Below are 54,263 nucleotides of genomic sequence, written 5' to 3'. Positions count from 1 at the left end.
GGCCTGCGGTACCGTCCTCAATATTCCCGATGAAGGGGCGATCTGAAGAGCCCTCGGCGCGACGTGGACGCCTTCGATGGTGACATCATGCCAGTGTTTTGCCCGACGGATCAACCTTGATTTCGGTTTACCCGTAAGTCATTGAACGGACAGAGGTCGGCTACTGTGCATGGGGTTGTTTTTCATATTTTCATTCGGACCCGCTGCCGATGGCGGTTGATCACCGCAACACCACCCACGCCGGCGCGTGATCGCTCGCACCGTCCTCGCCGCGGATCTTCTTGTCGACGCCGGCTTTGACGAGGCGCGGGGCGAGGGCCGGGCTCAGCAGGAGGTGGTCGAGCCGCAGGCCCGCATCGCGCGGCCAGCGGTTCCGCTTGTAGTCCCAGAACGTGTAGACGCGCTTGTCCGGATGCAGTTCGCGGATCGCATCGCACCAACCCTGTGCGACAAGGGAGGCATACGCCGCGCGGCTCTTGGGCTGGACCAGCGCATCCTTGTCCCATGAGCGCGTCGGATAGATGTCGATCTCGGTGGGCGCGACGTTGTAGTCGCCGGCGAGCACCACCGGCAGGTCCTGCTTGATGAAGGTGTTGGCGTGGCGCCGCAGCCGCGCGAACCAGTCGAGCTTGTAGTCGAATTTCGGTCCCGGCTGCGGATTGCCGTTGGGCAGGTAGATGCTGGTGACGATGACGCCCCGCACCGCGGCCTCGATGTAGCGCGCTTCGAGATCGGCAGGCTTTCCCGGCAAGCGGTCGCGCGTCAGCACGGGCTCGGCATTGCGGGCGAGGATGGCGACGCCGTTCCATGTCCTTTGTCCACGCCACACCGCGCCATAGCCGGCCCTTTCGATGGCGGCCGCCGGAAATTCGCCATCACTTGCCTTCAACTCCTGAAGCGCGACGACATCGGGCTTCGCCATTCGCAGCCATGCCAACAGATTGGGCAGGCGGCGGTTGATGTTGTTGATGTTGAATGTCGCGATCTTCATCTAGAGCTACCGGCTCTGCCTTTCGTCTCCGGAGATACAATGTCCAAGTTAAGCTTTGCCGCTACCGCCTTCGTCGTCGCGTTCTCCGGGGCCACGGCACAGTCAGCCGAAACGCGCGGAGCATGCAAGGCGGACTACGACAAATTCTGCGCCGGCATCGCGCCGGGCAGCGGCATCGTCGCCTGTCTCAATGCCAAGCGCGACCAGCTCAGCGCCACCTGCAAGACGGCACTGGACAGTCGAAAGAAGAAGTAGGTGCGGGTGGTTTAACTTGGCAGCGGCGGCAACGCCGACGGCTGTTCGATCGGCGGTGGGGAAGGCGGATGCCCGGCGTTCGACGCGGGCTCCGGCTTCGTCAGCGGCTCCTCGACATTGCCACCCTTGTAGACGCGGGCATAGCGACGGCCGAGGCTGGTCAGCACCTCATAGCCGATCGTGCCGAAATGGTGCGCGAGTTCGTCGACGGTGATGCCTTCGCCGAGCAGCGTCACCATGTGGCCGCGCCGCACCGCGTTCGGCGGCAGATCGGTGATGTCGATCGCGATCAGGTCCATGGAGATGCGGCCTGCGACAGGGCAGCGCTTGCCCGCCACGATGACATCGGCGCCGCGGGTGCCGTCATTGGAGCTGGCGGCGCGGAAGTAGCCGTCGGCGTAGCCGACCGCGATGATCGCCAGTTTCGTCGGCCGCCGCGCCGTCCAGGTGCCGCCATAGCCGACGGTCTCGCCGCGCTCGATGCTGCGGATCTGCACGATGCGCGCCTTGAGGTCGACCACCTGCTGCATGGGATTGTCGGCCTCCGGCGTCGGGTTGACGCCGTAGAGCGCAGCTCCCGGGCGCACCAGGTCGAACTGGAAGGGCGCGCCGAGGAAGATGCCGGAGGAGTTGGCGAGCGCCGCCGGCACGCCTGTGAACTCGCTGGCGATGCTGCGGAAGGCCGCGAGCTGTCTGGCATTGATCGGGCTGTTGAGCTGCTCGGCCGCGACCAGATGGCTCATCACCAGCGTGATGCCGTGATCGCCGGCGTTGATGCGGGGGATGATGGCCTGCGCTTCCGACAGCGTCAGCCCGAGCCGGTTCATGCCGGTGTCGATGTGAACAGCGGCGCCCCCGTTCCAGCCGGTGCGGCGGCAGAACACGTCCCATTCGGCGAGCTCGTTGAGATCGCCGATCACCGGACGGCAATTGATCTTGGCGTAGTGCTCGCCGGTGTTCTGGAAATAGCCGCCGAGCACGTAGATCGTGGGCTCCGGAACGGCGGCGCGTACCTTGCGCGCTTCCTCGATGGTGGCGACGAAGAAGGTCTTGCAACCGGCTTTGCTCAGGGCGCGCGACACCTGCTCGGCGCCGCAGCCATAGGCGTCGGCCTTGATCACCGCCGAACATTCGGCCGGCACCGCGGTCTTCTCGAGCTTGCGCCAATTGGCGATGATTGCATCGAGATCGACGGTCAGCACGCCGCCGAAGGCGGCGAGCGCGGCAGCCTGGTTGGCCTCCGGGGAGAGTGGGCCGGATTGCGGGATTGATTTCGGGGCGGACGCCATTGTCATGGCGTCGTTTTACGCAAGAGACAGCCCCCGTTCAACCCGGGGAACAATCTAGTAGTCGCTGCGGTCCGGCAGCTGGCCGTCATGCGCGAGGTCGCCGAAGCGCGTGACCGAGGCATCGAAGTGCAGCTCGACGGTACCGGTCGGACCGTGGCGCTGCTTGCCGATGATGACTTCGGCGCGCCCCACGGTACGTTCCATGTCGGCCTGCCATTTGGCATGCTCCTCGGTGCCGGGGCGCGGCTCCTTCATGGCGAGGTAATATTCTTCGCGGAACACGAACAGCACGACGTCCGCGTCCTGCTCGATCGAGCCGGATTCGCGCAGATCCGACAGCTGCGGCCGCTTGTCGTCGCGCGATTCCACCTGACGCGACAGCTGCGAGAGCGCGATCACGGGAACGTTGAGCTCCTTGGCCAGCGCTTTCAGGCTGGTCGTGATCTCCGTGATTTCCTGCACGCGGCTGTCGCTGGCGCGCTTGCCCGAGCCCGAGAGCAGTTGGATGTAGTCGATCACCAGGAGATCGAGACCCTTCTGGCGCTTGAGCCGGCGCGCGCGCGCCATCAGCTGCGCGATCGACAGGCCGCCGGTGGCGTCGACGTAGAACGGCAGCGACTGCAGCTCGATCGAGACCTGGCGGATCTTCTCGAAATCGGCCTCCGTAATGCCGCCGCGGCGGATGTGGGAGGAGGGAATGCCGGTGCGCTCGGCCACGATACGCGTGGCGAGCTGGTCGGCCGACATTTCGCAGGAGAAGAAGCCGATCACGCCGCCGTTGGCGGCCTTCATGGTGCCGTCGGCCTGAAGCTCCGGCACGTAGGCCTGCGCGACATTGTAGGCGATGTTGGTCGCCAGCGACGTCTTGCCCATGCCGGGGCGTCCCGCAACGATGATGAGGTCGGAATGCTGCAGGCCGCCCATCTTGATGTCGAGGTCGCGCAGGCCCGTCGAGATGCCCGATAGCTTGCCGTCGCGCTGGAATGCCTTGGCCGCGAGATCGACCGCGACGGTGAGGGCCTGCGAGAATTTCTGGAAGCCGCCGTCGTAGCGGCCGGACTCGGCGAGCTCGTAGAGGCGACGCTCGGCGTCCTCGATCTGCGCCCGCGGTTGGAAGTCGACCGGTGCGTCATAGGCGACGTTGACCATGTCCTCGCCGATGCCGATCAGGTCGCGGCGCAACGACAGATCGTAGATGGTGCGGCCATAGTCCTGGGCGTTGATGATGGTGGTGGCTTCGGCCGCAAGCCGCGCCAGGTATTGTCCGATGGTCATGCCGCCGACATCGGTATCGGCCGGCAGGAACGTCTTCAGCGTGACCGGGGTGGCGATCTTGCCCATCCGGATCAGGCTGCCCGCGGTCTCGAAGATGGTCTGGTGCAGCGGCTCGAAGAAATGCTTGGCCTCCAGGAAGTCGGAGACGCGGTAGAAGGCGTCGTTGTTGACCAGGATTGCGCCCAGAAGGCTCTGTTCCGCCTCGATATTGTGCGGTGCGCTCCGATAGGCGGGAGTTCCGGCATCGGGCGTGAGTTTGAGAACGTTCGAATCAGTCAGTGCCATGGTCGGACGTGCTTAGCAATTTTCTTGGGCGGATGCGGGGCCGGGATAAAGCGCCGCCGCAGGTCAAAGCGGAAGCAAAAGCTGACCGCTATCAACCGCTCAGTTAAAATGGTGGATGATTAGCAGTCGCAGCACGCGCCGCGCTTGACTGGATTTTGGCGGAGCTCTCGGCACAGGGGGCCGTGATCGCGCCGCGGAAAAATCCTGAAACCCGTGAACCCTCGGGGCTGACGCGCAGACCTATCGAGAAGCGCGCGAAATGACGCACGCTGACCGATTCGGCTCGGCTTCAGACCAGCAGGAGGTAGACCAGCGCAACCAAGGCCGCCCCAACGCCGGTGACGATCAGGGCGTAATCGGTGCGGAGGTCGTCCTGCACGTCGAATGAGGTTTGGGTCTCTTTGCTCATGGCGACGGTCTAAGCCAGGCCCGACCAGACTTCTGTGAAACAGATCACATCTCCCCGGATTCTTTCGGGGGCATGCCGGAACAGGCGGATGGGCAGGGGATTATCTCATTCCCCTCTGACAGGGATACGAGGCGAGCGATGCAGCCAGAACGGCAGCACCAGAACTGGCGAAGCGAGGCAGGCAGCCGGCTTTGGCTGTCGGGGCTGATCGCGGCTATGAAGCACGTGGAGCGGCCCGAGGTGCGTCGCCAGCCGGTCGCCCCCGAAATCCTGCTGGAATTGCGGGCGCAATTGGCGTTAACGGCGTCTTTCCGGTCTTCTGGGATTTCGAACCTGCGCCACTAAGATCCGGACCTATTCACCAGCCAGCTTGAGTTTCGGCATGGCCGCCCCCTCCCGGGCCCGCAGCCGGGCTTCCTCCCGCGGGATATAGTCGCGGGTCATCGGCACCACGCCCTGGCGCCGGGTGAGCTGGATCTGGAAGTTCATCATGGCTTGCTTGCGGAACGTCATCTCGCAGGCCGCGAGGTAAAATTCCCACATCAAGGCGAAGCGCTCGTCGTAGAGCTGCACGGCTTCCTCGCGCCGCGCCAGGAACCGCTCGCGCCAGGCCTTCAGCGTCTCGGCATAGTGCAGGCGCAGAATCTCGATGTCGCAGACCAGCAGGCCCGCGCGCTCGATCGCCGGCAGCACCTCCGAGAGTGCGGGGATGTAGCCGCCGGGGAAGATGTATTTGGCGATCCAGGGATTGGTCGAATCCGGGCCCTGCGAACGGCCGATCGAATGCAGCAGCATGACGCCGTCTTCCTTCAGCAGCTCGGCGCAGCGCTGGAAGTAGGCGTCGTAGAACCGCGCCCCGACATGCTCGAACATGCCGACGGAGACGATGCGGTCGAACGTACCTTCGACGTCGCGATAATCCTGGAGCTGGAATCTGGCCGAGCCCGTCAGGCCCTTTTCGGCGGAGCGCGCATTGGCGACCTGCAGCTGCTCGGTCGACAGCGTGATGCCGGTGACGTCGGCACCCGCGATCTCGGCGAGATAGAGCCCGAGGCCACCCCAGCCGGAGCCGATGTCGAGCACGCGCTCGCCATTCCTGACGAGAAGCTTCGCCGCGATGTGCCGCTTCTTGGCAAGTTGCGCGTCGTCCAGCGACATCTCGGGCGTCTCGAAATAGGCGCAGCTATATTGCTTGTCGGCATCGAGAAACAGCGAATAGAGCCGGCCGTCGAGATCGTAATGATGAGCGACGTTTTGACGGGAGCGCGGGCGGGGATTGAACTGCTTGAGGTGCCGCGTCAGGTAGCGCAGGTGCCACCACGGCTTTGCCCACTGCGGCAATGGGTCGGGTTGATCGAGCAGGATCGCGAGGGCATCAGCTATGGTGCCGCGCTCGACCACGAACTCGCCGTTCATGTAGGCCTCGCCCAGCCCCAGCTCGGGATTGACGAGGACCCTTCGCTCGGAGTCCGCAGTGACGAAGCGGACTGCGACCGGCTCGCCGGAGCCGTCGCCGACGGTGAACTTCGATCCGCTCGCGCTGGTCACTGTCAACGACCCGCGACGGATGAATTGGGACAGAAATCGACGCAACAAACGGTCCATCGGCAATCCTCTCGAGCGAACCCGAAAGATGCGACTACCCGGCCTTCATATCTGACGCCCAGGCGCCGCAGCGGTTCCTATGCGTTTGCATTCAAATCTAGCGAGCCGGTTCCGGCTGCGCTATTGCACTGTGTTCAAAGTAGATATTCGAAAACCGCTTAATCACATCCTTGCGCGCGGACCTGCTTCCATTCGCGGCTCAATCGGTTAAAAGGTGACCGCCGCCGCGCCGGATGCCGGCTGCATTTGCGGAAATTCAACGGAGATGATGGGAATGTCGAGCCGAGCGCTCAGCCTCGCGACGGTGTTGCTTCTGATTGACTTCGGTGCGGCTAATTCCGTTCTTGCGCAGGCGACGAACCTCGAGGCTGGCAAGACCCCGTCGCAGCTGTTCTCGCAGACCTGCAACGTCTGCCACAAGAGCCCGCGCGGGCTGCTGAAGTCCGTGTCGCCCGGCTCGCTGCCGGGATTCCTGCGCCAGCACTACACGACGAGTTCGGACATGGCGGGCGTCCTCTCCGCCTATCTGATCTCGAACGGTGCCACCGACACCCGCTATCAGGCCAAAGACGCCAAGAAGGACGGCGCCGCGCCTGAACAACAGGGTCGACGTCAGCGCGCGCAGGATGCCGCGAGGCCGGAGGGCGAGGGCGCTGCTCCTGCCGCCGAGGGTACGCGCCAGAAGCGGGCGGCGCGGCCGGCCGAGGAGGGTGCCAAGCCGGAGGGAGAGGCTGCGCCCGAGGCACGCAAAGGTAAGCGGCGCGCCAAGCCCGGCACGGAGGAAGCCCCGAAGGTCGATGCCGCGGCGCCGGCGACCGACGACAAGAAGAGCGAGCCGAAGCCGGAGCCCGTCAAGCCCGACAGCGCCAAGGTTGAGCCGCGTAGCGAGACGCCGGCGCAGCGGCCCGATCCGGTCCCGCAGGTGACGCCGGCCGCTCCAGCCGCCGCCAAGCCCGCTGAGCCGGCCGCGCCCAAGGCGGTGGAAGAGGCTGCTCCGAAACCTGCCGAGCCGGCCCCCGCGGCCAAGCCGCAGGAACAGGCGCCGCCCGCGACTGCTGCAGCCCCCCCGTCGCCGCCGGCGCCGTCTGCGTCCTCCGGTCCGCCGGCGCCGCCGATCTCGCGCTAGATCACCCGGATCTTTCGATCGACGATGCGAAGGCCGCGCCCATCCGCGGCCTTCGCATCGTCTTGACCGCTATTGGAGTAATACTCTAGAGTATTGCTCTAGGAGGCGCCCATGACGGCGAGCGTGCGAGACGATCTGTTGGCGGCCGGCCTTGCCGTGTTCGACCGCGTCGGCTTCGAGGCCGCGACGGTGGCCGCGATCCGCACCCGAGCGCGGGCTTCCAACGGCAGCTTCTTCCACGTCTTCGGTTCGAAGAAAGAACTTGCCGGTGCGTTGTTTCTGGAGGTCTTACGGCACTATCACGCCGCGATACTGGCCGCCCTCGATTCCGGCCCCGACGCCGAGCAGGGCATCGATCGCCTGATCCGGGCGCATCTCGACTGGGTCGTCACCAGCCGGCGCGAGGCGCGCTACCTCTTCGAGATCTCGCGCAGCGAGTGGGGCGAAGACGTGCGCGACGCCCAGCGGGCGCAGAATGCGCGGCTTGCCGAAGGCATTGAGCGCTGGCGCGCGCCGCTGGTCGCAAGCGGCGAGCTTCTGCCGATGACGCCGGTGATGTTCGTCAGCCAGCTGATCGGTCCGGCGCAGATCTTCTGCCGCGCCTTCCTGTCGGGTCGCGAGCGCACCGATCCGCGCATCGAGGCGGATACGCTGATCGCCTGCGCCAAGCGTGCGCTGAGGCCGTTCGATCGTATCAACAAGCAATAAGGGGAGACCGCATGCGCGCCGAAGCTGATCCGGAATTTGCGCCGATTGCCGAGCGCATCCACGCCAATATCGGCCGGCAGGGTTTCATGAACCTGGTCGGTGCCGAGCTCTCCGAATTGTCGCGCGGCACCTGCACCATCGCCGTGGAGCGCCGGCCGGAGCTGTTACAGCAGCACGGCTTCTTCCACGGCGGCGTCACCGCCTTCCTGGTCGACAACGCCACCACGATCGCAGCCGCCACGTCGCGCGGCCAGCCGGCGCTGACGGCGGAATACAAGCTCAATCTGTTGTCGCCCGGGTCGGCGAAAAGCTGATCTGCCGCGCCCGGGTGATCAAGCCGGGCCGCCAGGTCGCGGTGGTCGCCGCCGACGTGTTCTGCGTCAGCGACGGCGTCGAGAAGCATACGGCCACCGCGCTGGCCTCGATCGCGATGCTGAGCGAGGACGTCGCTGCGAAAACGAAAAGCCCGGCCGCGTGAGGCGACCGGGCTCTTGCTTGTGTCTGTCATTCCGGGGCTCGCGAAGCGAGAACCCGGAATCTCGAGGTTCCGGGTTCTGTCCTGCGGACCGCCCCGGAACGACGTGCCTTCCTTACTTCTCTTCCGCAGCCGGCGCCGGCGCGACGTCGTCGTGCTGGGCTTCTGGATCGAAGAACTCGCCGGCGGCGGCGATCGCCTCGGCGGCGGCGTCGCGATCCTCGTTGCGGGTCGAGATGTCCTCGCCGCGGTTGATGCGCTCGGCCTCGTCCTGGCTGCGGGCAACCGTGACGGTGATCTCGACCTCGACCTCGGGGTGAACGGCAACGGTGATCGCGTGCTTGCCGATGGTCTTGATCGGCGCGTCGAGCTGGATCTGCGGACGAGCGAGCGAAACGCCGTCGGCTTCGAACGCGAGCACGATGTCACGCACGTTGACCGAGCCGAACAGCTGGCCGGCTTCCGACGCCTGGCGGATCACGATGATGTTCCTGCCCTCGATCTTCTCGGCGACCTTGGACGCCTCGGCCTTAGAGGCGAGGTTGCGCGCTTCGAGCTCGGCCTTCATGCCGTCATACTTGGCCCGGTTGTCGGCGGTGGCGCGCAGCGCCTTGCCGCGCTTGAGCAGGAAATTGCGAGCGTAGCCGTCGCGAACCTTCACGACTTCGCCCATCTGGCCAAGCTTGTTGACGCGTTCCAGCAAAATGACTTCCATATTCGTTCTCCTTTTGAAGTGCTCTCTCAGGTTTCAGTTTCGAGGTTGAACTCAAGGTGTGGGCAGCGGCGGCGGCTGCCGGCTGCGCAGGAAGCGTTCGCGCAAGCCGAACAAGGCATCCGCAAGCCCAAGGATCACCATCGCGACCACGGGCCATCCGAATACGACGACGGCGGCGTAGGTCGAGCCGAGCCAGAACGTGCGGCCGTTCAGCGCGAGCGTCAGCGTATGCAATACGGCGAAACCGGCCAGCGCATAGCTCATCATCAGCGCGGCGGTGGCGATCTGCGCCACGATGCCAAGCAGCCCCCCGGTGAAGCAGAAGGCGAGGGAGATGCAAAGCACCACCAGCGTCATCTGTGGAAGCTCGGTGGTCTTGAGGTCCGGCCAGGGGCGGCGCAGCCGGCCCGACGTCGCGGTCACCTTGGCGCTGAGCCAGAGGTTGAGAGTGAGCGTCATGGTCGCGGCAATCGTGGCGGCGGCGGGTGCGATGCGCACCAGCGCGTCGACGAACTGGCTGGCTTCGCCCGAAGTTTGCGGGTCGGTGGCGCGCAGGAGGCGCGTCAGGCCACGGCGCAACGTGCCGGTGATGGTCTCGGCGTCGGTCCCGAGCGTGAGCAAAGCGGCCATCGTGGTCAGCGTTGCGAAGCCTGCAATCCAGAGCAGGATGCGGCCGACCGGGTACCACTCGACGTCCGGCTCCAAGGAGGGAGCGGTGCCGGCGGCAGGCGGAGCGCTTCCCACCTGACGTCCGAGCAGGACGAGATGGCCGAGCCACCACGCGGGCAGCGCGACGGTGACGGCGAAGGCGATGCAGTAGGGCAGGCCGAACAGGGCGCCAAGGCCGATCGCGGCGGCGATGCCGCCGAGGCTCGCGCAAAGCGGGCCCCAGCCGATCGCGGCGACCATCAGGGGGAGCGGAGCGAGATAGAACAGGACGAGCGCGATCAGCGCGCCCGAGATGATCGAGGCGAACATCAGGGCCGACGCAGCGCCGGCGATCAGGGCTATCAGTCCAAAGGCGATCATCAGCTGTCCCGCTCCCTTCGAGCGGTTAGAGGCGTCGTTTGCCCCAACCATCGGCGACCGGACGACCCGGAAGCCTTATGAGTTCTAGAAGTCGCGACCGGCGGCACGAGGGCCGCCGGTCGAATTGGTCGTATCAGCGAATGACGTAGGGCAAGAGGCCCAGGAACCGCGCGCGCTTGATGGCGCGGGCGAGCTCACGCTGCTTCTTCGCGGACACCGCGGTGATGCGGCTCGGCACGATCTTGCCGCGCTCGGAGACGTAACGCATCAAGAGCTTGGAGTCCTTGTAGTCGATCTTCGGAGCATTGGCGCCCGTGAACGGGCAGCTCTTGCGACGACGGAAAAACGGGCGGCGTGCACCAGCTTCAGCCATTGGTCTTACTCCCCATCCGTGGTTTCAGCTTCGTCGCGCGGACGGCGCGGACCGCGATCACCGCGGAAACCGCCCTCGCGGTCGCCACGGAAGCCGCCTTCACGCTCGCCGCGGAAGCCACCGCCGCGATCGTCACGCTCGCGATCACGGTCGGCCTTGCGCATCATCGCGGACGGGCCTTCCTCGAGCTCCTCGACGCGGACGCTGAGATAGCGGATCACGTCTTCGCTGATGCGCTCCTGGCGCTCGATCTCGGCGATCGCCGCGGACGGCGCGTCGATGTTGAGCAGCACGAAGTGCGCCTTGCGGTTCTTGTTCATGCGGTAGGTGAGGGAGCGCACGCCCCAATTCTCGGTCTTGGTGATCTTGCCGCCGAGACCTTCGACGATACCGGTCATCTGCGCAGTCAGCTCTTCGACCTGCTGCGGGCTCGCGTCCTGACGCGCGAGAAAAACATGCTCGTAAAGAGGCATGGTCGTCCTTTCCTCATGTTGGCGCATCGCCCGGCGTCAAACCCTTAAGAGGCCTTCGGAAAGGACTCTGGGATCAAGCTCAGAAGGCGGAAACACGGGACGACGGGCCGACTGGCCCTGCCACACCAAAATCACGAATGATTTGCTGAGACCGTCCGTTCAGCTCCCGGCCGGGGTCTGCGGATCGGCGCCTTATACGGATTTTGGCCGGCTTTGCAAGGTGGAGGGGCATTTTCAAGCCGAGCCGGTCCGCCCCTCCGACGGGAACAAGAACGCCCCATCCTCCAATACCAAGAGTCGGCTTGATCTATTTGTTTGTATAACATACAAATAAGTCAGCGGAGAAGATTCCATGGCGGAAACGTCGGCCGATGCGTCGTTCGAAGCGGCAGGGGACCCCAAGCACACCGCGCGCGCGACGCGCTCGGCCGGCCGCAAGATGCGGTCGCTGCTCCTGGATGCTGCGAGCCCGCTGTTTCGGGAGCAGGGGCTGTCAGGCACGTCGATTACCGACATCGCGGCCGCCGCGGACGCGTTTCCGAGTCAGATCACCTATTACTTCCGCACCAAGGAGGCGCTGTTCGTCGAATGCGCCTGCCGCGAGCTGTTGTACCTCGCGCGTGCCACCGAGCAGGCGGCGCTGAAGGCGCGGACGCCCGGGGAATACACCCATGCGCTGGCCGAGACCGTGACGGCGAGCGATTCGGTCGCCTTCTTCGCGGAGGCGTTGACGCTGACGCGGCGTCGCCAGGATCTCGCGCCACTGGTGGAGCGCACCATCGAGCGCCTGCACAGCGAGGGTGCGCGCGCTTATGCGGGGCAGGTCGAGCGGCACGGCTGGCGCTCGCTGCGCGCGCCCGACGAAAGCTCGCGGCGGTTCTGGGCCGTTGCCATCGGCGTTATTCTCGAGGGCTACGCGATGGGCCGCTCGCCCGAGGCGCTCTGCGCCGAGATGCTGCGCGTGCTGGGCGAGCAGGCGAAATCCACTGAAGACACCGGGCGCCTGCGTCTCGTCGAGGTGCGCGAGGCATCCGACAATTCGAATGGAAAGGGTTAGGCCATGACCGCGCTTCGCATGCGTGCCCGCGATTTCCTGACCGACGATCAATTGGCCGAGGTGCGCCAGCGCGCGACGTGGAAAGGCGCTGCGCTGATCGCGCACGCCTGGGCGCTGATCATTGCAGCCATCGCCTTGGTCGCGTGGTGGCCCAACCCGCTCACCTATATCTTCGCCGTCGCCATCATCGGCTCGCGCCAGCTCGGCCTTGCGATCCTGATGCATGACGGCGCACATGGCTGCCTGTCCGCCGACGAGAAAACCAATCTGGCGCTGAGCCAGTGGTTCTGCGCCTATCCGCTGTTTGCGGAGACGCGCAGCTACCGGCGCTATCACCTTCAGCACCATGCGCGCACCCAGCAGGAGGACGACCCCGATCTCGTGCTGTCGGCGCCATTTCCGATCACCAAGTTGAGCTATCGCCGCAAGTTCATCCGCGACATCACCGGGCAGACCGGCTACCAGCAGCGCAAGGCGCAGTTGCTCAACGCGCTCGGGCCAAAGGACTGGTCATGGCGGCAACGTGCAGCACATTTCTGGGAGATGCTCGGCCCGCAATGTGCGGTCAACGGGATCATGTTTGCCGCGCTCGCCGCGGCCGGCGTGTGGTGGGCCTATCCGCTGCTCTGGCTGGTGCCGCTCTTGACGTGGATGATGGTCATCACCCGCATCCGCAACATCGCCGAGCACGCCGTCGTCCCCGATAGCAGCGACCCCTTGCGCAACACGCGCACGACGCATGCCAATTTTCTCGAGCGCCTGTTCATCGCGCCGTATTACGTGAACTATCACCTCGAGCATCATCTGTTGTTCTACGTGCCCTGCTACAATCTGCCGAAGGTGCATCGGCTACTGAGTGCGAGCCGGTACGCCGATCGCATGGAAGTGCAGCCGAACTACGCTTCGGTGCTGCGGCTGGCCACGGCAAAGCCGAACCGCGAGGATCGGCCGGGGCAATTGGTGAGCAGTGCGCGCCGCGCGCGGGCAGGGGCGGACGTCGATGCCAACCAGACCGCCGGCGGGTTTTGAGGGGCTCATTCCCCGTTGAATGCTGCTCCAAGTTCCCGTCTCGGCTTGACAGTGCTGCCCCGGACGGTGTCTACGGCCCCCTTTGGAGCATGATCCGGAACCATGGCCCAAGGAACCACGGCCTAAGGCCGGGCGTAAATCGGCTGCCGGTTCAGAACAGGGATCATGCCTGACAGCAGGGAGCGCCGATGACGGCTGCATTCACATTTCCTGGGCAGGGTTCCCAGGCCGTCGGCATGGGCAAGGCCCTGGCCGACGCCTTTCCGGTCGCGCGCGCCGTGTTCGACGAGGTCGATGCCGCGCTCGGAGAGAAGCTGACGGCCATCATCTGGGAAGGTCCGGCCGAAACTCTCCAGCTCACCGAGAACGCCCAGCCGGCGCTGATGGCCGTGTCTATCGCGACCTTGCGCGTCCTCGAGGCCGAGGCTGGTTTTTCCGTGGGACGAGACGCTGCCTTCGTCGCCGGCCACTCGCTCGGCGAATATTCGGCGCTGGCGGCGGCCGGCAGCCTGACAGTTTCGGATACCGCGCGTCTGCTTCGCACCCGCGGTCTCGCAATGCAAAAGGCGGTCCCGGTCGGCGCCGGCGCGATGGCCGCGCTGCTCGGTCTTGACTACGAGGCCGCCATGGAAGTTGCGGGCGAGGCGGCGCAGGGGCAGGTCTGCCAGGCCGCCAACGACAATGGCGGCGGCCAGGTCGTCGTCTCCGGCGACAAGGCTGCGGTCGATCGCGCCGTCGAGATCGCCAAGGCCAAGGGCGCCAAGCGCGCGATGCTGTTGCCGGTATCCGCGCCCTTCCATTGCAAGCTGATGCAGCCGGCTGCGGATGCCATGGCGGAGGCGCTGTCGAAGGTCACGATCAAGGCGCCGGCCGCCCCGCTGGTGTCGAACGTGCTGGCGAGCGCCATCACCGATCCCGACGAGATCCGCCGCCGCCTGGTCGAGCAGGTCACCGGCACGGTGCGCTGGCGCGAGTCCGTGGCTCACATGGCCGGGCAGGGCGTCACCCGCTTCTTCGAGATCGGCGCCGGCAAGGTGCTGACCGGTCTCGTCAAGCGCATCGCGGACGGCGCCGTCGGCATTGCGGTCGGCGGCCCGAACGATATTGCCGCCGCCAAGGATGCATTGGCCGCTGCGAAGCAGGCTTAAAGGAGTCCATCAATGTTCGATTTGACTGGCCGAAAGGCGCTCGTCACCGGCGCGACCGGCGGCATTGGCGGCGCGATCGCGCAGGCGCTGCACGCGCAGGGCGCCACCGTCGCCATTTCAGGGACGCGCAAGGAGGTGCTGGACGAGCTCGCCGGCAAGCTCGGCGAGCGCGCCCACGTGCTGCCCTGCAATCTCTCCAAGGCCGATGAGGTCGAGGCGCTGGTGCCCGCTGCGGAGGCGGCGATGGGCCAGGTCGACATTCTCATCGCCAATGCCGGCATCACGCGCGACAATCTCTTCGTGCAGCTTCGCGACGAGGACTGGGACGAGGTCATCAACGTCAATCTGACCGCGACCTTCCGCCTGGCGCGCGCCGCGACCAAGCTGATGATGCGCAAGCGCTTCGGCCGCATCGTCGCCATCACCTCGGTGGTCGGCGTCACCGGCAATCCCGGGCAGGGCAATTATACTGCGTCGAAGGCCGGCCTGATCGGCATGATCAAGACGTTAGGGGCCGAATACGCCAAGCGTGGCGTGACCGCGAACTGCATCGCGCCGGGCTTCATCAAGACGCCGATGACCGATGCGCTCAACGACAAGCAGCGCGAAACGATTCTCACCAAGGTTCCGGCCGCCCGCCTGGGGACGCCAGAGGACATCGCAGCGGCCGCCGTCTATCTGAGCTCGAACGAAGCAGCCTACGTCACCGGGCAGACCATCCACGTCAACGGCGGCATGGCCATGATCTGACGTCTCGTGCCGCGTCGCCTGTCACGGCGGTGCGGCATGCGGCAAACGGCCGTTTCCGGAGCGAAATGAGGCTTGTAGTCAAGGCAATTGAAGTATGATAACCGGACCTCCAACGGATGGGCAAAGAACGCCATTGCAGGTTTTTGAAACCCTGTATATTGGCGATGCGGAGCCTTTGGCCGTCGTTCGCCGGGGCCTCCATCGGTTAGGATGGGCCAAATCAAAGTTTGTAAGCGAAGGCAGTCAAACGACCACGACGGCTCGTATCGTCCCGGGGGGTCGGGTCTACAGGGAACAACACGAGGTTAAGCAATGAGTGACATTGGCGAGCGGGTTAAGAAGATCGTGGTCGAACACCTTGGTGTTGAACCCGAGAAGGTTGTCGACAACGCGAGCTTCATCGACGACCTCGGCGCCGACAGTCTGGATACCGTCGAGCTGGTGATGGCGTTCGAAGAGGAATTCGGTTGCGAGATTCCGGACGACGCTGCGGAAACGATTCTCACCGTCGGCGACGCTACGAAGTTTCTCGAGAAGAACGCGAAGAGCTAAGGCTCTTCAATTTCGCGGGGACAACATTGAAACCGGACGGGCCGCTTCGCAGCGGCCAGCCGGTTTCTTGTTATTGGCCGTGAATCTTTCGATGCGGAGTTTTCGGATATGAGGCGGGTTGTCGTCACGGGTCTCGGCATGGTCTCGCCACTCGGCTGTGGCGTCGAGCCGACCTGGAAGCGCATCCTCAACGGCGAAAGCGGTGCGCGCAGGATCGAGAGCTTCGATGTCTCCGATCTGCAGACCAAGATCGCCTGCACGGTCGTGCGCGGCGACGGCTCGAACGACAGCTTCAATCCGGACAAGTGGATGGAGCCGAAGGACCAGCGCAAGGTCGACGACTTCATCATCTTCGGCATGGCCGCGGCCGGCCAGGCGCTCGAGGACGCCAACTGGCATCCCGAGACCGAAGAGGACAAGTGTGCGACCGGCACCATGATCGGCTCCGGCATCGGCGGCCTCAACGGCATCGCCGATACAGCAATCCTGCTGAAGGAGCGCGGACCGCGCCGGGTGTCGCCGTTCTTCATTCCGGGCCGGCTGATCAATCTCGCCTCCGGCTACGTCTCGATCGCGCACGGGCTGAAGGGACCGAACCATTCGGTGGTCACGGCCTGCTCGACCGGCGCGCACGCGGTCGGCGATGCCGCCCGCCTGATCGCGCTCGGCGATGCCGACGTGATGGTCGCAGGGGGCGCCGAGTCGCCGATCAGCCGCATCGGCATTGCCGGCTTCAACGCTGCGCGCGCGCTGTCGACCGGGTTCAACGAGACTCCCGCGAAAGCCTCGCGTCCCTACGACAAGGACCGTGACGGCTTCGTGATGGGCGAGGGCGCCGGCGTCCTTGTTCTGGAGGAGCTGGAGCACGCCAGGCGCCGCGGCGCGAGGATCTATGCCGAGGTGATCGGCTATGGTCTGTCGGGCGATGCCTATCACATCACGTCGCCGTCGCCCGATGGCGATGGCGGCTTCCGCAGCATGTCGGCCGCGCTCAAGCGTGCCGGGCTGACGCCGTCCGATCTCGATTACATCAACGCGCACGGGACCTCGACGCCGCTCGGCGACGAGATCGAGCTCGGCGCGGTCGAGCGTCTGCTCGGCAACGCCGCCTCCAAGGTCGCGATGTCCTCGACCAAGTCGTCGACCGGCCATCTGCTCGGCGCGGCCGGTGCGATCGAAGCGATTTTCGCGATTCTGGCGATTCGCGATAATGTCGTGCCGCCGACGATCAATCTCGACAATCCGTCGGTCGAGACCGCGATCGATCTCGTGCCGCACAAGTCGAAGCAGCGTGAGGTCAACGTCGCGTTGTCAAACTCTTTTGGTTTTGGCGGTACCAATGCGTCGGTGATCGTCCGGCGCCTTGTCAGTTAGTTTGTGTTTGAGACGAATCCACCGTTTTGCCGTATTCGGCGATAGTCATGGACGTGGGCGCGTGCGTTTTTGGCAGGGCAAGCGATTGTCGGGCCGCGATTGAACCGGCAGGATTCAGGTTGTTTCGATGAGTGAAAGGCCGCCCATTTCACCCCGGAGTCCGCGGGCCGCGCTCGAGCCCGAGCAACTTCCGCCGCCGCCCAAGCGGTCGGACCGCGCGCGCAATCCGTTCGTCGTCGTCGGCAACGCCATCATCACCCTTCTGCTGATCGCCATGCTCGGCGCCGGCGGCGTCTATTATTATGGCCGCCAGGTGCTCGAGGCGCCCGGACCGCTGAAGGAGGACAAGATCGTCAACATCCCGCAGCGTGCGGGCAAGCGCGACATCGCCGAGACGCTGAACCGGGAAGGCGTGACCGACGTCAATCCCTGGGTGTTCATCGCCAGCGTCGCCGCGTTGAAGGCGAGCTCGGACCTCAAGCCGGGTGAGTATTCGTTCCAGAAGAACGCCTCGCTGCGCGACGTCATCGCCACCATCGTCGAGGGCAAGGTGGTGCAGCACGCCGTGACGATTCCCGAAGGCCTGACCTCCGAGCAGATCGTGGCGCGGCTGTCCGACAACGATATCTTCACCGGCAGCGTGCGCGAGCTGCCGCGCGAAGGCACGCTGCTCCCGGAGACCTACAAATTCCCGCGCGGCACCCCGCGCGAGCAGGTGGTCCAGCGCATGCAGCAGGCGCACAAGCGTGTGCTGTCGGAGATCTGGGAGCGCCGCAATCAGGACATTCCGGTCAAGACGCCGGAGCAGCTGGTCACGCTGGCGTCCATCATCGAGAAGGAAACCGGCAAGGCGGACGAGCGCAGCCGCGTCGCCGCGGTGTTCGTCAACCGGCTGAAGCAGCGGATCAAGCTGCAGTCCGACCCGACCATCATCTACGGCCTCGTCGGCGGCAAGGGAACGCTGGGCCGGCCGATCAAGCGCAGCGAAATCACGCAGCCCTCGCCCTACAACACCTACGTGATCGACGGCCTGCCGCCGGGCCCGATCTCCAATCCGGGCCGCGCCTCGCTCGAAGCTGCCGCCAACCCGGCCCGCACCCGCGACCTCTATTTCGTCGCCGACGGCACCGGCGGGCACGCCTTCACCGAGACCTACGACGCGCACCAGAAGAACGTCGCCAAGCTCCGCGCGATGGAGAAGCAGATCCAGAACGACACGGTCGAGCCGCCCGAGGACGCGCAGCCGCCGGCGGCTGCCGTGCCCGGCGCCGCCGACGCGCCGACCGCGACCACGCCGGCACGGCCCAATCAGCAGAAGAAGCCGCCGGCGGCGCGCCCGGCTGGTCCCGCCAATTCTGCACCGGCCCGGCAGGGCGCGGTGCAGGGCTCGCCGCCGGTGGTCCAGCGCTAAAAGCCCGCGCGCAGACCAGCTGGCGGGCATTACGCATTCCACTTTCCGGCAAAATAGTCTTAAGATTCGCGTGGCTTGATGGCCTCGCGAATCCCGTGTTCCTGGAGAATCTGAACTGATGGCGCTGTCGTCCATGACCGGCTTTGCGAGATGCCACGGCGCGAGCGGGCCGTATACGTTCGAATGGGAGTTGAAGTCGGTCAATGCCAAGGGCTTCGACTTGCGCGTGCGGCTGCCGCAGGGGTTTGACGAGCTCGAGGCCCATGCCAAGAAGCGCGCGGGCGAGCTGCTCTCGCGCGGCACCGTCTATGCCAATCTCACCGTCAAGCGCACCAATGCCGCCGCCACCGTCCGCATCAACGAGGACGTGCTCAACGCGGTGCTGAAGGCCGCCGCGCTGATCTCGGGGAAGGTCGACGCGGTGGCGCCGAGCATCGACGGCCTGCTCGCCATCAAGGGCGTCGTCGAGGTCGCCGAGCCCGAGGGCGACGAGGAGGAGGACAAGGCGGCGCGCGCCGCGGCCGCCGAGGCCTTCGACAAGGCGCTCGACGAGCTCGTTGCGATGCGCAAGCGCGAGGGCACTTCGCTTGGGCAGATCCTGACCCAGCGCGTCGACGAGATCGAGCAGCTGGCGAAGAAAGCGGAGGCCGCGCCCGGCCGCAAGCCGGAGGCGATCAAGGCGAAGCTCGCTGAGCAGATCGCAGCGCTGCTCGACACCTCCGACCGTTTCGATTCCGATCGCCTGATGCAGGAAGCGATCCTGATCGCCACCAAGGCCGACATCCGCGAGGAGCTCGACCGCATCGCCTCCCACATCGCGCAGGCGCGCGAGCTGATCGGCAAGGGCGGCCCGATCGGGCGCAAGCTGGATTTCCTGGCGCAGGAGTTTCACCGCGAGGTCAACACCTGCTGCTCGAAGTCGAACGACATCGAGCTGACCAACACGGGCCTCGCCATGAAGAACGTGGTCGAGCAGTTCCGCGAGCAGGTGCAGAATCTGGAGTGATCGATGACAACGGGCGGTCACGGAACTGACGGTGTCGAGCGACGCGGATTGATGTTCGTGCTGTCCTCGCCATCAGGCGCGGGCAAGACGACGCTGTCGCGCATGCTGATCGACCGGATGCCGGGCTTGAAAATGTCGGTGTCTGCGACCACGCGCGCGATGCGGCCGGGCGAGGTCAACGGCAAGGACTATACGTTTGTCGACAAGGCGACGTTCGATGCCATGGTGAAGGCCGACGAACTGCTGGAATGGGCGACGGTGTTCGACAACAACTATGGTACGCCGCGCGGTCCCGTGGATGCGGCGTTGTCGGCCGGCCAGGATGTGCTGTTCGACATCGACTGGCAGGGCACCCAGCAATTGAAACAGAAGGCGCGCGCCGACGTCGTCAGCGTCTTCATCCTGCCGCCCTCTGCCGCCGACCTCGAGAAGCGCCTGCACTCGCGCGCGCAGGATTCCGACGAGGTGATCCGCAAGCGGATGAGCCGTGCCAGCGACGAGATGAGCCACTGGGCCGAGTACGATTACATCGTGATCAATCACGCGGTCGACGAAGCCTTCGCCGAGGTGCAGTCGATCCTGAAGGCCGAACGGCTCAAGCGCGAGCGGCGGATCGGCCTCGTAGGCTTCGTGCGAAGTTTGCAAGGTCAGCTTCAAGGTTAGGCCGCGACAGGCGCGGGCCTTCCTTCGCCAGCTGTTCCAGCATCGTCGTGATGACATCGACGTCGACCGCGTCGGCGTCGCGATCGGCCGGCACGTCAGTGCGATCCCCGGCGTCAGTTCGATGCTTGACAGCTCGATCCTTGATAGCAAGATCCTTGGCGGTTCGATCCTCGGCGCTCTCGTTGGCGGCGGGCTTGGGGACCGCAGCCACGATCTCGAATGCGCCTTCGAACATCTTGCCCTCGCCCTCCCGGCGTGTGGTCGTTTCCCGCTCTGCGGCCGCGGCGGCAACACGCGACTTGCGGGCTTCGATCAGATGGATCTCGCGGCGGATCTCGGCGAGTTTCGTCACTTGCTTCGTCGCCTGCGGACGCGCCGCATCGAAGTCGATCGGGCGCGGCGGCTGCAAGTCGGCCGGCCCCGCATCGCGCCAGGGCGGGCGGCTTGCGTCCTGCGCCTCCCGGTCACCCCAATAGCCATGACGGTCGGCGGACTGGACGCGAACGCGGGCACCGGCGAAGCGGTAGATCAGGCTGCCGAGAATGCCGGCGAGCGTCAGCGCGCCGCCGATTACGAGCAGCAGCTTCTGAACCGAGCCGGCTGGCTTGTCGGTCGGGTTGGTGTCTGCCGCTGCGGGCGCCACGGGTGAGGGGGATTTCGCCGGCTTTGCGGCCGGCTGCGCGGCTGCGGCCACCACGGCAGGCGCCGGCGGCGGTGCGGGCGGAGGGGACGCCGTCGACACATCGGGCCAAGGCGAAGCGGGCGAGGCGGGCTGCTGCTGCGCGTTGCTCTGGGGCGCCTGGTCCGCAGTGGGTTGCGGCGCCGGTGCGGCTGCGGCCTGCATCACAGCGCTTGGCGTCTTGGCGGCGGCACCGTTCCGTGGCGCCAGATATTCGGCGCGCGCATCCTGCACGGGGGGGTGCTGCTGCGGGGTCGGCTCTGCCGCCGGTGTATCGGCCTGCGCGGTTTGCGCGGCCTTTGCGCTGTTCTTGTCGCCCGCTGCGCGCAGATACCAGCATTGCCGTTTCGTCGCGCGATCGAGGCGATAGTACCAATGCTGTCCCTGCGGCGCGACGCCCTTCGGCGAAGCGAGGCAGTCGGCAGCCGGATTGGCCGCGCTCGTGGCGGTCGGCGCGTTCTGCGACACCGCGGCTAGTGGTGCACCCGCTATGATGCTGGCGACGAGGGTCGAAATGAACTTTGCGGCGCGGTTGCCCATCCTGGTCTCCCGGTTACGCATGACGCAACTCTCAACGAGCCCTTTCTCGTCAAAGACTTGGGTGGCAATGAGCCGCAAATCCGGAGAGGATGTGGCTTGAATCGGGCCTGTGCGGCGTTCGTTCCGCCGTGAATTCAGGCTTTTCCCTTACTGCTTGGTCGAGCTCCAGGTTCCGCCGCAGCCGTCGGAGCGGCGCCACGTCCCGGATCCGCTGCGACCGGAGAGGCGGCCGGAGCTGGTGAAGGTCACGCCCTCGCCTCGTCCCTGCGTGCTGACAGAGCCGCTTGGGCTCACGGTTCCAGTCACGCCTTCGCCGATCACCCGGCCCGAGGTGACCACGACGGCGCCGCTGACCGAGCCGCCGCAGCCGACGCTAGTGACGACCCAGGCGCCGTCAAAGCTGCCACCGCCACCTCCGCCGCCGCTTCGCCGTGACGAGGAACGCGATTCCTCGGCCGGCTTGCTCCGGCGTGCAGACGGAGCCGGCTCGGCCGAGCGGTCCGACCGCGAGCCCGACAGCGACTTCTCGTCATTGCCGATCGAGCCGCCGGCGCTGCCGGATTGCGCCAAGGCCGGCAGTGGGGCGATGGCGAGGTTGAGAACGAAGGCGAGGGCAGTCGCACGGCTGACAGCATCGCGCATGAGCAAAAGATCCAAATGAAAAGGTATCAGCGGCCGGAGCCGTCGGCACAGACGGATCCGATAATCCGGCAAGCTTTGCCAGCCTTGCCGCATTCGTCAAGCGCGGCGTTCCTGGCGCGCTGCACGCCCTCGCGCTGGACCAGCGACCACGATTTGTCGGAAATGGCGAAGGCGCCGCAGCTGTTGCCGTAGAACGAGAGCTCGATGGGGCATTTGGCGCCGCCGCAATTGCCGCGCGCATCCGCTACCGCCGCGCGCCGCGAGGCGTGATTCCACGACATGCCCCATTTGCTGCTGTCGGGCCCGTAGACGATCGAGCCCCAGGGCTTCAGATCCTCCATCTTGCGCATCCGCAGCAGCAGGCCCTCGGTCGCTTCGCCCGTCGGCGCCATCGCGATGCGCTGCTGGAGTTTGGTGATGGCGCGCGTCATCCCGTCGGGCGTGTCGGGATCGAAATTGAGCTCGTACAGCCGCTCGCTCAATTCGCTGAGCAGCGCCGCATCGCGCAAGGGGACGCGGTCAGGATCGGCGCGCAGACGCTCCGCAGGTAGGGGATCGGCTTGCATCGCTGCAACCTGCGGCGGTGCGGCTTGCGCCGGCGGTACGAAGTAGAACGTGCCGTCGATCGGCGAAGACGACACCCAGGGCTGCTGTGCACCTGCGGTCGCGCGCTTCACGGCAAGGCCGACCTGGTTGAAGGTCTGAAACACGTCGAGGCCGGCGACCCGGATCGTCGTGGCGAGTGCCTTGGTGTAGGGGCTGTGGCCGTCGCTGCCGTCCTGGGCGACGTTGCCGGGTTGGGTCGCGTAGGAGATCAGCGTGCCCTCGGGCGCGCGCATCTGTGCAAGACCGCCGTCGGAGGCGCGCAGGCCGCGCGAGCCGAACGGGTTGTTGCGACAGGCATCGAGGATCACGAGGTTGAGCCGCGTGCCGGAGCCCTGCATCTGACGCAGCACGAGATTGACGTCGGTCATCTGGAAATCGACATCGGCCTCGCGGGTGGGATTGGCGCCGACAGGCACCAGATAATTGGAGCCGGCGACCTGCACGCCGTGGCCGGCATAGTAGAACAGCGCGACGTCGGCGCCCTGCACCTGCCGCCCAAAGTTCTGCACCGCGATGTCCATCGCGCCCTTGTCGAGATCGAGCTGGGCCCGTCCGCCGACCAACGTGAAGCCGAGCGCGCCCAGCGTCTGGGCCATCAGGCTCGCATCCTTGGACGGATTGTCGAGCGGCGTGATGTTCTTGTAGGCGGAGTTGCCGACCACGAGCGCGATGCGCTTCTCGGCAGATGCGGGTTGAGCGGCGGCGAGCGTGGCGGCGACCAGTGCTGCCAGCTTCACGACGCGATTGAAAATTCTCGCGCGCATTAAAATTCCCCAAAGCAATGACGCCAGTCTAACAGCTGGATGCCGGGGCGAAAAGCGGTGCGACAGCCAGCGGCGGCTAGAGCGCCTGCTGTTAATCCGTCATCCCGGTGCGGGCCATGCGTCGCCTGCCAGGTCGGGCCGCCACGTCACAGTTGGGACTTGACGCACAGACCCAGGGCGTCACCACACGACTTCTGTTTCCTGGATCGTTCTACGTTTCTCGCTGGCCTCGCCCCCGCGTCCAGAAACTTCTCGCCTCTGCAGCCGTTGTTTCGCGGCTGAGGAGACGTCATGCCGGTCAAGGATCAGATCAAGAATTTTGCCAAGAAGCTGGTGGAGGAGCAGCCCGATGCGGCGACGCTGCGGGGGCTGGTGCGGGCCCGCAAGCCGACCGCTATGCATTTTCGCGACGATGGCATCGTGCCGAACCATCCGCGCTTCCCGGCGCTGCTCTATCGCGGCGCGGTGAAGCTGAACGGTCGGCGCTTTCCGCCCGAGGTCGTCATCGACACGCTGTTCGACACCAACGGCTGGGGCCGGTCGTGGCGCGACACCGTGTACGACTTCGTCCACTATCATTCCCAGATCCATGAAGTGATGGGCGTGGCGCGCGGCACGGCGAGGATCGAATGCGGCGGCATCAAGGGCCGCATCCTGAAACTGAAAGCGGGCGACGTGCTGGTCCTGCCCGCGGGCACCGGCCACCGGCTGATCGAATCTAGCCGGGACTTTCTGGTCGTCGGCGCCTATCCGCAGGACGGCACCTACGACGAGTGCACCGACACGCGCGAGCGTCCGGACGCGGTCAAGCGCATCGCCAAGGTCCGCAAGCCGAAGACGGATCCCGTGCAGGGGAGCGGCGGGCCGCTGCTCGCCGCGTGGCGGGCCGCTCAGCTCAGATAGTCCGGCGTGAAATCCGCCAGTCTCCGCAGCTCGTCGGGCTGGAGCAGCTCGACCTCGCTGCCTTCCCAGGCGATCAATCCACGGTGCCTCAGCTCCTGGATGGTACGGTTGACGTGGACGATCGACAATCCGCAGGCGTCCGCGACGTGACGCTGCGTCATCGGCATCTGGAAGCAATTGTCCCTGACGAGGCCGACGATCTCCAGCCTTGCGGCGAGCTCGCAGATGAGGTGCGCGACCTTGGGCAGCGCCGCCTGTGCGCCGAGGCGGGCGATCCATTGCCGCGAGATCGCCGCGTCGATCAGCGTCTCGCGCCAGAAGGCTCGGGTCAGGTGGGCCGAGCCGTCGAGCAGCTGGCGGAGCTGGCTGTGGGCGACGGTGCCGACGATGGTCGGGCCGAGCCCCACGAGGTCGGCGTCCATCGGCGAGACCAGCAGCGTGTGCAGGCACGGCATGTCGCCGGGAACATGGAAGGCGAGCGTCTGGCTGCGATCGCCGACGATGCGCGACTGGTAGAGGAAGCCGCTGACGATGAAGACGCAGCGGGTCGCGGCCTCGCCCTGGCGCAGCACGATCTCGCCGTCGGCGACCTGGCGCAGCGTGGACGGCAAGTCCGCGATCTGCCGGCGCTCGTCCTCGGACAGGCCTTCGATCGCTTGGAGACGGGCGATGAACTTCAGATGCGGCATGAGCCTCGCGTGCCGCTTCAGCCGTCCCGCGGCACCGGCGCCTCGGCCAAGCGACGCGACAGTTTCGCAAGCGTCCAGTCGGAAACCGGCACGGAGCGGAACTCGCGGATGGCGCGGGCGAGCTCCTGATCCGACATCGGCCGGACCGGCTCCCTCAGCGTTCCCCTGAGCAAGGCCTCGCTGATGCTGTCCAGATGCTCGCCGGCATCGGACGCGAACAGGCGGCGGATGCGCTCCAGGAGAGTATTGCTGTTCATGAGAAGGCCGGCTCGGTCCGAAGTCGGGGGAATGGCGTGGCTGCGATCGATGCGTCGCAAGCCGGTTAGCAACCTGTGCTTCCGATCTGCGTTCTAGTCCGCTGAACGCAGGCCGGACGTATCATTTGATAGAACCGGCGCTATTTTGGGCGGCGCCATGGAAAAAGCTCACGACGTGCTGATACGGAACCTCGGCGAGCATACCGTGCTCGCAGAGGAGGATATCGCTGAGATTCGCGCGCTGACCTTCATGGTGCGCGATTTCGCACCCAATGAGGATTTCATCCGTCAAGGCGACGAACCCGAGCATTCCGCTCTGGTCGTCTCCGGCATGGTTGCCCGCTATCACCTCCTCGGCAGCGGGGGGCGGCAATATCTGGCGTTCCACCTCACCGGCGATCTTCCGGATGCGCAGGGGCTGTTCCTCGATCAGATGGATCACGGGCTCAGTGCGCTCGGGCCGGCGTCGGTCGCATTCATCCCGCACCGCGAATTGTTCATCGCGTTCCGGCGGCGACCGACCTTCGGGCTCGCAGTCTGGCGCGAGACGCTGCGCGACGCCGCGATCTTTCGCGAGGCCATCACCAACAACAGCGCCCGGCCGATGCAGACGCGCATGGCGCATCTGTTTTGCGAGCTGTTCTACCGTGCCCGCGCGGCGCAGCTGGTGCGCGGCAATCGCTGCCGCATGCCGATCAGCCTCGCACAGCTCGGCGAGACGCTCGGCATGGCGATCGCGACGGTGAACCGGACGCTCGCAGATCTCAGGCGCAGCGGCGCGATGGATCTTCGCGACGGCGAGCTGGTCGTGCAGAAATGGCGCGAGCTGCAGCGGCTCGGCGATTTCAGTCCGGCCTATTTGCATCTGAAGCGGCAGTCGCCGCGTCAGGGGTGATACGGAGGCGTCAGCCCTCCGCGAGTGCCGCTCCACCGTGTACCTCGTGGAAATGCTTCTTCACCCAATCGTTGCAGCCGCAGGCTTTCGCTTCGAGCGCTGCTGCGTCGAGGATCAGGATGGCGCCGCGGCGGGTCGCGAGGATGCGCCGCGCCTTGAACATCTGGATGACGCGGCTGGCATAGCTGCGGGAGACGCCCAGCATGCCGGCGAGCTGCTCGTGGGTGAGGGGAATCTCGGCTCCGCCGATATGTTCCTGGGTGGAGATGATCCACTTGGCGGCCCGCTGCTCGATCGAATGCGCAGCGTTGCAGGCCGCGGTCTGCAAGAGCTGCGCGAACTGACAGTCGGCGTAGCGCGCGAAGGCCTCCTGGAGCGTCGCCGACCTCTGCTGCGCCTGCTCGAGCGCGCGCAGCGGGAGCCGCATCAGGGTGCCGCCGAGCTTCACGATCATGCGCGAATAGGCGAGCGAAGGGCTGCGGCCGGCGGCGATGCCGACCGCACCCTCGCTCCCCACCAGCAGGCTTTCGACCTCGCGGTCGTCCTCGACCGGCACGGCGAACGACACCAGCGCGGGACCGCATGGAAAATGGACCGCGGCGATCTGGTCGCCGGCGTGATGCAGGACGTCGCTCGCCTCGAGTTCGATCGGCTGGAGGTGAGGCGCGAGCAGTTCGAAATCCTGATGATTGAGCTGCCGGAGCAGATCGTTCTGGGGCCGACCGGTCACATTGTGTTCTCTTGGGCGGGCCGGGAATCGGCGCCAGCGGCAAACCTACGTTTCCGCGGCGGAACCGACGGTTCCAAAGTGCACACAACGGACGTTCGAACGTTGAAAACTAGAGCACGGCGTCGCGGGCCTCAGTGGGCTGGACGGCAGCGAGGATCGTCAGCCGCAGCGGACTTCGCGATCCCCCGTCAGTCGGCCTTGTGCCGCAGCGGCGCGGTACGCGTCGATCGCCCGGTTGGCGAGCATCAATTGCCGGCGCTCACCGGTTCGAAGCTGGGCCTCGATGACGTCGAGCAGGAAGTTCGCGCTCGCGTCCGGCGGCCCGAGCTCGCCGCTCTTCTCCAGGCAGCTCCAGGCGATGAAGAATGCGCTTTCGACGGTGCAACGGATCGACATGCGCAGCCAACGCGGCGCGGCCGCAGGCGTTCCGTGCGGCGGGCGAGACTTGCGTTTGACCCGCCGCCGCGGTCAGTTCTTCAGGACGATGCGGCCGACGACCTTGCCGGCGCGCAATTCGTCGATCCATTTCTGCACGTCGCCCATCGGCTCCTCGCGCATCGGCGTCGGCTTGATCTTGCCGGCGCGGGCGAGTGCCATCAGCTCGTGGGCCTCGGCGAGCGTGCCGACCATGAAACCTTCGATGGTCATGCGCTTGTAGACCCATTGCACCATCGGTAGCGTGAACTGGCCGCCCATCAGGCCGGAGACCACGATCTTGCCGCCCCGCGCGACAACGGCGACGGCAAAGGCCATCGACTTCTCGTTGCCGGCAAAATCGACGATCTCGTCGAAGCCGCCCTCGGTCTCCTTCAGGATGCGCTTGATAACATCGGGCTCGGCCGGATCGTAGGCGACGGCGGCACCGTTCTTGAGTGCCGTCTCGCGCGCGGCCGGCGAGAGGTCGGCGACCGTGATCGGCTGCTTGAACATCGCCTGCGCGAACGACAGGCCCATCATGCCGACGCCGCCGAGGCCGATCAGCAAGAGATTGCGCTGGCGCGGACGGTCGACCAGGCGCTTGAGCGCGCCATAGGCGGTAACGCCCGAGCACATCAGGGTCGCGGCCTGGTTGACGGGCAGGGGATCGTAGTCGAGCAGATATTTGGCGTCGGGGACCAGAACGTGGGTGGCGAAGCCGCCGTCAATGGAGACACCGAGGAAGCGCTGCTTGACGCAGAGGTTCTCGTCGCCATTGGCGCAGTCGCGGCACTGGCCGCAGCCGATCCACGGAAACACCGCCTTCTTGGCGCCGACGAGCCCGGCCGGAACGTCGGGGCCGACCTCGTCGACGACGCCCGCGATCTCGTGGCCGAGCGTGAAGGGCAGCGTCATGCCGCGCGTGGTGTCGAGCTTCTTGCCGCCGCCGAGATCGGCATAGCCGTCCTGGATGTGGAGATCGGAGTGGCAGAGGCCGCAGCGCTCGATGCGGACCAGGACCTCACGGCCTTGCGGCTTGGGCGTGTCGACGATGGTCTCGCACAGCGGCGCATCGAACTTGACCAGGGACTGCCGACGCATCAACGCCATTTTCTTTCCTCCGGAATTCTTGGTTACTCGGTTTCGCTGCGTATATCCGCCAATTCGCGCGCCATGGCAACAAAGCCGGAGATGGGGACGGTCTCGGCGCGCCGCGTCGCGTCGACGCCGGCGGCTCGTGCAAGCCGTGCGGGATCGACGCCGAGCGATTTGAGGCTTTGCCGCAGCATTTTCCGGCGCTGGCCGAAGGCGGCGGCGGCGACCTGCTCGAGCAGCCTGCGATCGCAGGCAAGCGGCTCTGCGCGCGGCTTGAGGCGCACCACGGAGGAGGTGACCTTCGGCGGCGGCACGAAGGCGGACGGCGCAATGTCGAACAGGATCTTGGTCTCGCAGCGCCAGTTGGCGAGCACGCCGAGCCGGCCATAGGCCTCCTCGTCCTCGCGCGCGACGATGCGCTCGCCGACCTCGCGCTGGAACATCAGCACCATCATCTCGTACCAGGGCGGCCACGGCTCGGTGGTGAGCCAGTTGATGAGAAGCTGGGTCGCGATGTTGTAAGGCAGGTTGGCGACGATCTTGGCGCGTTGGCCCGCGAGCAGCGGGCGCGGATCGAAGGTCATGGCATCGCCATGCACGATCTCGAGCCTGTCGGGGTAGCGCGCGGAAATATCCTGCAAGGCCGGGATCGCGCGCTCGTCGTGCTCGATGGCGATGACGCGGCGGGCGCCGAGCGCGAGCAGCGCCCGCGTCAGCCCGCCGGGGCCGGGGCCGATCTCGACGATGGTGGAATCCTCGAGCGGCGCCGCCGCACGCGCGATGCGCGCGGTGAGATTGAGGTCCAGCAGGAAGTTCTGGCCGAGCGATTTCCTGGCCGACAGCGCATGCTGGCGAATGACCTCGCGCAGCGGCGGGAGGTCGTCGATCGCGTTCATCAGCTTGTCGCAGCCGCCATGCGGCTGGCGAGCCGCAGCGCGGCGATCAGGCTCGCCGGATTGGCCTTGCCCGTGCCGGCGATGTCGAAGGCGGTGCCGTGATCGGGCGAGGTGCGGATGAAGGGCAGTCCGAGCGTGACGTTGACGGCGTCATCGAAGGCGACGGTCTTGATCGGGATCAGCGCCTGGTCGTGATACATGCAGACCGCGCAATCATAGGTTCGTCGCGCCGCCTCGTGGAACATGGTGTCGGCGGGCAGCGGCCCTCTGGCCTCGATGCCGTCGTTGCGCAGCGCTTTCAGCGCCGGGGCGATGACGGTCTGCTCCTCGTGGCCGAGCGAGCCATCCTCGCCGGCATGGGGATTGAGCCCGGAGACTGCGATGCGCGGCCTTGCGATGCCGAAGCGGGACTTCAGCTCGGCGGCGACGATGCGGACGGTCGAGACGATCAGCTCGCTGGTGAGCTCGCCCAGCGCATCGCGCAGCGAGACGTGGATGGTCACGGGCACGACGGCGAGCTGGGGCGACCACAGCATCATCACCGGCTGCGGCACGCGGCCGTTCTCCGCGGCGAGCTCGGCGAGGAATTCGGTATGGCCGGGATGACGGAAGCCGGCGCGGTAGAGCACGCTCTTGGCGATCGGGTTGGTGACGACGGCGCCGGCACGGCCCGCGCGCACGTCGAGGACCGCCTGCCGGATCGAGGCGAGCGCGGCCGGCGCGCTGGATGAATCGGGCTTGCCGGGCTCGGCGGTGGCGCGCTCGCCGGTCGCGACCACGGGCAGGGCGTCCGTGAACGCGGAACCCGCTTCACTGGGGCTCACCGCGGCGATCCTGATATCGGCGCCGAGCACCTTGGCGCGGCGCGCGATCACGGCCTCGTCGCCGAGCAGATAGAAGGCGGGCAGGTTCAGCTCGCCCCGCCTGAGCCAGGCCGCGATCGTGATGTCGGGGCCGATGCCGGCGGGCTCTCCCAGGGTGAGGGCAAGGGGCTTGGCTGCAAGGGGCTTGGTTGCGGACTCGGTGGGGGGCTCTGAGAAGGGCTTGGCCATCAGCGGTTGCGATATTCGATCATCGCCGCCTTGCGCAGCTCGTCGAGATAGGCCTTCTGCGTCTTCTCGTACTTCTCCTGATACATCTTCTCGCGGACCTCACGCTTCTTCGGCGTGTCGATCATGGTCGGCTTGCGCGAGCACAGCACCACCATCTCGATGCCGTTCTTGGTCATCTCGGGCGCGGTCAGGCGGCCGATCGGGGTGTCGTCCAGCACCTTGCGCAGCGGCTCCGGCAGCTCTGCGGTGGTCTTGGTGACGGTGTCGCGGATGGTCGCGTTCGGGGTCGAGCGGAACAGCGAATTGGCCTCCTCGCAGCTCCCGACGCGGGCGCGATAGGACTCGGCTTCTTTCTTCCGGGTTTCCAGGAACGCCGCCGACGAGCCGCGCGGGACGATCAGCACGATCGGCTGCATCTTGTACTCGGTGCCCTCGACCTGGAGCTTTTCGCCGGTCTGCGCCTGCACGGCCTGCGCGACGTCGCGCTCGCCGACCAGCAGCTTCTCCTTGAAGCGGCCGCGCACGAGGCTGCCCCAGACCATCTCGGCCCTCATGCGGCTCTTCAGCGTCTCCGGACGGATGCCCTTGGATTCGAGCATCTTGGTGAGCTGATCCGGCGTGACGCGCATGCGCTGCGCCGTGCTGTCATAGGACTGGTTGATGTCGGAGACGCTCGGATCGACGCCGTATTTCTTGCCTTCCTTGATCTTGACCTTGTCGTCGATCAGGACGTTGATGACCTCCTGCCGGCTGGGGGTCTTCTGTGTCGACAGCTGGTCGAGCTTGATGCGCTGCTCGATGTCGAAATCGGTGATGGGATCGCCGTTGACCATCACGGCGATGTTCTGCGCGCGCGACGGCGAGGGCAGGGCGGCTAACATCAGCCCGGCAGCGATGGCGAGAAGGAAGCGGAAGACAGGCAATGGCGTCGTCATGATGTCGCTCGCATGTCAGCCGCGTCTAGATAGGGCAAACGCGGCCGGCACTTCAAACTGTTCACTGGAGGCCGGCGGAAGAACTGCTGGAAGTCGACGAGTTCGCCAGCGTGCGCAGGCCGATTTGGAACATAAACGCGTGGCTCAGCGTGGGCGGTGCGGTGCCCGCCGAATAGCTATACGAAGTTACGTAATTCGCCGCCAGCACGAAGCAATCGTCGACATAGCCGGCACCGAGCACATATTGGTTGATCTTGTTGGCCTCGAGGTCCCAGCGCGCCGAGCCCGACACCACCCAGTTGGTCGCGACCTTCAGCGAGCCCGTCGTCAGGATGCCTTCGCGGCGGGTCAGATAGCCCAGCTCCGGCTGCTCTGCGTAATTGCCGTACAACACGCTGACCGACCAGCGATTGAAGTTGGCGCGGCCTTCCGCCTCGAAGCGCTGCACGTTCCAGGTCTGCTCGTCCATGCGGGAGCGGACGCTGAACGTGTAGGTGCTGTTCGGCGAGTAGTTGGCGCTCGCAACGTAATCCGACCGCGGCTTGTCGAGGCCGGAATCGCGGCCGGTATTGATGGCATCCTGCACCGTGAAGGAGTTCAGGCCGAACAGGTGATAGGACTGGCCGAACAGCACCTTGACGGCGCCGCCCCTGTCGAACTGCGTGGTGGACTGCACGCCGACATTGGCGCGGCCGCCGCCCTCGACGCGGTCATAGCCGGAGAACTTGTCGACGTTGAACAGGTTGGAGGTGTCGAACACCAGGCTCTGGGCGTCCTCGTTCGGCAGCCTGCCGGCATAGGTCTCGTTCGGCCGGATGATGATCTGCGCGATCGGCTCGAGAGTCGTCGAGCCCCAAGGCTGAACGTTGATGAAGGGATAGCGGTACTCCAGGCCCACGGTCGGCATCAGGCGGAACGCCTCGGTGTCGCCGACGGGCAGGTAGTTCGACACGCCGGGCTGGTTGGAGACCGAGGACTTGATCGCGTCGGCGCGCAGGCTCGCGAACGGCGTCCAGATCTGGCCGAACGGGTCGGTGAAGGACTTGCGCCACTGCGCTTCCGCGGTGAGGCGGGTGTAGGTGCCGGGGAAGCCGCGCAGCAGGCACTGCGAGGGCAGGCGCGCCAGCGGATCGGCCGATGCCGTGGTGCACAGGCTGTTGGTGTTGGCGAGCGTCGTGATCGGGTCGAACACCGCATCGTCGCGCGACAGGTTCACGAAATTGGTCTTGTAGCTGACCTCTCCGCCGAAGACGGGATAGTTGAGCACGTTGGAATAGTCGATCACCGGGTAGACGATCGGCACCTGGCTCTGGTTGCCCGAATAGCTCAGCCAGTACATCGTGCGCGCATCGAAGAAGCTGCGGTTGCCGACGCCGGTCAGATAGAGCTGCGACAGCGCTTCCGTCGGCAGCAACAGGAACGAGCCGAGCGGATCGCGGTACTGATAGAGCCGGTAGTCCGAGAAGAAATAGTAGTCGGACATCAGCACGCCGTCCCAGCCCCAGACCCATTTGTCGTTGAGGGCGAACTGACCCTTGGTGTCGATGGCGCCGCGGAACTCGCGGTCGCCGGGCTGCCCGGCGAATGCTCCGGGATCGAGCTGGTAGATGCCGTAGGCGCGGATCTGGTAGGCGCCGTCGATCAGGCGCTGGCGGAATTCGCCCTGCAGCAGCGCGCCCTGTCGCGACAGGAAACGGGGGGTGATGGTTGCGTCCATGTCGGGCGCGATCGCCCAGTAATAGGGAACCTCGACGCCATAGCCCGTTCTGTCCGTGCCCGAAATATAGCCCGGCATCAGGAAACCGGATTTACGCTTCACGGTCGGGTCGGGCGTCGAGAAATAGGGCATGTAGGCGAGCGGCACGCCGAAGAACTCGATCTGTGCCGTCTCGAAATACAGCATCTTCTCCTGCTGGTCGTGGATGATGCGGGCACCCTTGACCTGCCACAGCGGCGGCTTCTTCGGATCGTCCTTACACGGCGCGCAGGCCGTGTAGACGCCGTTCTCGAACACCGTGTAGTTGCCGCTGGAGCGGTCGGCGCGGCTCGCGGCCATGCGGGTCTGGTCCGCCGTATCCACGCGCAGCGAATCGACGAAACCGTCGCGGTAATCGTCGGAGAGATCCAGGATCTCAGCATAGGTGATCTTGCCGTCGGCATCCGTCATGCGGATGTTGCCTTCGGCATGCAGCCGCTTGGTCTTCTGGTCGTAGATGACCCGGTCGGCCTCGACGCTGGTGCCGTTGTAGAACAGCTGCACGTTACCGACCGCGGAGACGCGCGAATTGTTGTAGTCGTAGTCCACCTCGGTGGCCTGAACCAGCATCTGGTTGTCGTTGGGTGCCCTTGGCGGCTTCGGACGCGGCGGCAGCGGATTGTAGGTGAAGCTCTGGGCCTTCGCCGGCGCCACCGCGGCAGCGTCGATCAAGCCGCCAAGCGAGGCAGCCGCAGCGACGGCAATCAGGAGCCTGCGGACGGACAAGCCACGCTCGTTCGCGCGCACCCATGTGCGCCGCGTCAAACGAGACACGAGCCCTCGGCGGACGGCAGTCACTATCCGTCCTCCTGATAGAGCAAGGCCAAAAAGCCGGTGAGGCCGCCCACCACAACGGGCAACCACGCCGCAGCGATCGGATGCATCAACTCAGCCTTGCTCAAGTCCTCAGTTACTTTCGACAGAACGTAGAGCAGAAAGCCTGCGCCCACGCCACTCAAAACCATCTTCTGCACGCCGCCCATCCGGAAGAAGCGCAACGACACGGAGGCCGCGAGCATCACCATGGCGACGAGCAAAAACGGCTGTGCCAGAAGCTTCTGATACTGGAGTCGGTATCCGGCTGTCGCGAAGCCCGAGCTTTCGGAGGAGCGGATGTAGCTCGGTAGTTGCCAAAAGGACACAGTCTCGGGGGTGGAAAAGCTGTTGCGGACCTGCGCCTCGGTCAGGGTGGTTGGAATCTCCAGGGTGGCCTGGTCGATTGGCGGTCCGTCCAGTGAGAAGCGGCGGACGCCCTTGAACAGCCAATGGCCGGCCTCCAGCGTCGCCTCGCGTGCCTCAACGCGTTCCCTGAAGTGCTGCTCTGTGTCAAACCGGAACAGCGTGAGACCGGTGAGCCGGACACCCTGCTTCTCGCTGCGTGCCGCGTTGATGATGGTCTGGCCGTCGCTGGTGATCTGATTGAGCCAGAACCCCGAAGCATCCTGGATGCCGCCGCCGGGCGCCGAGCCGAACAGCTCCGCCTCCATGCGCTTGGAGAGTTCGCGCAAGTTCGCCGACATCGGATTGTAGGCGACGGTGGCGATCACGCCGATCAACAATGCGCTGCCGAGCGCCGGCGAGATGAACTGCCAGGCCGAGATGCCGGCGGCGCGCGCGACCACCAGCTCGAGCCGGCGGGAGAGGGCGAGGTAGCAGGTCATGGCGCCGATCAGCATGCAGAACGGCGTCAGCTTCTCCAGAAGTTGCGGCACCCGGAACAACGAGGTCTCGGCCACCATGAGGGCCGAGGCCGAGGCCAGCCCCGAGGTCTTGCGCACCATCTCGATGTAATCGACCAGCACCAGCAGCAGGAAAATGCCGCCGAAGACGCCGAGCGCTGCGACTACGAAGCGGCCGGCGAAATAGCGCCCGAGTGTGTTGGTGAGCATGCTCATGCGGTGGCCGGCCGACCGAACATCCGCGCGATCCGCGCGTTCGATCTGTTGATGGCCTCCATGAGGCGGGGAGGCGGCTCGACAACGAAACCGCCAATGATCATCGCGAGTCCGATGCCGATGGCGCCCACGACCATCGCATATTGCACCAGCACCGCGCCCGGCGATTTCACCGCCATCACCGAGCAGGCGAAGCCGGCCATGCGCAGGCCGAACACCGCGACGATCGATGAGGTGATCGAGAAGTTGCGGCTCTGGCGGGTGGTGCGCGGCGCCCCCAGGAATGCGAAGGTCAGCACGGCAAAGGCGAAGGGATAGATCGGCGCCAGGATGCTGTCGTGCAGGGCCGAGCGGAACTGGCCGGGAATCTGCTTGTAGACGGGGTCGTCCTCGGACGGCGCGAACAGCTCCCACAGATAGCGCTCGCGGATGCCGAGGGTGACGTCGCGGCCCTGGCCCGAGAATTTCGACATGTCGAAGCCGTAGCGGCCGAACGCCACCAGCGCGGGATCGCGCTTGCCCGCCTCGAAGCGCTGGAGATTGCCTTTCTCCAGCACCAGGAACGAGCCGGTCTCGTTCTTTACGACCTCGCCGTGCTCGGCGACGATCGAGACCCGCTCGTTCGGATCGCGGCGGTCGTCGATGAAGATGCCGGCGAGGATGCCGCCGGGCTGGCGCTCGCGGATTCGGATCGTCAGGTTCTTGTCAAGCTGGGCGAAGCGGCCGGGCTGCAGGATGTTGGTGAGCACGTCGGCGGTGATCTCGGCGTCCCACTGCTTGATCCGCCGCATGCCGTCGGGGGCGAGATAGGCCGCGATGAAGGCGACGAGGAGCGCGACCACGCAGGTGGCGTAGAAGAACGGATAGAACAGCCGGAACGGCGAGAAGCCCGCCGCATTCATCACGATGATCTCGGAATCGGTCGCCAGCTTGTTCAGCGTGTGCGAGATCGCGATCATCAGCGCGATCGGCGAGATGATCAGGACCAGGGCCGGGATCACGAGGCTGGTGATGCCGAGGAAGGTGAGGATGGTCTGACCCTGGCTCGTCATCAGGTCGATGCCGCGCAACGCCTGCGTAATCCAGATCACGCCGGTGAGGCTGACCAGGACCAGCGCAAACGACGCCAGCGTCGTGCGGAAGATATACCTATCGATCGACCCCATGCGCTACCGCACAAACCCACCAAGCCCCCAATGTCGGCCGGAATTCCGGCTGCCCGACCAACCCCCCATTTCAAGGGGATCCCCAAGGTCGGCCAACAGCTCTTCCGCCAGCTCATTCTCTCACTACCATCCCTTTGATCCGTCAACAAAATGGCTGCCCCGTGGCACCCTCGTTACATGGTTAATATTTCGCCCGTTGTGGCGCCGCGGCCACGGCGGTGCTTGGCATCGGCCGGGCGGCTGGCCCATAGTGGGGGAAGCCTCAGTGAATCGCCGTTCAGCTCCGGTTGTGGCTGGAACTCCCGAACGACGAAAAGCCCCATGTTTTGGAGGAGTTATCCATGTCCGATGCCATCAAGGTCGGCTTTGTCCCGTTGTCTGCCGCCCCTCGTGGCATCCTGGTCGTGTTTTGCGACGACGGCCTGAAGCTCGGTCCGGCGACGGCCAAGGCCCTCGGCGGCGCTGCCGAGATCGTGAAGCGCGCGGCGGCTGCGGCCGCCTTCAAGGGCAAAAGCGGGGCTGCACTGGACATTCTGGCGCCGGAGGGGGTGAAGGCAACCCGGCTGATTGTGATCGGCGCCGGCAAGGCGGCCGGCCTCAAGGTCAACGATTTCCTCAAGTTCGGCGGGGTGGCCGCCAGCAAGCTGCCCGCCGGCACCAGCGCCATGACCATCCTGGCGGAGCTGCCCGGTGGCGCCATGACGAGTGAGCAGGCGGTTGCGATCGCCTCGGGCCTGCGCTTACGCGCTTACAAGTTCGATCGCTACAAGACCAGGAAGAAGGACGGCGAGGAGGGCGGCGCGCGCGCCGACGTCTCGCTTGCGGTCGGCGATGCCGGTGCGGCGAAGAAGGCGTTCGCCGCAGCCGGCCATGTCGTCGACGGCGTGATCATCGCGCGCGACCTCGTCAACGAGCCGCCGAACGTGCTTTTCCCGGAGGAGTTCGCCCGCAGAGCGGGTCAGCTCCGCAAGCTCGGCGTCAAGGTCGAGGTGCTCGACGTCAAGGCGATGCAGAAGCTCGGCATGGGCGCGCTGCTCGGCGTCGGCCAGGGCTCGGCGCGGCCGAGCCGCACCGTGATCATGCGCTGGGACGGAGCCAAGAAGGGCGAGGCCCCGGTCGCCTTCGTCGGCAAGGGCGTCTGCTTCGACACCGGCGGCATCTCGATCAAGCCGGCCGGCAGCATGGAGGACATGAAGGGCGACATGGGGGGAGCTGCCTGCGTCGTCGGCCTGATGCATGCGCTCGCCGCGCGCAAGGCGAAGGTCAACGCGGTCGGCGCCATCGGGCTCGTCGAGAACATGCCCGACGGCAACGCGCAGCGGCCGGGCGACATCGTCACCTCGATGTCGGGACAGACCATCGAGATCATCAACACCGACGCCGAGGGCCGCCTCGTGCTCGCCGACGTGCTCTGGTACGTCGCCAAGAAGGTGAAGCCGAAATTCATGGTGGACCTTGCGACGCTGACCGGCGCCATCATGGTGGCGCTCGGCACCGAGCATGCCGGCATGTTCTCCAACAACGACGAACTGGCCGACCGGCTGCTCACGGCCGGCATCGAGAGCGGGGAGAAGGTCTGGCGCATGCCGCTCGGCCCGGAATACGACAAGCTGATCGATTCCCAGTTTGCCGACATGAAGAACACCGGCGGCCGCCATGGCGGCTCGATCACCGCCGCGCAGTTCCTGCAGCGCTTCGTCGACGGTGTGCCCTGGGCCCATCTCGACATCGCCGGCACCGCGATGGGCGCGCCGAAGACCGACATCAACCAGAGTTGGGGAAGCGGCTACGGCGTCCGCCTGCTGGACCGCCTGGTCGCCGACCATTACGAGCGCAAATGACCCGACATGACTGAAGTGCTGTTCTACCATCTGCAAAACATGACGGTGGAGAATGTGTTGCCGCCGCTTCTCGAGAAATCGCTCGAGCGCGGCTGGCGCGTCGTGGTGCAGTCGACCTCGGAGGAGCGCGCCGATGCGCTCGACTCGCATTTGTGGACCTATCGCGACGATTCATTCCTGCCGCACGCGACATGGCGGGTGAACGATGTTGCGGACCAGCCGATCGTGCTGGCGATCGAGGGCGGCAATCCCAATGGGGCAAATGTCCGCTTCCTGGTCGACAACGCCGCGCTGCCGGAGGACGCCCAGGGCTATGAGCGCATGGTGCTACTGTTCAACGGCGACGATCCCGACGCGCTTGCGCTCGCCCGCACCGCCTGGACGGATTGCAAGGCGCGGGGATTTGATGTCACCTATTGGCAGGCCGACGACCGCGGCCGGTGGCAGAAGCGCAATTAGCCGCAATTAATGATAATTTGCACTTTTCGGGCGATGCTGACTTCGGCCACCTTCATGCCGCAAAGGGATGTTGGGACAATCGCTTAGGGCTGGTCCTTCACGTGGGGAATTCGTTTATCGTGCGACATCAAAAGCTTCCCGGCTCGCTCTTGATTGCGTTGGCTGCCGTAGCACCGCTGGTCGCGGGCTGCGCGGGCGGGGCCGATTTGCTGTCGAAGGATGCCGAATGGTTCCAGAAACCCGGCCGTCTCTTCATCAAGAATATCTCGATCGAATCGCCGCCGCTGACCCCGGACAAGCCGGTCGGAGCTGAGGATCTCGTCAGCGCCAACGGCGCCTGTCCCGGCATGGCGCCGCCGCCCGGACCGGCCGATGCCAATGCCTCGACGACGCCCGCGCCGATCGGCGGCACGGTCGCGCTCGGCCACACCGAATGCGACGTGGTGCGCGGCATCGGGGCACCCTCGAGCGTCAATCTCTCCAACGATGCCATCGGCCGCCGCGTCGCCGTCGTCACCTGGACCACCGGTCCGCGCGCGGGCGTCTACACGTTCACCGCTGGACGTCTGTCCTCGATCGAAGGCAATCCGGACCCGCAGCCGGTGCCGAGGGCGGCCAAGCCGAAGAAGAAGCAGGCGTAGGCGGAGATCGCCTCCGCCGCAGTGAAACGGAACAGCCGTCGCTCCAGGACATCAGCGGGGCCGGCCCGATGCAAAGCCGGGTTAGCGGCGCCCTCAGTGGATCGGCTTGGTGCGCAAGCGATCAGGCTGGCGAACGCGCAAGCGGCCCTTCATCTTGAAGCCGTCACGCATATTGAGACCGAGCAGAACGATGTTCGTTGCTCCGGCGGCCAGTTCGAGAGCCTGCACGGCGTAGAACGTGGTGTCGAACTCCGCGGCCTTCGCCTTGGAGGCAAGAAACAACGCGGCGGGAATCAGAACCAGGATGCCGTTGCCGGCAATGAACGGCATGCGTTTGATCTTCGCACCGATTAGGCCGGCGCGCCGCTGCTTTGCCAGGACGAATCCCGAGCCTCCCGTCGCCGCAAGCATCGGAATGAGCAGCAGGAAGCCCCACGGTATGGCGGTCTTCACCATGGCGATGGTCTCGTGTGACGCAAACAGCTCGGTGAGAGCCGTGGAAAGCCAGAAAGTCGCAATGGTGATCAGTGCGACCGCTCCCGCGACCGGGTGGATGATCTTGGTCATGGGTCTGCCGTTTTCGAAGCGAGCTAAGCGACGCAGATGCCGGGCACTGCGACTTTCTGGAACAGGTGCGGGGAGGCGACCGCGGATGCAGGGTAAGCCGAGATCTTCGACCTGAACTCGGGGTGCGTGAACGCAGCCCGGAAGTCGGCGGTCGATTCCCAAACCGCATAGTTCAGATAGGTGGGGCTTTCGCCAATCGCTCGGTGAAGCTGGGTGGAGATGAAGCCCGGCTGCCGCTTCATGAAGGCGGCATCGTCCCGCCAAGTCTGGAGAAAGCTTTGTTCGTCGGTTTTGTCTAGGGCGAAAAGATTCACCAGCACCACGGGGCTGGTGTCGATGCCGAGCTGACGCTCGATGGGAAAGTTCGGGTCCAGTGGGCTTAGGGGCGCCATGACGAACTCCGTCGATATGGTTTTATGGTGTCAATGTGGTACTATGGTGAATCTAGTAATTTGACATCATGATGTCAATCATATTCTATGGTGACGGATGCGGAAATCCCTGCGAACGCCGGCCGGCGATGCTCTGACGAACCTCATGCTTGACTTGTTCCGGCTGAACAGCCTGCTCCTGACCGCAGGGGACCGCTTGGTGGCCCGGCTCGGGCTCACCAGCGCCCGCTGGCAGATTCTCGGCGCCATCGTGCAGGCGGAGCGACCGCAGCCGGTGGCCTGGCTCGCCCGCGATCTCGGCGGCAATCGCCAGAACGTGCAGCGGATCGTCAACGACCTCCAAGCGGAAGGCCTCGTTGCTTTCGAGGCCAATCCGCACCACCGCCGGGCGCAGCTCGTCGTCCTCACCGACAAGGGGCGGCGCGCTTTCGATGCCGCCATGGCTTTGCAGGCGCCGTGGGTCAACAGCCTTTCCGAAGGGCTTGCGGTCAAGGATCTGCAAACGGTTCATCGCATCGTCGCGGCACTCCGCAACAAGCTCGAGAGCGAAGCTGAGGCGCAGACGTAGCGCTTGAGCGAGCGGCAAGGTCGGGCGACGCCCGAGCCGCGCAGGTCATCAAGGCGCTTTGCGGCCCTTGATCGCAGTCGCCGAAGCATGAAAGGTGATCGCGCCGCTCGCGCTTGCCGGCAGTCGCGCCTGGAGCCGACGTTTGAGCTCCGCACCCTCGGCCTCCGATAGCTTTGCCACGACGCCGGTCGGGCTGCTCACGACCATGGACAGCCAGTAGTCGTCGAAGTCAGAGAACGTTCGCTCGACCACCAGCTCGCGCGTTTCGATGTCGCGCAGACCGAGCTCCGCCCAGAGCGCCTTCAGCGCCTCGAACCGCGAGATGTCCGCACTCGGCGGCCGCGCTGCCGGGATGCCAAGCGCATCCAACTCCTCCCACAATGGTTGCGTGGGCGTGCCGCCGCGCAAAATGTCCCAAGTGTAGGACGCGACCAAGCCGCCGGGTTTGGTGACGCGGACCATTTCCGCGGCGCCCTTGCGCGGATCGGGGACGAAGAACAACACCAGTGCCATCACGGCGATGTCGAAGCGGTTGGGCTCATAGGGAAGGGCCATCGCGTCGCCGATCGAGAGTTCGACCTGCTCTGCCGCCAACTTTTCGCGCGCAGTGGCAATCTGGGCATCGGAGGGATCAATTGCGCAAACCGACGAAGGGGCCGATCTTGCAAGAAGGAGTTCGGTGAACGCGCCGTTGCCGGCACCGACATCCACCCAGGCCAGTCCCGGACGGGGCGCGAGCCAGTCCAGGAACAAATTGCCGGCCGATCGGCTCCAGGGCGACATGAAGCGCTCGTAAGCCGCGCCGTCGGTGAACTTGATCGGTTCGGGTGACGACATCCGGGATCTCCTTCAAAATTGGCGCTTCAAAATATGCTTTGGCAGAAAAGTCAGCGCTGCATCGTACCATAAAGCCGCATGACGTGCGACGCGCCGCAGCAGATGCGCCTCCAGCGCGTAGCGCTGGTCGCGCGCCCCGGAATGCGCTTTGATGGCGCAAACAACAATCCGGAGGAAACAAATGCGGTTCATTGCTCTCTTATCGGCGCTGCTCTTGTCGTCTGGCGCGGCATTCGCGCAGGACTATCCGACCCGGCCCATCACCATGCTGGTTCCATTCGCCGCGGGCGGGCCGACCGACACCATCGCGCGCCTGACCGCGGCCGGCATGGCGAAATCGCTGGGACAGCAGGTCATCGTCGAGAACGCGACCGGCGCCGGCGGTACCATCGGCACGACCCGGGCCGCGCGCGCCCAGCCGGACGGCTACACGCTGCTGATCCATCATGTCGGCATCTCCACAGCGGCGACGCTGTATCGCAATCTCAGCTACGACACCAAGACGGCCTTTGCGCCGATCGGGCTCGTCACCAACGCGCCGATGACCATCATTGCGCGGCCCGATTTCCCGGCCGACACGCTCAAGGAGCTGGTCGCCTATGCCCGGCAGCAGGGCGACAAGTTGACCTATGCCAATGCCGGCCTGGGGGCGGCCTCGCATCTGTGCGGCATGCTGTTCATGACCGCGATCCAGAAGCAGCTCACCACGGTGCCATACAAGGGCAACGGCCCGATCATGAACGATCTGCTCGGCAAGCAGATCGATCTCACCTGCGATCAGGCCACCAACACCACCGGGCCGATCACGGCCAAGCAGGTCAAGGCCTACGCGATCACCACCAAGGAGCGGCTGAAGAGCCTGCCCGATCTGCCGACGGCCGACGAGGCCGGCCTCAAAGGCTTCGAGCTCGGTGTCTGGCACGGCATCTATGCGCCCAAGGGCACGCCGCCGGCGGTCGTTCAGAAGCTGACGGCGGCGCTTCAGGCGGCGCTCAGGGATCCCGCGCTCATCGCCCGGTTCAACGACATCAATACCGAGCCGGTCCCGCAGGACAAGGCGACGCCGGAGGCGTTAGGGGCGACGCTGACGAGCGAGATCGACCGCTGGGCGCCGATCATCAAGGCGGCCGGGCAATACGCGGATTGAGCTAATGCGATCCGCCGGGTGTGCCGGCCGAGCGGGCAAAAAGCAGCTTCATCAATAGGTCGCATACCGGTGTTCTAACACCGGTACTGTGCATGGGGTTGTTTTGCACGTTTGGTCGGAGCGGCTCGCGGAGGAGCGCTAGCCCGCCGCCTCGTCAAACTGCGTGCTCGCTTCGAGCCATTGCTCCTCCGCGCGCGCCAATGCGTCGGCCGCGTTGGCGCGCGCCTTCGACAGCTGCGCGGCCTGTTTTGGATCGCGCGTAAAAATGTCGGGCAGGGCCAGCGCCGCGTCGATCTTGGCAATGATCTCGCTGACGCGGGCGATCTCGGCCTCGGCTTCGGCGATGCGCTTCTTCAAGCCTCCGCGATTGTCCGCTTTCGGCCGTTGCGGCTTCTCAGGCGGCGCACTGCGCTCGCGCGGGGCCTCGGCGTTGCGCGTGGACAGCACCAGACGGCGATATTCGTCGAGATCGCCCTCGTAATTGGTCACGGTGCGGTCGGCGACGATCCAGAGCCGATCGGCGCAGGCCTCGATGAGGTAGCGGTCGTGCGAGACCATGATCACCGCGCCGGGAAACTCGTTGATCGCTTCTGCAAGCGCGCCGCGGCTGTCGATGTCGAGATGGTTGGTCGGCTCGTCCAGGATGATCATGTTGGGGCCGAAGAAGGTCGCAAGGCCTAGGAGAAGGCGCGCCTTCTCGCCGCCTGACAATTTGCCGGCCTTGGTGTCGGCCGCCTTGCCGGAGAAGCCGATCGCGCCGGCGCGCGCCCGCACCTTGGCTTCGGGCGCATCGCCCATCAGCTTGCGGACGTGGTCGTAGGCGGAGGCGTCCTCGTTGAGCTCATCGAGCTGGTGCTGCGCGAAATAGGCGATCGACAGCTTGTCCGCGCGCGTCACCCTGCCGGAGAACGGCGCAAGACGCCCGGCGAGCAGTTTTACCAGCGTCGACTTGCCGTTGCCGTTGGCGCCCAGCAGCGCGATGCGGTCGTCGTTGTCGATGCGCAAGGTGACGCGGCCCAGCACCGGGCTCGCCGGGTCATAGCCGACCGAGGCGTTGTCGACGGCGATGATCGGCGGCGACAAGATCTTCTCCGGTGCCGGGAAGCTGATCTCGCGCACGTCCTCGGTGACCAGCGCCGTGATCGGCTTCAGCCGCTCCAGCATCTTGACGCGCGACTGTGCCTGCCGGGCTTTCGAGGCTTTGGCCTTGAAGCGGTCGACGAAGGCCTGCAGGCGGGCGCGTTCGGCCTCCTGGCGTTTGACCGCCTTGGCATCGAGCAGCTCGCGCGCGGCGCGCTGCTCCTCGAACGAGGAATAAGAGCCCTTGTAGAGCGTGAGCTTGCCGCGCTCCAGGTGCAGGATCTGGTCGACCGAGCTTTCCAGGAGGTCGCGGTCGTGGCTGATCACGATCACCGTGCGCGGATAATGCGCAAGGTGATCCTCCAGCCACAGCGTGCCTTCGAGGTCGAGATAATTGGTGGGCTCGTCGAGCAGCAGAAGGTCGGGCGCCGCGAACAGCGTTGCGGCGAGCGCAACGCGCATGCGCCATCCGCCGGAGAACTCGGCGCAGGGGCGAAGCTGATCGGCGGCGGAGAAGCCGAGGCCGGAGAGGATCGCGGCCGCGCGGCTCGGCGCCGAGTGGGCGTCGATGTCGACGAGGCGGGTCTGGATCTCGGCGATGCGGTGCGGATCGGTCGCGTGCTCGGCCTCGGTCAGCAGCGCGTCGCGTTCGAGGTCGGCCTTGAGCACGACCGAGATCAGGCTTTCGGGACCGTTCGGCGCTTCCTGCGCAAGGCTGCCGATGCGCCAGCGCGGCGGCAGGGTCACCGAGCCGTGCTCGGCCCCAAGCTCGCCGCGGATCACCTTGAACAGCGTCGACTTGCCGGTGCCGTTGCGTCCGACCAGGCCGACACGCGATCCGGGCGTGATCTGCACGGAACTCTGGTCGATCAAAAGGCGTCCGGCGAGGCGGATGGAGAGGTCGGTGATGGCGAGCATGCGGCCTTGTCACCGCAAGGCGCGGCGAACGCAACTCGTTTTTCCGTTAGTGCGTCTCGCGCTCGCGCCGCTGCAGCTCGTTCAGGAGCTGCTCGAGATGGGTCGGCAGGCGCGGCTCGGGCCGGAGGCTCTGCTGCAGCCGCTCGCCCACGGCATCGCAAATCGAGCGGCTGGTGCGCCGGTCGATCTGTTCGCTGTCATTGGCCAAAAGCCCAGCCATTGCAAGGTTCCGTGTTCTCGAAGTAAGGACACCGTACCAAGTCATTGCCGGCTAGATGGTTTCGCTGGCTGTGGGAAAAGCCGGGCATTCTCGTAAAAATTGTATGAGCGGCGCCTTGTACGCTCAAGGCAAAGCCCCCGGCGAGGGGGGCGCCGGGGCTTCTCTTGGAAGCTACCTTGGGGGGCTTAGGTAGCCTTCGGAAGGTGCTGACGGGCTCAGTAGCAGCGGTTGATCAGCCGCCAGCGGGGTCCCCAGGGGGTCGGGACCAGCCGGCGCACATAGCAGCCGCCATAACCGTAGGACACCGGACCGCCAGCGTAGAAGCGGGGTCCGCCCCAGCCATGGCCGTGGTGATGGCCGTGATGATGGTGCGCGTGCCCGTGGTGCCGGCCGCCGCCATGCCCGCCGCCTTGCCAGTGGGCGGAGGCCGAGGTCGGTGCCAACGCAGCTCCCAGCGCGACCGCGGCGACAGCGGCAAGCGAAAGTTTCCTCAACATGGTTATCTCCTGAAGACTGCCGGCGCGGGGCGATCGCGCCGATGGAAAGGCCGCCGAAACGGTCGCCTGGGATCAGGCTTCGGTTTCGATGGGCCCGACCTTACGCCGGGGAAGCTGAACCGGATCCTGACGGCGGTTGCAGATTGGGTTCATCTGGGTGAAATTGTTGTCATCCAGCGGATCGGGAGCCATCCCTGCGCGGAAACCGCCTGTGAGGCCGTGCCGCGGTCGCTTGCCGTCCGGCAAAGGCGCCGATATAAGCCCCGCAACCCCGAACCCCCCGCTTTCTCCCCAAGGACAAGATCATGGCCATCGAACGCACTTTCTCGATCATCAAGCCCGACGCGACCGAGCGTAATCTGACCGGCGCGGTCAACGCCGTGATCGAGAAGGCGGGCCTGCGCATCGTCGCGCAGAAGCGCATCCGCATGACCAAGGAGCAGGCCGAGACCTTCTATGCCGTTCACAAGGCGCGCCCCTTCTTCGGCGAGCTGGTGACGTTCATGACCTCCGGCCCGGTCGTGGTTCAGGTGCTGGAAGGCGAGGGCGCGATCGCCAAGTACCGCGAGGTGATGGGCGCGACCGATCCGTCCAAGGCCGCCGAGGGCACCGTGCGCAAGCTCTACGCCAAGTCGATCGGCGAGAACTCGGTGCACGGTTCGGATGCGCCGGAGACCGCCGCGATCGAGATCGCGCAGTTCTTCTCGGGTAACGAGATCGTCGGCTGATCCGGTCCGCAGGTTAGAGGCGACGGGCGAAGGAACTCATTGTGGACTGGCTCTGGCAGATCTTCGATCCCGCTACGATCGGGACGTTCTTTACCCAGTTCCGCAACGAGATGGCCGCACCGACTTTCTGGATCGCGGTCGGCAAGATCATCTGGATCAACATCCTGCTCTCCGGCGACAACGCGCTGGTGATTGCACTCGCGTGCCGCGGTCTGTCGCCGCGGCATCGGCTCTGGGGCATGATCTTCGGCGCCGGCGCAGCGGTGATGCTCCGGATCATCTTCACTGGCGTCGTCGCCACCCTGATGGAGCTGCCGTACCTCAAGCTGCTCGGCGGCCTTGCGCTGATCGTGATCGCGGCAAAGCTCCTGGTGCCGGAGAACGAGGACGAGAACGACGTAGACGCTGCCGCGCATCTGTGGCACGCCATCCAGATCGTCGTGGTGGCCGACATCGTCATGAGTCTCGATAACGTCATTGCGGTCGCTGCCGCGGCCAATGGCAGCGTGCCGCTGCTGATCCTCGGCCTTACCATCAGCGTGCCGCTGATCGTCGCCGGCGCCGCGCTGATCATGGCACTGCTCACAAAGCTCCCGGTGCTGGTCTGGGCCGGTGCGGCACTGCTCGGCTGGATCGCGGGCGAGGTGATGGCAACCGATCCCGGGGTCACGCCGCGGCTGCACGCGCTGTTCGAGGGGCCGTTCGGCGCCTCGCTCGACGCCATGCTCGGGGTCTTGCGAATCCCGCCGCAATTCCGCCATGGCGGGGCTGGCGGCGAGTATTTCTGCGCCGTGCTCGGCGTCGTCGTCGTGCTGGTGGTCGGCACCATCTGGCGCCGGCGCAGCCTGATGCAGGCCGCGCTCGAATCCTCTGAGCGCCACGCCAAGGCTTCGGCGGAATAGAGTTTTCCGAGGATTGTGCTGTTCAGCTCTCCCCCGCAGGGCGAGGTGAGCACTCACACCGCCAATGTCAGCGCCGCACGATCGCTCCCGACCGACCCACCAGGCGGGCGAGCTGACGGAAGCGGCTGCCGACGCGGTCGGCGACGAGGTCGCCGAGCCGGTGCTCGAACACCAGCATCAATTTGCGGCCCTGGCTGCGGAAATGCGTGGCTGGCAGGACGCCGGGACGTGCGGCCGAGATCAGATGCGCGACGCGGAACGCAGCGCCCAGGAGGCGGGCGCGTTCGAGCTGGGCCGGCGTCAGCAGCTCCTGCATGGTGACCGGCGGCTGGTTTTCCTCGCTGAGGCCGGCATAGCGATAGAACACTGACAGGCCGACGAAGGCGCGTTCGATGTGGGTGATCGCGCCGAAATTGCCGTTGACAACGAGGCTGAGCGTCTGCTCGCCGCGATGATCGGGATGCACGCGCCAGCCGATGTCGGAGAGCAGGCACGCGGTGTGGCGGAGGCGGCGGTCCTCTTCTGTCTCGCGAAGCTTGACGACGCGTACCAGGCGGTCGGTCCAGGCAATCAGCTCGCGCGCGTGCCTGGCCGAACGCGACAGCAGCTGGTTCAGCTCCTCCGCCGCGCAGATCAGCCCGTCCTTGTTGCGTTCGGTCTCGGGCAGCTTCTCGTGCAGCAGGCCCTCGCGCACGCCGAAGGTGGAGAACACGATGTTCTTTGGCTTCGCGACGCGGATGATGTGTTCGAGCACCAGCGCCGCATAGGTGAGGAGAGGGCGCCGCGCATCGGCGACGATCTCGATGTCGGCAAGCATGTCGGCGGCGGCGAGGCGCCGCAGGCGGCGCGAGAAGTCGAGCGCCTCGGCAGCCGGAATGGAATAGCCGTGCATCACCTGGAGCGGATAGCCGCTCTGGATGATGTGGATGCGCGCGAGCGCGCGCCAGGTGCCGCCGACGGCATAGAAGGTGCGACCGCGGCCGGCAGTGAGTAACTGGACCCCGTCGATCTCCTCGCGCACGATGCGGTCGGCGCGCTTGAGCGATTTGTGGGCGAGGTCCTGCAGTGCGAGGCCGCCGAGCGGCAGCGTCACGCCGCTGCGTACGGCGTTCCTGCGCACGTCGATCAGCTCGAGCGAGCCGCCGCCGAGGTCGCCGACGATGCCGTCTGGATGATGGATGCCGGAGATCACGCCGAGCGCAGACAGTCGTGCTTCGCGCGGGCCCGACAGGATCTCGATCTTCACCGCGCAGATCCGCTCGGCCCTGGCGATGAAATCGGGGCCGTTGGAGGCGTCGCGGCATGCGGCGGTCGCGATCGCGAACACGCGTCCGACCTTCATCACCCGGCACAGCGCGCGAAACCGTTTCAGCGAGGTCAGCGCCTTGTCGATGGCGTCGGGCGCGAGCAGGCCCGTGCTCTGCACCTCGCGCCCGAGGCCGCACAGCGTCTTCTCGTTGAAGATCGGGATCAGGCTGCGGGCCAGCGCCTCGTAGACGACGAGGCGGACCGAGTTGGAGCCTATGTCGATAACCGCGACGCTCGAGCCGCGCTTGCGCGGCCGCTTCACGTCGCAAATCCCCGATCAGGATTGATGACGTTCGTTCCGGCGCGTGAGACGACGCGGCGAGGATTCCTTGAGCGACTTTCCACGGCCAGACAGACTCGGATTCGTCATGAAGTAGTTGTGGACGTTGAAAGGCTCCTCGCCCTTCGCGGTCTTCATACGCGTTGAAGACCCGTCCGGCAACAACTGCCAGCTCTGCTCATTGTCCTTCAGGTTCGCGACCATGATCTGTTCGAGAACCTGCTGATGCACCGTCGGATTTTGCAGCGGACACAGCACCTCGACGCGGCGGTCGAGGTTGCGCGGCATCATGTCGGCGGACGAGATATACACAGCCGCTTTCGCGCTTGGCAGTCCCTGGCCCATGCCGAAGCAGTAGATTCGGCCATGTTCCAGGAAGCGGCCGATGATCGACTTGACGCGGATGTTCTCCGACAGACCGGGAATGCCGGGCCTGAGGCAGCAGATGCCGCGCACCACGAGCTCGACCTGGACACCGGCCTGGGAGGCTTCGTAGAGCGCATCGATGATATCAGGGTCGACCAGCGCATTCATCTTCATCCAGACCGCGCCGGGACGGCCATGCCGCGCATGTGCGGTCTCGCCCTGGATGTGCTCGATGATACGCTTGCGCAAGGTCAGCGGCGATACCGCCATCTTTTCCAGATCGCTCGGCGCGGCATAGCCGGTGATGAAATTGAACACGCGCGCGGCATCGCGGCCGATCGTCGGGTCCGAGGTGAAGTAGGAGAGGTCGGTGTAGATGCGCGCGGTGACCGGGTGATAATTGCCGGTGCCGGTATGGACGTAAGTCGTCAGGCTGCCGCCCTCGCGGCGCACCACCATCGAGAGCTTCGCGTGCGTCTTCAATTCGAGGAAGCCGTAGACGACCTGCACGCCGGCGCGTTCGAGATCGCGTGCCCAGCGGATGTTGGCTTCTTCGTCGAACCGCGCTTTCAGCTCGATCAGCGCGGTGACTGATTTGCCGGCTTCGGCCGCTTCGGCCAGCGCGCGCACGATCGGTGAATTGTTGGAGGTGCGGTAGAGCGTCTGCTTGATCGCAACGACGTCGGGGTCTCGCGTGGCCTGCTGCAGGAATTGCACGACGACGTCGAACGACTCGTAGGGATGGTGGACGATCAGGTCCTTCTGCCGGATCGCGGCGAAGATGTCGCCGCCATGCTCGCGCACGCGTTCGGGGTGGCGCGGCACGTAAGGGGTGAATTCGAGGTCGGGCCGGTCGAGGCGGGTGAGCTGCGAGAGCTCGTTCATCGCCTGCACGCCGTCGACCAGGAAGATCTCGTCGTCGGCGGCCGAGAGCGCGTGCTGCACGAAGCTGCGCAGCTGCTCCGGCATCTTGGCGTCGATCTCGAGCCGGATCACCGATCCGCGGCGGCGGCGCTTCAGCGCGGTCTCGAACAGGCGGACGAGATCTTCGGCCTCTTCCTCGATTTCGAGCTCGGAGTCGCGGATGATCCGGAAGGCGCCTTGGCCGTGCAGATTGTAGCCGGGGAATAGGCGGTTGATGAACAGGGCGGTGGCCTGCTCTAGCGAGATCAGGCGCACCGTGCCATCCGCCGGCAGGCGGATGAAGCGGTCGATCTTGCCGGGCATGCGGATCAGCGCGTTCATCTGCTTGCCGTCGGCGGCGCGCGTGAGCTGCAGCGCGATGGTGAAGCCGAGGCTTGGAATGAACGGGAAGGGGTGGGCCGGATCGATCGCCAGCGGGGTCAGGAGAGGGAACACGTTGTGGAGGAAGTAGTCCTCGATCCAGGTTCGTTCCGCCTTGGTGACGTCCTTGCCGTCCACCAGCACGATGCCGACCTCGGCCAGCGTGCCGCGCAGGTCGCGCCAGATCGCCTGCTGATCGGAGGCGAGCTGGGAGACGGTGCGGTTGATCAGCGCGAGCTGCTCCGACGGCGTCAGGCCGTCGGGGCTGCGCTCGGCGATGCCCTCGCGGACCTGGGCCTTGATGCCTGCGACGCGGACCATGAAGAACTCGTCGAGGTTATTCGCTGAAATCGACAGGAATCGCACCCGCTCCAGCACGGGGTGGCTCGGGTTGACCGATTCCTCCAGGACGCGGCGGTTGAAATGCAGCCAGGACAGCTCGCGGTTGATGAACCGCTCGGGGCTGGACGCGATCGCCGGAAGGCTCTCGGTTTCCGGGGCTTTCTCTTTCGTTTCAACAGCTTGCGCAGAGTCCATCAGAAGTCGGTCCATCCAGTTCACCCCAATTGCGACTCAAGCGCAAAAATCGGCGGGAGCATGTGTTAGAGCGATGACGTTTCGATGACATTGATGTTCCGCCCTCGCGCCGCGTCAAGCGGACTTCGGGGAGGGCCTGCGAGCCGGTCAGGCGTCCCGGAGCAGCTCGGCGGCCAGCGCCCGGGTGACGGGACGGCCGAGCCGCAGGGCTTCGCTGTCGAGCAGCTCGACGGCCCGCCGGGCGGCGGCCGAGGACCGTTCCAGGCGCGTCGCGAGGTAGCCGACCACGCTCTCGTCCACATTGAGCTGACGGTCGGCGCAGAACTTGACGATGAGGCCGCGGAACAGCTGGTCGTCGGGCGGCATCAGCGTGACCACCGGAACGGCCCGCAGGCGCGAGCGCAGGTCGCGAAGCTCGATCGGAAGCACGGCCGGCGCCTCGCGGCCGGTGAACAGGACGTAGGCGCCGTCCTCGCGGGCGAGGTTCATCAGGTGAAACAGGGCACGCTCGTCGAAGTCCCCAGCCTTGAGATCCTCGACGACCAGCGCGCCGGTGACGAGCGCGCCGGGCACGTCCGTCGCGGTCAGCGCATTGGCGGTGGTCGAGCGGGCGCCAGCTTCCTCGGCCCAGATCGCGGCGAGATGGCTCTTGCCGCTTCCCTCCGGACCCGCCAGCCACATGATCCGGTTCGGCCATTCCGGCCAGCCGTCGATGAGGCCGAGGCCGGCCGCATTGGCGGGGCCTTCGAGGAAGTTGTCCCGGCTGAGGCTCTCCGCATGCGGAAGCGCAAACGCCAATTGTCGGGGATGAACACGGCCTGCCACGCTTGCTTTGCTCCATGCCGGCGCGCCGGCCCGCTTGTAGAGATTCGACTTGATGGTGCGGGACTTGGCCTTTTGCTGGGCCGCTTCCCCGCTCATTTGGCCTCGATCGTGCTCATGTGCCGCAGCCACTCGACGAGATAGAGCGACACCGAGGAGAGCGTGAAGACCGTGACGAGACCCATCAGGATGATATCATAAGGCGCGGGCTTGAAGCCGAAGGCAAGCGCCGCCAGCACCAAAGCTGCGAACGCTACTTGTGCCACCGTGTTGAGCTTGGAGACTTTCGACGGCTTCATCTCGACCGGCCGGTCGAACAACCAGGACACGATCACGGCGGCGACAATCATGATGTCGCGCGAGACCACCAGGATCACAATCCAGCGCGGGATCGCGCCCCAGATGCCGAGCGCCATGTAGATCGAGACCAGCAGCGCCTTGTCGGCGAGCGGATCGAGCAGGGCGCCGAGCTCGCTCGTCATGTTGAAGCGCTTGGCCAAAAAGCCGTCCACGGCATCGCTGATGCCGGCGATCAGGAAGACGGCGAACGCCACCTCCATTTGGCTCGACACGATGGCCCAGACGATGATCGGGACCAGCATGATGCGGCCCAGGGTAATGATATTCGGAATACTCACGCAGCGCTTCCCGGCACCGGTTCTGACCTCAAATCCGGCCCGTTACAGGCTGAACCGGTTGATATGTCTACATAGTATAGCGGGGAGCGCCATGCGAGCCATTGCGCGTCCCCGGAATTCGACGTAACCAGCCGCAAACCCACTGGAAATCGGGCATGACCGACCGCAAAAACGGCCTCACTTACGCCGATTCAGGCGTCGATATCGACGCGGGCAACCGCCTGGTCGACCTGATCAAGCCGATGGTGCGCGCCACCGCGCGGCCGGGCGCCGATGCCGAGATCGGCGGCTTCGGCGGCCTGTTCGACCTCAAGGCGGCCGGCTTCAAGGACCCGATCCTGGTGGCCGCGACCGACGGCGTCGGCACCAAGGTCAAGATCGCGATCGAGACCGGCCTGCATGGCGGCATCGGCATCGACCTCGTCGCCATGAGCGTCAACGACCTCGTGGTGCAGGGCGCCGAGCCGCTGTTTTTCCTGGACTATTTCGCCTGCGGCAAGCTCGACCCCGAGGCCACGGCCGCCATCGTCGCGGGCGTTGCGGAGGGATGCCGCGAATCCGGCTGCGCTTTGATCGGCGGGGAGACCGCCGAGATGCCCGGCCTCTACAAGGACGGCGATTACGATCTCGGCGGCTTTGCCGTCGGCGCCGCCGAGCGCGGTACCTTGTTGCCGCGCAAGGACATCGCCGCGGGCGATGCCGTGATCGGTCTCGCTTCGTCCGGCGTACATTCCAACGGCTTCTCGCTGGTCCGCAAGATCGTCGAGCAGTCGGGCCTCGGCTTCGAGGCGCAGGCGCCGTTCGCGCCGGTGATGACGCTCGGCGGCGCGCTGCTGACGCCGACCAGGCTCTACGTCAAATCCTGCCTGCGCGCGATCCGCGAGACCGGCGCGGTGAAGGGGCTCGCCCACATCACCGGCGGCGGCTTCACCGACAACATCCCGCGCGTGCTGCCGAAGCATCTCGGTGTCGGCATCGACCTGGCACGCCTGCCGGTGCTGCCGGTGTTCAAATGGCTGGCTGCGCAAGCCGGCATCGCCGAGCTGGAAATGCTGCGCACCTTCAATTGCGGCATCGGCATGATTGCGATCGTCGAGCCCGACAAGGTCGACCAGGTGATCGAGGTCTTCACCGACGCCGGCGAGACCGTGGCCCAGCTCGGCACCGTGATTCCCGCCGAGGGCGAGCATCGCGTCGTCTATAACGGCCACCTCGACATGGCACTATAATGACTGGCGCCGTGATGAAGCGCCGCGTCGCCATCCTGATCTCCGGGCGCGGCTCCAACATGGCTGCGCTGATCAGGGCCGCCGCTGCCGCGGATTTCCCGGCGGAGATCTCGCTCGTCATTTCGAACAAGGCCGATGCGCCCGGACTCGAACGCGCGAGGGCGAGCGGCGTGACCACCGAGGTGATCGAGAGCAAGCCGTTCGGCAAGGACCGCGCCGGCTTCGAGAAAGTGCTGCAGGCGGCGCTCGATCAGCACGGTATCGAGCTGATCTGCCTCGGCGGCTTCATGCGCCTGTTCACGGCGGAATTTACCAAAGCCTGGTACGGGCGGATGCTCAACATCCATCCCTCGCTGCTGCCGTCATTCCCCGGCCTCGACCCGCACGGCCAGGCGCTACGCGCCGGCGTCAAGCTCTCCGGTGCGACGGTGCACTTCGTGATCCCCGAGACCGATGCCGGCCCGATCGTGATGCAGGGCGCGGTGCCCGTCAGCGACCACGACACGGCGGATACGCTATCGGAGCGCATCCTCGAGGTCGAGCACCGCATCTATCCCGAAGCGCTGCGGCTGCTCGCGACCGACAAGGTCCGGATCGATGGCGATGTGTGCAGGACGGAGGGAAGCGCAGCGTCGGAGAATTTTCTGGTGGCGCCGGTGGTGGGCTGACGCTTGATCGATGTAATCTGCTGCGTCGCCGTTGCGGACATATCCGTAGATTCTGAAGCCCGCGGTCGTTTCCTCCCCAGCAAACCCAGGGCAATCGCATATGACTTGTGGCGGAGGTCGGCGCGCACGCCTCGTCCTTCGAGACGGCGCTGACGCGCCTCCTCAGGATGAGGCTAGTCAGCGTCAGTGCCCGTTGAAACTGCTGCCGCGCACTCCGCCCTCATCCTGAGAGCCTGACCGAAAAAAAGGTGAGCGGCTTTAGCGGGCTTGTGATTCCTTCGGATTTGCAAAGATTCGAGGGAGGACACCATGCCGTGGACCAAAGCCGCTCGTATCAAGTATCAGCGCAGTGGACTGCGTTACGCAAGCGATCTGACCGATGCCGAATGGGCGCTGATCGCCCGGAAGATGCCCCCGCG

58 protein-coding genes and 2 pseudogenes (1 of these 60 running past the window's edge) are annotated in these 54,263 nt (G+C 65.7%); 27 read left to right on the top strand and 33 right to left on the bottom strand.

Annotated elements, in window-relative coordinates:
* On the top strand, positions 1-46 hold the 3' end of the coding sequence (locus P0R31_RS20630) for an ion channel (protein ID WP_275515910.1). 731 nt of this gene lie to the left of the window's left edge; 46 of the gene's 777 nt are visible here — the last part of the coding sequence; its start codon lies off the left edge, out of view; it ends in the stop codon at positions 44-46.
* Between the two features lie 174 nt (positions 47-220).
* Here P0R31_RS20630 and P0R31_RS20625 read toward each other — a convergent pair whose 3' ends face one another.
* Complete coding sequence (locus P0R31_RS20625) at positions 221-991, bottom strand: exodeoxyribonuclease III (RefSeq protein WP_275515908.1); 771 nt, start codon at positions 989-991, stop codon at positions 221-223.
* A 39-nt stretch (positions 992-1,030) separates the two neighbouring features.
* Here P0R31_RS20625 and P0R31_RS20620 point away from each other — a divergent pair, with 39 nt between their 5' ends.
* Entirely contained in the window at positions 1,031-1,246 is a 216-nt protein-coding gene (locus P0R31_RS20620) for a cysteine rich repeat-containing protein (RefSeq protein ID WP_275515906.1), read from the top strand.
* Positions 1,247-1,257: 11 nt separating this feature from the next.
* On the opposite strand, the gene alr is transcribed toward P0R31_RS20620, so the two are convergent.
* Positions 1,258-2,535: an alanine racemase gene (alr, locus tag P0R31_RS20615; RefSeq protein WP_275516087.1), complete on the bottom strand. Its 1,278-nt coding sequence runs from the start codon at positions 2,533-2,535 to the stop codon at positions 1,258-1,260.
* Between the two features lie 54 nt (positions 2,536-2,589).
* The gene (locus P0R31_RS20610) at positions 2,590-4,095 is read right to left on the bottom strand and encodes a replicative DNA helicase (protein ID WP_275515904.1); all 1,506 of its coding nucleotides are present in this window, start codon (positions 4,093-4,095) and stop codon (positions 2,590-2,592) included.
* 547 nt (positions 4,096-4,642) lie between these two features.
* Between P0R31_RS20610 and P0R31_RS20605 the strand changes: the two genes are divergently transcribed.
* Complete coding sequence (locus P0R31_RS20605) at positions 4,643-4,849, top strand: transcriptional regulator (protein ID WP_275515902.1); 207 nt, start codon at positions 4,643-4,645, stop codon at positions 4,847-4,849.
* 9 nt (positions 4,850-4,858) lie between these two features.
* Here P0R31_RS20605 and P0R31_RS20600 read toward each other — a convergent pair whose 3' ends face one another.
* Positions 4,859-6,109 (bottom strand): cyclopropane-fatty-acyl-phospholipid synthase, encoded by a 1,251-nt coding sequence (locus P0R31_RS20600; RefSeq protein ID WP_275515900.1) that lies wholly within the window; start codon positions 6,107-6,109, stop codon positions 4,859-4,861.
* A gap of 274 nt (positions 6,110-6,383) precedes the next feature.
* Here P0R31_RS20600 and P0R31_RS20595 point away from each other — a divergent pair, with 274 nt between their 5' ends.
* From P0R31_RS20595 to P0R31_RS20585, 3 genes and pseudogenes are all read left to right on the top strand, one after another.
* Entirely contained in the window at positions 6,384-7,235 is an 852-nt protein-coding gene (locus tag P0R31_RS20595; protein WP_275515898.1) for a hypothetical protein, read from the top strand.
* A 111-nt stretch (positions 7,236-7,346) separates the two neighbouring features.
* A complete protein-coding gene (locus P0R31_RS20590) occupies positions 7,347-7,943 on the top strand; it encodes a TetR/AcrR family transcriptional regulator (protein ID WP_275515896.1) in 597 nt (198 codons plus the stop codon).
* Positions 7,944-7,954: 11 nt separating this feature from the next.
* A pseudogene (locus tag P0R31_RS20585) lies at positions 7,955-8,421 on the top strand (PaaI family thioesterase).
* A gap of 112 nt (positions 8,422-8,533) precedes the next feature.
* On the opposite strand, the gene rplI reads toward P0R31_RS20585, so the two are convergent.
* From rplI to rpsF, 4 genes are all read right to left on the bottom strand, one after another.
* On the bottom strand, positions 8,534-9,133 hold the full coding sequence (gene rplI / locus P0R31_RS20580; RefSeq protein WP_275515895.1) for a 50S ribosomal protein L9: 600 nt from the start codon (positions 9,131-9,133) through the stop codon (positions 8,534-8,536).
* 51 nt (positions 9,134-9,184) lie between these two features.
* Complete coding sequence (locus P0R31_RS20575; RefSeq protein WP_275515894.1) at positions 9,185-10,162, bottom strand: DUF2232 domain-containing protein; 978 nt, start codon at positions 10,160-10,162, stop codon at positions 9,185-9,187.
* Between the two features lie 133 nt (positions 10,163-10,295).
* Complete coding sequence (rpsR, locus tag P0R31_RS20570) at positions 10,296-10,535, bottom strand: 30S ribosomal protein S18 (protein ID WP_007592020.1); 240 nt, start codon at positions 10,533-10,535, stop codon at positions 10,296-10,298.
* 5 nt (positions 10,536-10,540) lie between these two features.
* Positions 10,541-11,008, bottom strand: a complete 468-nt coding sequence (gene rpsF / locus P0R31_RS20565) for a 30S ribosomal protein S6 (RefSeq protein WP_025035823.1) — start codon at positions 11,006-11,008, stop codon at positions 10,541-10,543.
* A gap of 352 nt (positions 11,009-11,360) precedes the next feature.
* Between rpsF and P0R31_RS20560 the strand changes: the two genes are divergently transcribed.
* From P0R31_RS20560 to gmk, 9 genes are all read left to right on the top strand, one after another.
* Positions 11,361-12,065: a TetR/AcrR family transcriptional regulator C-terminal domain-containing protein gene (locus P0R31_RS20560; protein ID WP_275515893.1), complete on the top strand. Its 705-nt coding sequence runs from the start codon at positions 11,361-11,363 to the stop codon at positions 12,063-12,065.
* A gap of 3 nt (positions 12,066-12,068) precedes the next feature.
* Positions 12,069-13,094, top strand: a complete 1,026-nt coding sequence (locus tag P0R31_RS20555) for a fatty acid desaturase family protein (RefSeq protein WP_275515892.1) — start codon at positions 12,069-12,071, stop codon at positions 13,092-13,094.
* Positions 13,095-13,282: 188 nt separating this feature from the next.
* Positions 13,283-14,242 carry an ACP S-malonyltransferase gene (gene fabD / locus P0R31_RS20550; RefSeq protein WP_275515891.1) on the top strand — a complete coding sequence of 320 codons (960 nt, stop codon included), beginning with the start codon at positions 13,283-13,285 and terminating at the stop codon, positions 14,240-14,242.
* Between the two features lie 12 nt (positions 14,243-14,254).
* Complete coding sequence (gene fabG / locus P0R31_RS20545; RefSeq protein ID WP_025035827.1) at positions 14,255-14,992, top strand: 3-oxoacyl-[acyl-carrier-protein] reductase; 738 nt, start codon at positions 14,255-14,257, stop codon at positions 14,990-14,992.
* A 312-nt stretch (positions 14,993-15,304) separates the two neighbouring features.
* Positions 15,305-15,544 carry an acyl carrier protein gene (locus P0R31_RS20540; RefSeq protein WP_008551805.1) on the top strand — a complete coding sequence of 80 codons (240 nt, stop codon included), beginning with the start codon at positions 15,305-15,307 and terminating at the stop codon, positions 15,542-15,544.
* A 108-nt stretch (positions 15,545-15,652) separates the two neighbouring features.
* Positions 15,653-16,918 (top strand): beta-ketoacyl-ACP synthase II, encoded by a 1,266-nt coding sequence (gene fabF / locus P0R31_RS20535; RefSeq protein WP_275515889.1) that lies wholly within the window; start codon positions 15,653-15,655, stop codon positions 16,916-16,918.
* Between the two features lie 127 nt (positions 16,919-17,045).
* On the top strand, positions 17,046-18,329 hold the full coding sequence (gene mltG, locus P0R31_RS20530; RefSeq protein WP_275515887.1) for an endolytic transglycosylase MltG: 1,284 nt from the start codon (positions 17,046-17,048) through the stop codon (positions 18,327-18,329).
* 118 nt (positions 18,330-18,447) lie between these two features.
* Positions 18,448-19,335, top strand: a complete 888-nt coding sequence (locus P0R31_RS20525; RefSeq protein ID WP_036034031.1) for a YicC/YloC family endoribonuclease — start codon at positions 18,448-18,450, stop codon at positions 19,333-19,335.
* A 3-nt stretch (positions 19,336-19,338) separates the two neighbouring features.
* Positions 19,339-19,998: a guanylate kinase gene (gmk, locus tag P0R31_RS20520; RefSeq protein WP_057028965.1), complete on the top strand. Its 660-nt coding sequence runs from the start codon at positions 19,339-19,341 to the stop codon at positions 19,996-19,998.
* On the opposite strand, the gene P0R31_RS20515 is transcribed toward gmk, so the two are convergent.
* The 3 genes from P0R31_RS20515 to P0R31_RS20505 form a co-directional block, all read right to left on the bottom strand.
* Positions 19,931-21,217: a hypothetical protein gene (locus P0R31_RS20515; protein ID WP_275515885.1), complete on the bottom strand. Its 1,287-nt coding sequence runs from the start codon at positions 21,215-21,217 to the stop codon at positions 19,931-19,933. The genes gmk and P0R31_RS20515 overlap by 68 nt on opposite strands.
* A gap of 147 nt (positions 21,218-21,364) precedes the next feature.
* The gene (locus P0R31_RS20510) at positions 21,365-21,859 is read right to left on the bottom strand and encodes a hypothetical protein (protein WP_275515883.1); all 495 of its coding nucleotides are present in this window, start codon (positions 21,857-21,859) and stop codon (positions 21,365-21,367) included.
* 26 nt (positions 21,860-21,885) lie between these two features.
* Positions 21,886-23,229: a caspase family protein gene (locus P0R31_RS20505; protein WP_275515882.1), complete on the bottom strand. Its 1,344-nt coding sequence runs from the start codon at positions 23,227-23,229 to the stop codon at positions 21,886-21,888.
* 291 nt (positions 23,230-23,520) lie between these two features.
* Between P0R31_RS20505 and P0R31_RS20500 the strand changes: the two genes are divergently transcribed.
* Positions 23,521-24,132: a cupin gene (locus P0R31_RS20500; protein WP_275515881.1), complete on the top strand. Its 612-nt coding sequence runs from the start codon at positions 23,521-23,523 to the stop codon at positions 24,130-24,132.
* On the opposite strand, the gene P0R31_RS20495 is transcribed toward P0R31_RS20500, so the two are convergent.
* Together P0R31_RS20495 and P0R31_RS20490 are read right to left on the bottom strand one after the other, a co-directional pair.
* The gene (locus P0R31_RS20495) at positions 24,120-24,821 is read right to left on the bottom strand and encodes a Crp/Fnr family transcriptional regulator (protein ID WP_275515880.1); all 702 of its coding nucleotides are present in this window, start codon (positions 24,819-24,821) and stop codon (positions 24,120-24,122) included. The genes P0R31_RS20500 and P0R31_RS20495 overlap by 13 nt on opposite strands.
* A gap of 17 nt (positions 24,822-24,838) precedes the next feature.
* Positions 24,839-25,078: a hypothetical protein gene (locus P0R31_RS20490; RefSeq protein WP_275515878.1), complete on the bottom strand. Its 240-nt coding sequence runs from the start codon at positions 25,076-25,078 to the stop codon at positions 24,839-24,841.
* A gap of 157 nt (positions 25,079-25,235) precedes the next feature.
* Between P0R31_RS20490 and P0R31_RS20485 the strand changes: the two genes are divergently transcribed.
* On the top strand, positions 25,236-25,973 hold the full coding sequence (locus P0R31_RS20485; protein ID WP_275515876.1) for a Crp/Fnr family transcriptional regulator: 738 nt from the start codon (positions 25,236-25,238) through the stop codon (positions 25,971-25,973).
* A 10-nt stretch (positions 25,974-25,983) separates the two neighbouring features.
* On the opposite strand, the gene P0R31_RS20480 is transcribed toward P0R31_RS20485, so the two are convergent.
* The 9 genes from P0R31_RS20480 to lptF form a co-directional block, all read right to left on the bottom strand.
* Positions 25,984-26,703 carry a Crp/Fnr family transcriptional regulator gene (locus P0R31_RS20480; RefSeq protein ID WP_275515875.1) on the bottom strand — a complete coding sequence of 240 codons (720 nt, stop codon included), beginning with the start codon at positions 26,701-26,703 and terminating at the stop codon, positions 25,984-25,986.
* 159 nt (positions 26,704-26,862) lie between these two features.
* The gene (locus P0R31_RS20475) at positions 26,863-27,099 is read right to left on the bottom strand and encodes a hypothetical protein (RefSeq protein WP_275515874.1); all 237 of its coding nucleotides are present in this window, start codon (positions 27,097-27,099) and stop codon (positions 26,863-26,865) included.
* Positions 27,100-27,171: 72 nt separating this feature from the next.
* Complete coding sequence (locus P0R31_RS20470) at positions 27,172-28,230, bottom strand: alcohol dehydrogenase (protein ID WP_275515873.1); 1,059 nt, start codon at positions 28,228-28,230, stop codon at positions 27,172-27,174.
* 23 nt (positions 28,231-28,253) lie between these two features.
* Positions 28,254-29,111, bottom strand: a complete 858-nt coding sequence (rsmA, locus tag P0R31_RS20465) for a 16S rRNA (adenine(1518)-N(6)/adenine(1519)-N(6))-dimethyltransferase RsmA (RefSeq protein WP_275515872.1) — start codon at positions 29,109-29,111, stop codon at positions 28,254-28,256.
* Positions 29,111-30,163: a 4-hydroxythreonine-4-phosphate dehydrogenase PdxA gene (gene pdxA / locus P0R31_RS20460; RefSeq protein ID WP_275515871.1), complete on the bottom strand. Its 1,053-nt coding sequence runs from the start codon at positions 30,161-30,163 to the stop codon at positions 29,111-29,113. The genes rsmA and pdxA overlap by 1 nt, the downstream gene beginning before the upstream one ends.
* Positions 30,163-31,098 (bottom strand): SurA N-terminal domain-containing protein, encoded by a 936-nt coding sequence (locus tag P0R31_RS20455; RefSeq protein ID WP_275515870.1) that lies wholly within the window; start codon positions 31,096-31,098, stop codon positions 30,163-30,165. Before P0R31_RS20455 ends, pdxA begins: the two co-directional genes overlap by 1 nt.
* Positions 31,099-31,159: 61 nt before the next feature.
* A complete protein-coding gene (locus P0R31_RS20450; RefSeq protein WP_275515869.1) occupies positions 31,160-33,652 on the bottom strand; it encodes an LPS-assembly protein LptD in 2,493 nt (830 codons plus the stop codon).
* Entirely contained in the window at positions 33,652-34,749 is a 1,098-nt protein-coding gene (lptG, locus tag P0R31_RS20445) for an LPS export ABC transporter permease LptG (protein WP_275515868.1), read from the bottom strand. Before lptG ends, P0R31_RS20450 begins: the two co-directional genes overlap by 1 nt.
* Complete coding sequence (gene lptF / locus P0R31_RS20440; RefSeq protein WP_275515866.1) at positions 34,746-35,915, bottom strand: LPS export ABC transporter permease LptF; 1,170 nt, start codon at positions 35,913-35,915, stop codon at positions 34,746-34,748. Before lptF ends, lptG begins: the two co-directional genes overlap by 4 nt.
* Positions 35,916-36,256: 341 nt before the next feature.
* Here lptF and P0R31_RS20435 point away from each other — a divergent pair, with 341 nt between their 5' ends.
* The 3 genes from P0R31_RS20435 (at position 36,257) to P0R31_RS20425 (ending at position 38,856) form a co-directional block, all read left to right on the top strand.
* The gene (locus P0R31_RS20435) at positions 36,257-37,756 is read left to right on the top strand and encodes a leucyl aminopeptidase (protein WP_275515865.1); all 1,500 of its coding nucleotides are present in this window, start codon (positions 36,257-36,259) and stop codon (positions 37,754-37,756) included.
* A 6-nt stretch (positions 37,757-37,762) separates the two neighbouring features.
* Positions 37,763-38,215, top strand: a complete 453-nt coding sequence (locus tag P0R31_RS20430) for a DNA polymerase III subunit chi (protein WP_036000609.1) — start codon at positions 37,763-37,765, stop codon at positions 38,213-38,215.
* A gap of 158 nt (positions 38,216-38,373) precedes the next feature.
* Positions 38,374-38,856, top strand: coding sequence for a hypothetical protein (locus P0R31_RS20425; protein ID WP_275516086.1), 483 nt, complete (start codon positions 38,374-38,376; stop codon positions 38,854-38,856).
* Positions 38,857-38,949: 93 nt separating this feature from the next.
* Here the strand turns inward: P0R31_RS20425 and P0R31_RS20420 are convergent, their stop codons facing one another.
* Both P0R31_RS20420 and P0R31_RS20415 read right to left on the bottom strand, forming a co-directional pair.
* Complete coding sequence (locus tag P0R31_RS20420; protein ID WP_275515863.1) at positions 38,950-39,423, bottom strand: hypothetical protein; 474 nt, start codon at positions 39,421-39,423, stop codon at positions 38,950-38,952.
* Positions 39,424-39,446: 23 nt separating this feature from the next.
* A complete protein-coding gene (locus P0R31_RS20415) occupies positions 39,447-39,815 on the bottom strand; it encodes an antibiotic biosynthesis monooxygenase family protein (protein WP_275515862.1) in 369 nt (122 codons plus the stop codon).
* Between the two features lie 97 nt (positions 39,816-39,912).
* Here P0R31_RS20415 and P0R31_RS20410 point away from each other — a divergent pair, with 97 nt between their 5' ends.
* Positions 39,913-40,383, top strand: a complete 471-nt coding sequence (locus P0R31_RS20410; RefSeq protein WP_275515861.1) for a MarR family winged helix-turn-helix transcriptional regulator — start codon at positions 39,913-39,915, stop codon at positions 40,381-40,383.
* Positions 40,384-40,431: 48 nt separating this feature from the next.
* Here P0R31_RS20410 and P0R31_RS20405 read toward each other — a convergent pair whose 3' ends face one another.
* Together P0R31_RS20405 and P0R31_RS20400 are read right to left on the bottom strand one after the other, a co-directional pair.
* Complete coding sequence (locus P0R31_RS20405; RefSeq protein WP_275515860.1) at positions 40,432-41,220, bottom strand: class I SAM-dependent methyltransferase; 789 nt, start codon at positions 41,218-41,220, stop codon at positions 40,432-40,434.
* Between the two features lie 12 nt (positions 41,221-41,232).
* A complete protein-coding gene (locus P0R31_RS20400) occupies positions 41,233-41,412 on the bottom strand; it encodes a hypothetical protein (RefSeq protein ID WP_275515859.1) in 180 nt (59 codons plus the stop codon).
* Here P0R31_RS20400 and P0R31_RS20395 point away from each other — a divergent pair.
* Positions 41,402-42,367, top strand: a complete 966-nt coding sequence (locus P0R31_RS20395; RefSeq protein ID WP_275515857.1) for a tripartite tricarboxylate transporter substrate-binding protein — start codon at positions 41,402-41,404, stop codon at positions 42,365-42,367. The two genes, P0R31_RS20400 and P0R31_RS20395, sit on opposite strands and share 11 nt — an antisense overlap.
* A gap of 138 nt (positions 42,368-42,505) precedes the next feature.
* Here P0R31_RS20395 and P0R31_RS20390 read toward each other — a convergent pair whose 3' ends face one another.
* The 3 genes from P0R31_RS20390 to P0R31_RS20380 form a co-directional block, all read right to left on the bottom strand.
* Positions 42,506-44,365 carry an ABC-F family ATP-binding cassette domain-containing protein gene (locus P0R31_RS20390; protein WP_275515856.1) on the bottom strand — a complete coding sequence of 620 codons (1,860 nt, stop codon included), beginning with the start codon at positions 44,363-44,365 and terminating at the stop codon, positions 42,506-42,508.
* A gap of 46 nt (positions 44,366-44,411) precedes the next feature.
* The gene (locus P0R31_RS20385) at positions 44,412-44,585 is read right to left on the bottom strand and encodes a hypothetical protein (protein ID WP_165936166.1); all 174 of its coding nucleotides are present in this window, start codon (positions 44,583-44,585) and stop codon (positions 44,412-44,414) included.
* Between the two features lie 215 nt (positions 44,586-44,800).
* Positions 44,801-45,082 (bottom strand): sulfur globule protein precursor, encoded by a 282-nt coding sequence (locus P0R31_RS20380; RefSeq protein WP_074447892.1) that lies wholly within the window; start codon positions 45,080-45,082, stop codon positions 44,801-44,803.
* Positions 45,083-45,387: 305 nt separating this feature from the next.
* Here P0R31_RS20380 and ndk point away from each other — a divergent pair, with 305 nt between their 5' ends.
* The gene (gene ndk, locus P0R31_RS20375) at positions 45,388-45,810 is read left to right on the top strand and encodes a nucleoside-diphosphate kinase (RefSeq protein ID WP_275515853.1); all 423 of its coding nucleotides are present in this window, start codon (positions 45,388-45,390) and stop codon (positions 45,808-45,810) included.
* Between the two features lie 41 nt (positions 45,811-45,851).
* Entirely contained in the window at positions 45,852-46,712 is an 861-nt protein-coding gene (locus tag P0R31_RS20370; RefSeq protein ID WP_275515852.1) for a TerC family protein, read from the top strand.
* A 67-nt stretch (positions 46,713-46,779) separates the two neighbouring features.
* On the opposite strand, the gene ppx is transcribed toward P0R31_RS20370, so the two are convergent.
* The 4 genes from ppx to P0R31_RS20350 form a co-directional block, all read right to left on the bottom strand.
* Entirely contained in the window at positions 46,780-48,282 is a 1,503-nt protein-coding gene (gene ppx, locus P0R31_RS20365; protein ID WP_275515851.1) for an exopolyphosphatase, read from the bottom strand.
* 15 nt (positions 48,283-48,297) lie between these two features.
* Complete coding sequence (locus tag P0R31_RS20360; RefSeq protein ID WP_275516085.1) at positions 48,298-50,487, bottom strand: RNA degradosome polyphosphate kinase; 2,190 nt, start codon at positions 50,485-50,487, stop codon at positions 48,298-48,300.
* 147 nt (positions 50,488-50,634) lie between these two features.
* Positions 50,635-51,312, bottom strand: a complete 678-nt coding sequence (locus tag P0R31_RS20355; protein ID WP_275516084.1) for a DnaA ATPase domain-containing protein — start codon at positions 51,310-51,312, stop codon at positions 50,635-50,637.
* 92 nt (positions 51,313-51,404) lie between these two features.
* Complete coding sequence (locus tag P0R31_RS20350) at positions 51,405-51,947, bottom strand: CDP-alcohol phosphatidyltransferase family protein (RefSeq protein WP_025035876.1); 543 nt, start codon at positions 51,945-51,947, stop codon at positions 51,405-51,407.
* A 155-nt stretch (positions 51,948-52,102) separates the two neighbouring features.
* Between P0R31_RS20350 and purM the strand changes: the two genes are divergently transcribed.
* From purM to P0R31_RS20335, 3 genes and pseudogenes are all read left to right on the top strand, one after another.
* A complete protein-coding gene (gene purM, locus P0R31_RS20345; RefSeq protein WP_275515850.1) occupies positions 52,103-53,176 on the top strand; it encodes a phosphoribosylformylglycinamidine cyclo-ligase in 1,074 nt (357 codons plus the stop codon).
* A 14-nt stretch (positions 53,177-53,190) separates the two neighbouring features.
* Positions 53,191-53,844, top strand: a complete 654-nt coding sequence (gene purN, locus P0R31_RS20340; RefSeq protein ID WP_275516083.1) for a phosphoribosylglycinamide formyltransferase — start codon at positions 53,191-53,193, stop codon at positions 53,842-53,844.
* Between the two features lie 309 nt (positions 53,845-54,153).
* Positions 54,154-54,263: pseudogene (locus P0R31_RS20335) on the top strand (IS5/IS1182 family transposase); the annotation flags it as partial.

The sequence above is a fragment of the Bradyrhizobium yuanmingense genome (genome assembly GCF_029167105.1).
Lineage (GTDB): Bacteria > Pseudomonadota > Alphaproteobacteria > Rhizobiales > Xanthobacteraceae > Bradyrhizobium > Bradyrhizobium yuanmingense_A.
This window is presented reverse-complemented; position numbering and strand designations above follow the sequence as displayed.

Bases quoted from the DNA above. Each gene is read 5' to 3' on its own strand.
- P0R31_RS20560 (WP_275515893.1), top strand. From the start codon at position 11,361: ATGGCGGAAACGTCGGCCGATGCGTCGTTCGAAGCGGCAGGGGACCCC.
- P0R31_RS20475 (WP_275515874.1), bottom strand. From the start codon at position 27,099: ATGTCGATCCGTTGCACCGTCGAAAGCGCATTCTTCATCGCCTGGAGC.
- purN (WP_275516083.1), top strand. From the start codon at position 53,191: ATGAAGCGCCGCGTCGCCATCCTGATCTCCGGGCGCGGCTCCAACATG.
- P0R31_RS20455 (WP_275515870.1), bottom strand. From the start codon at position 31,098: ATGACGACGCCATTGCCTGTCTTCCGCTTCCTTCTCGCCATCGCTGCC.
- rpsR (WP_007592020.1), bottom strand. From the start codon at position 10,535: ATGGCTGAAGCTGGTGCACGCCGCCCGTTTTTCCGTCGTCGCAAGAGC.
- P0R31_RS20590 (WP_275515896.1), top strand. From the start codon at position 7,347: ATGACGGCGAGCGTGCGAGACGATCTGTTGGCGGCCGGCCTTGCCGTG.
- lptG (WP_275515868.1), bottom strand. From the start codon at position 34,749: ATGAGCATGCTCACCAACACACTCGGGCGCTATTTCGCCGGCCGCTTC.
- rplI (WP_275515895.1), bottom strand. From the start codon at position 9,133: ATGGAAGTCATTTTGCTGGAACGCGTCAACAAGCTTGGCCAGATGGGC.
- pdxA (WP_275515871.1), bottom strand. From the start codon at position 30,163: ATGGCCAAGCCCTTCTCAGAGCCCCCCACCGAGTCCGCAACCAAGCCC.
- P0R31_RS20495 (WP_275515880.1), bottom strand. From the start codon at position 24,821: ATGCCGCATCTGAAGTTCATCGCCCGTCTCCAAGCGATCGAAGGCCTG.
- P0R31_RS20575 (WP_275515894.1), bottom strand. From the start codon at position 10,162: ATGATCGCCTTTGGACTGATAGCCCTGATCGCCGGCGCTGCGTCGGCC.
- P0R31_RS20525 (WP_036034031.1), top strand. From the start codon at position 18,448: ATGGCGCTGTCGTCCATGACCGGCTTTGCGAGATGCCACGGCGCGAGC.
- P0R31_RS20555 (WP_275515892.1), top strand. From the start codon at position 12,069: ATGACCGCGCTTCGCATGCGTGCCCGCGATTTCCTGACCGACGATCAA.
- P0R31_RS20385 (WP_165936166.1), bottom strand. From the start codon at position 44,585: ATGGCTGGGCTTTTGGCCAATGACAGCGAACAGATCGACCGGCGCACC.
- P0R31_RS20390 (WP_275515856.1), bottom strand. From the start codon at position 44,365: ATGCTCGCCATCACCGACCTCTCCATCCGCCTCGCCGGACGCCTTTTG.
- P0R31_RS20610 (WP_275515904.1), bottom strand. From the start codon at position 4,095: ATGGCACTGACTGATTCGAACGTTCTCAAACTCACGCCCGATGCCGGA.
- fabG (WP_025035827.1), top strand. From the start codon at position 14,255: ATGTTCGATTTGACTGGCCGAAAGGCGCTCGTCACCGGCGCGACCGGC.
- fabD (WP_275515891.1), top strand. From the start codon at position 13,283: ATGACGGCTGCATTCACATTTCCTGGGCAGGGTTCCCAGGCCGTCGGC.
- P0R31_RS20620 (WP_275515906.1), top strand. From the start codon at position 1,031: ATGTCCAAGTTAAGCTTTGCCGCTACCGCCTTCGTCGTCGCGTTCTCC.
- P0R31_RS20430 (WP_036000609.1), top strand. From the start codon at position 37,763: ATGACTGAAGTGCTGTTCTACCATCTGCAAAACATGACGGTGGAGAAT.
- P0R31_RS20540 (WP_008551805.1), top strand. From the start codon at position 15,305: ATGAGTGACATTGGCGAGCGGGTTAAGAAGATCGTGGTCGAACACCTT.
- P0R31_RS20415 (WP_275515862.1), bottom strand. From the start codon at position 39,815: ATGGCGCCCCTAAGCCCACTGGACCCGAACTTTCCCATCGAGCGTCAG.
- P0R31_RS20410 (WP_275515861.1), top strand. From the start codon at position 39,913: ATGCGGAAATCCCTGCGAACGCCGGCCGGCGATGCTCTGACGAACCTC.
- P0R31_RS20405 (WP_275515860.1), bottom strand. From the start codon at position 41,220: ATGTCGTCACCCGAACCGATCAAGTTCACCGACGGCGCGGCTTACGAG.
- P0R31_RS20625 (WP_275515908.1), bottom strand. From the start codon at position 991: ATGAAGATCGCGACATTCAACATCAACAACATCAACCGCCGCCTGCCC.
- P0R31_RS20505 (WP_275515882.1), bottom strand. From the start codon at position 23,229: ATGCGCGCGAGAATTTTCAATCGCGTCGTGAAGCTGGCAGCACTGGTC.
- P0R31_RS20515 (WP_275515885.1), bottom strand. From the start codon at position 21,217: ATGGGCAACCGCGCCGCAAAGTTCATTTCGACCCTCGTCGCCAGCATC.
- P0R31_RS20595 (WP_275515898.1), top strand. From the start codon at position 6,384: ATGTCGAGCCGAGCGCTCAGCCTCGCGACGGTGTTGCTTCTGATTGAC.
- P0R31_RS20360 (WP_275516085.1), bottom strand. From the start codon at position 50,487: ATGGACTCTGCGCAAGCTGTTGAAACGAAAGAGAAAGCCCCGGAAACC.
- rsmA (WP_275515872.1), bottom strand. From the start codon at position 29,111: ATGAACGCGATCGACGACCTCCCGCCGCTGCGCGAGGTCATTCGCCAG.
- lptF (WP_275515866.1), bottom strand. From the start codon at position 35,915: ATGGGGTCGATCGATAGGTATATCTTCCGCACGACGCTGGCGTCGTTT.
- P0R31_RS20470 (WP_275515873.1), bottom strand. From the start codon at position 28,230: ATGGCGTTGATGCGTCGGCAGTCCCTGGTCAAGTTCGATGCGCCGCTG.
- P0R31_RS20600 (WP_275515900.1), bottom strand. From the start codon at position 6,109: ATGGACCGTTTGTTGCGTCGATTTCTGTCCCAATTCATCCGTCGCGGG.
- fabF (WP_275515889.1), top strand. From the start codon at position 15,653: ATGAGGCGGGTTGTCGTCACGGGTCTCGGCATGGTCTCGCCACTCGGC.
- P0R31_RS20490 (WP_275515878.1), bottom strand. From the start codon at position 25,078: ATGAACAGCAATACTCTCCTGGAGCGCATCCGCCGCCTGTTCGCGTCC.
- P0R31_RS20605 (WP_275515902.1), top strand. From the start codon at position 4,643: ATGCAGCCAGAACGGCAGCACCAGAACTGGCGAAGCGAGGCAGGCAGC.
- purM (WP_275515850.1), top strand. From the start codon at position 52,103: ATGACCGACCGCAAAAACGGCCTCACTTACGCCGATTCAGGCGTCGAT.
- mltG (WP_275515887.1), top strand. From the start codon at position 17,046: ATGAGTGAAAGGCCGCCCATTTCACCCCGGAGTCCGCGGGCCGCGCTC.
- P0R31_RS20510 (WP_275515883.1), bottom strand. From the start codon at position 21,859: ATGCGCGATGCTGTCAGCCGTGCGACTGCCCTCGCCTTCGTTCTCAAC.
- P0R31_RS20420 (WP_275515863.1), bottom strand. From the start codon at position 39,423: ATGACCAAGATCATCCACCCGGTCGCGGGAGCGGTCGCACTGATCACC.
- ndk (WP_275515853.1), top strand. From the start codon at position 45,388: ATGGCCATCGAACGCACTTTCTCGATCATCAAGCCCGACGCGACCGAG.
- P0R31_RS20485 (WP_275515876.1), top strand. From the start codon at position 25,236: ATGGAAAAAGCTCACGACGTGCTGATACGGAACCTCGGCGAGCATACC.
- P0R31_RS20435 (WP_275515865.1), top strand. From the start codon at position 36,257: ATGTCCGATGCCATCAAGGTCGGCTTTGTCCCGTTGTCTGCCGCCCCT.
- P0R31_RS20400 (WP_275515859.1), bottom strand. From the start codon at position 41,412: ATGAACCGCATTTGTTTCCTCCGGATTGTTGTTTGCGCCATCAAAGCG.
- P0R31_RS20380 (WP_074447892.1), bottom strand. From the start codon at position 45,082: ATGTTGAGGAAACTTTCGCTTGCCGCTGTCGCCGCGGTCGCGCTGGGA.
- P0R31_RS20395 (WP_275515857.1), top strand. From the start codon at position 41,402: ATGCGGTTCATTGCTCTCTTATCGGCGCTGCTCTTGTCGTCTGGCGCG.
- gmk (WP_057028965.1), top strand. From the start codon at position 19,339: ATGACAACGGGCGGTCACGGAACTGACGGTGTCGAGCGACGCGGATTG.
- alr (WP_275516087.1), bottom strand. From the start codon at position 2,535: ATGGCGTCCGCCCCGAAATCAATCCCGCAATCCGGCCCACTCTCCCCG.
- rpsF (WP_025035823.1), bottom strand. From the start codon at position 11,008: ATGCCTCTTTACGAGCATGTTTTTCTCGCGCGTCAGGACGCGAGCCCG.
- P0R31_RS20500 (WP_275515881.1), top strand. From the start codon at position 23,521: ATGCCGGTCAAGGATCAGATCAAGAATTTTGCCAAGAAGCTGGTGGAG.